At 51.9% G+C, this 56706-nt stretch carries 54 protein-coding genes, 3 tRNA genes and 1 riboswitch (1 of these 58 only partly in view); of the genes, 37 read left to right on the top strand and 20 right to left on the bottom strand.

Translation table 11 applies throughout. The features are described from left to right. The 3 genes in view from ACO0LD_RS13530 to ACO0LD_RS13520 are tightly spaced (at most 9 nt apart) and all read right to left on the bottom strand, a layout consistent with a single transcriptional unit that may run on beyond the window. Positions 1–27 carry the beginning of a TolC family protein gene (locus ACO0LD_RS13530; protein ID WP_423007574.1) on the bottom strand. It extends 1308 nt beyond the left edge of the window, so the window shows 27 of its 1335 coding nt (coding positions 1–27); its start codon is at positions 25–27; its stop codon lies off the left edge, out of view. Between the two features lie 9 nt (positions 28–36). After that, positions 37–3153 (bottom strand): efflux RND transporter permease subunit, encoded by a 3117-nt coding sequence (locus tag ACO0LD_RS13525; RefSeq protein WP_423007572.1) that lies wholly within the window; start codon positions 3151–3153, stop codon positions 37–39. Continuing rightward, entirely contained in the window at positions 3146–4297 is a 1152-nt protein-coding gene (locus ACO0LD_RS13520; protein ID WP_423007570.1) for an efflux RND transporter periplasmic adaptor subunit, read from the bottom strand. The genes ACO0LD_RS13525 and ACO0LD_RS13520 overlap by 8 nt, the downstream gene beginning before the upstream one ends. Before the next feature lie 229 nt (positions 4298–4526). On the opposite strand from ACO0LD_RS13520, the gene ACO0LD_RS13515 reads away from it, so the two are divergent. After that, the gene (locus tag ACO0LD_RS13515; protein WP_423007568.1) at positions 4527–5192 is read left to right on the top strand and encodes a response regulator transcription factor; all 666 of its coding nucleotides are present in this window, start codon (positions 4527–4529) and stop codon (positions 5190–5192) included. Further along, positions 5192–6556 (top strand): sensor histidine kinase N-terminal domain-containing protein, encoded by a 1365-nt coding sequence (locus ACO0LD_RS13510; RefSeq protein ID WP_423007566.1) that lies wholly within the window; start codon positions 5192–5194, stop codon positions 6554–6556. Before ACO0LD_RS13515 ends, ACO0LD_RS13510 begins: the two co-directional genes overlap by 1 nt. A 49-nt stretch (positions 6557–6605) precedes the next feature. Here ACO0LD_RS13510 and ACO0LD_RS13505 read toward each other — a convergent pair whose 3' ends face one another. Together ACO0LD_RS13505 and ACO0LD_RS13500 are read right to left on the bottom strand one after the other, a co-directional pair. Beyond that, on the bottom strand, positions 6606–7742 hold the full coding sequence (locus tag ACO0LD_RS13505; protein WP_423007564.1) for an alpha-hydroxy acid oxidase: 1137 nt from the start codon (positions 7740–7742) through the stop codon (positions 6606–6608). Between the two features lie 131 nt (positions 7743–7873). After that, complete coding sequence (locus ACO0LD_RS13500; RefSeq protein ID WP_423007562.1) at positions 7874–8779, bottom strand: LysR family transcriptional regulator; 906 nt, start codon at positions 8777–8779, stop codon at positions 7874–7876. Positions 8780–8945: 166 nt separating this feature from the next. Here ACO0LD_RS13500 and hmgA point away from each other — a divergent pair, with 166 nt between their 5' ends. Together hmgA and fahA are read left to right on the top strand one after the other, a co-directional pair. Beyond that, entirely contained in the window at positions 8946–10265 is a 1320-nt protein-coding gene (gene hmgA / locus ACO0LD_RS13495; RefSeq protein ID WP_423007560.1) for a homogentisate 1,2-dioxygenase, read from the top strand. Beyond that, positions 10266–11597 carry a fumarylacetoacetase gene (gene fahA / locus ACO0LD_RS13490; RefSeq protein ID WP_423007558.1) on the top strand — a complete coding sequence of 444 codons (1332 nt, stop codon included), beginning with the start codon at positions 10266–10268 and terminating at the stop codon, positions 11595–11597. Between the two features lie 193 nt (positions 11598–11790). Here fahA and ACO0LD_RS13485 read toward each other — a convergent pair whose 3' ends face one another. The 4 genes from ACO0LD_RS13485 to ACO0LD_RS13470 all read right to left on the bottom strand — a co-directional run bounded on the left by ACO0LD_RS13485 (position 11791) and on the right by ACO0LD_RS13470 (position 15895). Next, positions 11791–13134: a DUF4214 domain-containing protein gene (locus ACO0LD_RS13485; RefSeq protein ID WP_423007556.1), complete on the bottom strand. Its 1344-nt coding sequence runs from the start codon at positions 13132–13134 to the stop codon at positions 11791–11793. A gap of 424 nt (positions 13135–13558) precedes the next feature. Beyond that, positions 13559–14296 (bottom strand): anti-sigma factor, encoded by a 738-nt coding sequence (locus tag ACO0LD_RS13480; protein ID WP_423007554.1) that lies wholly within the window; start codon positions 14294–14296, stop codon positions 13559–13561. Further along, the gene (locus ACO0LD_RS13475; protein ID WP_422974451.1) at positions 14296–14877 is read right to left on the bottom strand and encodes a sigma-70 family RNA polymerase sigma factor; all 582 of its coding nucleotides are present in this window, start codon (positions 14875–14877) and stop codon (positions 14296–14298) included. The genes ACO0LD_RS13480 and ACO0LD_RS13475 overlap by 1 nt, the downstream gene beginning before the upstream one ends. Before the next feature lie 100 nt (positions 14878–14977). After that, the gene (locus ACO0LD_RS13470; protein ID WP_423007552.1) at positions 14978–15895 is read right to left on the bottom strand and encodes a LysR family transcriptional regulator; all 918 of its coding nucleotides are present in this window, start codon (positions 15893–15895) and stop codon (positions 14978–14980) included. Between the two features lie 258 nt (positions 15896–16153). On the opposite strand from ACO0LD_RS13470, the gene ACO0LD_RS13465 reads away from it, so the two are divergent. From ACO0LD_RS13465 to ACO0LD_RS13435, 7 genes are all read left to right on the top strand, one after another. Next, complete coding sequence (locus tag ACO0LD_RS13465; protein ID WP_423007550.1) at positions 16154–18448, top strand: TonB-dependent receptor; 2295 nt, start codon at positions 16154–16156, stop codon at positions 18446–18448. Between the two features lie 24 nt (positions 18449–18472). Next, on the top strand, positions 18473–19345 hold the full coding sequence (locus ACO0LD_RS13460) for an alpha/beta fold hydrolase (protein ID WP_423007548.1): 873 nt from the start codon (positions 18473–18475) through the stop codon (positions 19343–19345). A 102-nt stretch (positions 19346–19447) separates the two neighbouring features. Next, positions 19448–20647 (top strand): substrate-binding domain-containing protein, encoded by a 1200-nt coding sequence (locus tag ACO0LD_RS13455; protein ID WP_423007546.1) that lies wholly within the window; start codon positions 19448–19450, stop codon positions 20645–20647. A gap of 17 nt (positions 20648–20664) precedes the next feature. Next, positions 20665–21447 (top strand): ABC transporter ATP-binding protein, encoded by a 783-nt coding sequence (locus ACO0LD_RS13450; RefSeq protein ID WP_423007544.1) that lies wholly within the window; start codon positions 20665–20667, stop codon positions 21445–21447. Then, a complete protein-coding gene (locus tag ACO0LD_RS13445) occupies positions 21440–22165 on the top strand; it encodes an ABC transporter ATP-binding protein (protein ID WP_423007542.1) in 726 nt (241 codons plus the stop codon). The genes ACO0LD_RS13450 and ACO0LD_RS13445 overlap by 8 nt, the downstream gene beginning before the upstream one ends. A gap of 16 nt (positions 22166–22181) precedes the next feature. Continuing rightward, on the top strand, positions 22182–23213 hold the full coding sequence (locus ACO0LD_RS13440) for a branched-chain amino acid ABC transporter permease (protein ID WP_423007540.1): 1032 nt from the start codon (positions 22182–22184) through the stop codon (positions 23211–23213). A gap of 12 nt (positions 23214–23225) precedes the next feature. Further along, a complete protein-coding gene (locus ACO0LD_RS13435) occupies positions 23226–24290 on the top strand; it encodes a branched-chain amino acid ABC transporter permease (protein ID WP_423007964.1) in 1065 nt (354 codons plus the stop codon). 460 nt (positions 24291–24750) lie between these two features. Here the strand turns inward: ACO0LD_RS13435 and ACO0LD_RS13430 are convergent, their stop codons facing one another. Continuing rightward, positions 24751–25320 carry a GNAT family N-acetyltransferase gene (locus ACO0LD_RS13430; RefSeq protein ID WP_423007538.1) on the bottom strand — a complete coding sequence of 190 codons (570 nt, stop codon included), beginning with the start codon at positions 25318–25320 and terminating at the stop codon, positions 24751–24753. 153 nt (positions 25321–25473) lie between these two features. Here ACO0LD_RS13430 and ACO0LD_RS13425 point away from each other — a divergent pair, with 153 nt between their 5' ends. After that, positions 25474–26121, top strand: a complete 648-nt coding sequence (locus tag ACO0LD_RS13425; protein ID WP_423007536.1) for a DUF4272 domain-containing protein — start codon at positions 25474–25476, stop codon at positions 26119–26121. 211 nt (positions 26122–26332) lie between these two features. Here the strand turns inward: ACO0LD_RS13425 and ACO0LD_RS13420 are convergent, their stop codons facing one another. Continuing rightward, the gene (locus ACO0LD_RS13420; protein ID WP_423007534.1) at positions 26333–27295 is read right to left on the bottom strand and encodes a LysR family transcriptional regulator; all 963 of its coding nucleotides are present in this window, start codon (positions 27293–27295) and stop codon (positions 26333–26335) included. Between the two features lie 145 nt (positions 27296–27440). Here ACO0LD_RS13420 and ACO0LD_RS13415 point away from each other — a divergent pair, with 145 nt between their 5' ends. From ACO0LD_RS13415 to ACO0LD_RS13385, 7 genes are all read left to right on the top strand, one after another. After that, complete coding sequence (locus tag ACO0LD_RS13415; protein WP_423007532.1) at positions 27441–28043, top strand: FMN-dependent NADH-azoreductase; 603 nt, start codon at positions 27441–27443, stop codon at positions 28041–28043. A gap of 39 nt (positions 28044–28082) precedes the next feature. After that, complete coding sequence (locus tag ACO0LD_RS13410; RefSeq protein ID WP_423007530.1) at positions 28083–28988, top strand: pirin family protein; 906 nt, start codon at positions 28083–28085, stop codon at positions 28986–28988. 204 nt (positions 28989–29192) lie between these two features. Next, positions 29193–29609 (top strand): DoxX family protein, encoded by a 417-nt coding sequence (locus ACO0LD_RS13405; RefSeq protein WP_423007528.1) that lies wholly within the window; start codon positions 29193–29195, stop codon positions 29607–29609. A 374-nt stretch (positions 29610–29983) separates the two neighbouring features. Further along, the gene (phnC, locus tag ACO0LD_RS13400; RefSeq protein ID WP_423007526.1) at positions 29984–30829 is read left to right on the top strand and encodes a phosphonate ABC transporter ATP-binding protein; all 846 of its coding nucleotides are present in this window, start codon (positions 29984–29986) and stop codon (positions 30827–30829) included. A 26-nt stretch (positions 30830–30855) separates the two neighbouring features. Next, positions 30856–31836 (top strand): phosphonate ABC transporter substrate-binding protein, encoded by a 981-nt coding sequence (phnD, locus tag ACO0LD_RS13395; RefSeq protein WP_423007524.1) that lies wholly within the window; start codon positions 30856–30858, stop codon positions 31834–31836. 4 nt (positions 31837–31840) lie between these two features. Beyond that, positions 31841–32650: a phosphonate ABC transporter, permease protein PhnE gene (gene phnE / locus ACO0LD_RS13390; RefSeq protein ID WP_423007522.1), complete on the top strand. Its 810-nt coding sequence runs from the start codon at positions 31841–31843 to the stop codon at positions 32648–32650. A 10-nt stretch (positions 32651–32660) separates the two neighbouring features. Further along, the gene (locus ACO0LD_RS13385; protein WP_423007520.1) at positions 32661–33239 is read left to right on the top strand and encodes an HD domain-containing protein; all 579 of its coding nucleotides are present in this window, start codon (positions 32661–32663) and stop codon (positions 33237–33239) included. A gap of 61 nt (positions 33240–33300) precedes the next feature. Here ACO0LD_RS13385 and phnN read toward each other — a convergent pair whose 3' ends face one another. Together phnN and ACO0LD_RS13375 are read right to left on the bottom strand one after the other, a co-directional pair. Next, complete coding sequence (phnN, locus tag ACO0LD_RS13380) at positions 33301–34566, bottom strand: phosphonate metabolism protein/1,5-bisphosphokinase (PRPP-forming) PhnN (protein WP_423007518.1); 1266 nt, start codon at positions 34564–34566, stop codon at positions 33301–33303. Then, positions 34566–35774, bottom strand: a complete 1209-nt coding sequence (locus tag ACO0LD_RS13375) for an alpha-D-ribose 1-methylphosphonate 5-triphosphate diphosphatase (protein ID WP_423007516.1) — start codon at positions 35772–35774, stop codon at positions 34566–34568. The genes phnN and ACO0LD_RS13375 overlap by 1 nt, the downstream gene beginning before the upstream one ends. Positions 35775–35892: 118 nt before the next feature. Here ACO0LD_RS13375 and phnG point away from each other — a divergent pair, with 118 nt between their 5' ends. The 8 genes from phnG to ACO0LD_RS13335 all read left to right on the top strand — a co-directional run bounded on the left by phnG (position 35893) and on the right by ACO0LD_RS13335 (position 43932). Next, a complete protein-coding gene (gene phnG / locus ACO0LD_RS13370) occupies positions 35893–36360 on the top strand; it encodes a phosphonate C-P lyase system protein PhnG (RefSeq protein WP_423007514.1) in 468 nt (155 codons plus the stop codon). Then, a complete protein-coding gene (gene phnH, locus ACO0LD_RS13365) occupies positions 36357–37013 on the top strand; it encodes a phosphonate C-P lyase system protein PhnH (protein ID WP_423007512.1) in 657 nt (218 codons plus the stop codon). The genes phnG and phnH overlap by 4 nt, the downstream gene beginning before the upstream one ends. Further along, positions 37004–38155, top strand: coding sequence for a carbon-phosphorus lyase complex subunit PhnI (locus ACO0LD_RS13360; RefSeq protein WP_423007510.1), 1152 nt, complete (start codon positions 37004–37006; stop codon positions 38153–38155). The genes phnH and ACO0LD_RS13360 overlap by 10 nt, the downstream gene beginning before the upstream one ends. 152 nt (positions 38156–38307) lie before the next feature. Continuing rightward, entirely contained in the window at positions 38308–39096 is a 789-nt protein-coding gene (locus ACO0LD_RS13355) for an alpha-D-ribose 1-methylphosphonate 5-phosphate C-P-lyase PhnJ (RefSeq protein ID WP_423007962.1), read from the top strand. Next, positions 39093–39899, top strand: a complete 807-nt coding sequence (gene phnK, locus ACO0LD_RS13350) for a phosphonate C-P lyase system protein PhnK (protein ID WP_423007508.1) — start codon at positions 39093–39095, stop codon at positions 39897–39899. The genes ACO0LD_RS13355 and phnK overlap by 4 nt, the downstream gene beginning before the upstream one ends. 7 nt (positions 39900–39906) lie before the next feature. Further along, the gene (phnL, locus tag ACO0LD_RS13345) at positions 39907–40626 is read left to right on the top strand and encodes a phosphonate C-P lyase system protein PhnL (protein ID WP_423007506.1); all 720 of its coding nucleotides are present in this window, start codon (positions 39907–39909) and stop codon (positions 40624–40626) included. Continuing rightward, on the top strand, positions 40623–41768 hold the full coding sequence (locus tag ACO0LD_RS13340) for an alpha-D-ribose 1-methylphosphonate 5-triphosphate diphosphatase (protein ID WP_423007504.1): 1146 nt from the start codon (positions 40623–40625) through the stop codon (positions 41766–41768). Before phnL ends, ACO0LD_RS13340 begins: the two co-directional genes overlap by 4 nt. Positions 41769–42216: 448 nt before the next feature. Next, a complete protein-coding gene (locus ACO0LD_RS13335; RefSeq protein ID WP_423007502.1) occupies positions 42217–43932 on the top strand; it encodes an AMIN domain-containing protein in 1716 nt (571 codons plus the stop codon). 213 nt (positions 43933–44145) lie between these two features. Here ACO0LD_RS13335 and ttcA read toward each other — a convergent pair whose 3' ends face one another. Genes ttcA through ACO0LD_RS13320 form a run of 3 tightly spaced genes read right to left on the bottom strand, consistent with a single transcriptional unit; the run spans position 44146 to position 46324 of the window. Beyond that, the gene (ttcA, locus tag ACO0LD_RS13330) at positions 44146–45087 is read right to left on the bottom strand and encodes a tRNA 2-thiocytidine(32) synthetase TtcA (protein WP_423007500.1); all 942 of its coding nucleotides are present in this window, start codon (positions 45085–45087) and stop codon (positions 44146–44148) included. A gap of 33 nt (positions 45088–45120) precedes the next feature. Then, on the bottom strand, positions 45121–45519 hold the full coding sequence (locus ACO0LD_RS13325; RefSeq protein WP_422949034.1) for a dihydroneopterin aldolase: 399 nt from the start codon (positions 45517–45519) through the stop codon (positions 45121–45123). Between the two features lie 13 nt (positions 45520–45532). Continuing rightward, positions 45533–46324: an SDR family oxidoreductase gene (locus ACO0LD_RS13320; RefSeq protein ID WP_423007498.1), complete on the bottom strand. Its 792-nt coding sequence runs from the start codon at positions 46322–46324 to the stop codon at positions 45533–45535. Between the two features lie 73 nt (positions 46325–46397). On the opposite strand from ACO0LD_RS13320, the gene ACO0LD_RS13315 reads away from it, so the two are divergent. The 5 genes from ACO0LD_RS13315 (at position 46398) to ACO0LD_RS13295 (ending at position 52279) form a co-directional block, all read left to right on the top strand. Beyond that, positions 46398–47576: a class I SAM-dependent methyltransferase gene (locus tag ACO0LD_RS13315; protein ID WP_423007496.1), complete on the top strand. Its 1179-nt coding sequence runs from the start codon at positions 46398–46400 to the stop codon at positions 47574–47576. A gap of 70 nt (positions 47577–47646) precedes the next feature. After that, positions 47647–47844, top strand: a complete 198-nt coding sequence (locus ACO0LD_RS13310) for a DUF2905 domain-containing protein (RefSeq protein ID WP_423007960.1) — start codon at positions 47647–47649, stop codon at positions 47842–47844. A gap of 219 nt (positions 47845–48063) precedes the next feature. Next, entirely contained in the window at positions 48064–49692 is a 1629-nt protein-coding gene (locus ACO0LD_RS13305; protein ID WP_423007494.1) for a tetratricopeptide repeat protein, read from the top strand. A gap of 272 nt (positions 49693–49964) precedes the next feature. Then, on the top strand, positions 49965–51521 hold the full coding sequence (locus ACO0LD_RS13300) for an HDOD domain-containing protein (protein WP_423007492.1): 1557 nt from the start codon (positions 49965–49967) through the stop codon (positions 51519–51521). A gap of 95 nt (positions 51522–51616) precedes the next feature. Next, positions 51617–52279 carry a LysE family transporter gene (locus tag ACO0LD_RS13295; RefSeq protein ID WP_423007490.1) on the top strand — a complete coding sequence of 221 codons (663 nt, stop codon included), beginning with the start codon at positions 51617–51619 and terminating at the stop codon, positions 52277–52279. Positions 52280–52325: 46 nt separating this feature from the next. On the opposite strand, the gene ACO0LD_RS13290 is transcribed toward ACO0LD_RS13295, so the two are convergent. Genes ACO0LD_RS13290 through ACO0LD_RS13280 form a run of 3 tightly spaced genes read right to left on the bottom strand, consistent with a single transcriptional unit; the run spans position 52326 to position 54137 of the window. Then, on the bottom strand, positions 52326–53129 hold the full coding sequence (locus tag ACO0LD_RS13290; protein ID WP_423007488.1) for a hypothetical protein: 804 nt from the start codon (positions 53127–53129) through the stop codon (positions 52326–52328). Positions 53130–53135: 6 nt separating this feature from the next. Further along, positions 53136–53510: an ArsC/Spx/MgsR family protein gene (locus ACO0LD_RS13285; RefSeq protein WP_423007486.1), complete on the bottom strand. Its 375-nt coding sequence runs from the start codon at positions 53508–53510 to the stop codon at positions 53136–53138. Between the two features lie 57 nt (positions 53511–53567). Further along, positions 53568–54137 carry a TMEM165/GDT1 family protein gene (locus ACO0LD_RS13280; RefSeq protein WP_423007484.1) on the bottom strand — a complete coding sequence of 190 codons (570 nt, stop codon included), beginning with the start codon at positions 54135–54137 and terminating at the stop codon, positions 53568–53570. 51 nt (positions 54138–54188) lie between these two features. Next, positions 54189–54355, bottom strand: a riboswitch (yybP-ykoY riboswitch). 171 nt (positions 54356–54526) lie between these two features. Between ACO0LD_RS13280 and ACO0LD_RS13275 the strand changes: the two genes are divergently transcribed. Then, positions 54527–55276 (top strand): MgtC/SapB family protein, encoded by a 750-nt coding sequence (locus tag ACO0LD_RS13275; RefSeq protein ID WP_423007482.1) that lies wholly within the window; start codon positions 54527–54529, stop codon positions 55274–55276. A gap of 40 nt (positions 55277–55316) precedes the next feature. Here ACO0LD_RS13275 and ACO0LD_RS13270 read toward each other — a convergent pair whose 3' ends face one another. Then, the gene (locus tag ACO0LD_RS13270) at positions 55317–55913 is read right to left on the bottom strand and encodes a TetR/AcrR family transcriptional regulator (RefSeq protein WP_423007480.1); all 597 of its coding nucleotides are present in this window, start codon (positions 55911–55913) and stop codon (positions 55317–55319) included. Between the two features lie 277 nt (positions 55914–56190). Here ACO0LD_RS13270 and ACO0LD_RS13265 point away from each other — a divergent pair. From ACO0LD_RS13265 to ACO0LD_RS13250, 4 genes are all read left to right on the top strand, one after another. Continuing rightward, positions 56191–56276, top strand: a tRNA-Tyr gene (locus ACO0LD_RS13265). Between the two features lie 48 nt (positions 56277–56324). Then, positions 56325–56398 (top strand) — tRNA-Gly (locus tag ACO0LD_RS13260). A gap of 33 nt (positions 56399–56431) precedes the next feature. Then, positions 56432–56506 (top strand) — tRNA-Thr (locus tag ACO0LD_RS13255). A gap of 76 nt (positions 56507–56582) precedes the next feature. After that, positions 56583–56706 (top strand): GTP-binding protein (locus ACO0LD_RS13250; protein WP_017454492.1); only part of this gene is annotated, 124 nt, incomplete at its 3' end.

Genomic DNA, 56706 nt, shown 5'->3' with positions numbered 1-56706 from the left:
AGATTTTTGCTTCTTGATTTTTTGCATGATGATTCCTTACACTGCATCTGCTACGCTGGCATCATGGTGCGCGGCAGTTTTACTGTTTTTGTTTTCTATATATTTTTCTATCAGGTAGTAGAGACCTGGCAGCCATACCAAAGTCAGGCCGGTTGCCGTGATCAAACCACCCACCACGACCGTGGCCAGTGGGCGCTGCACATCACTGCCCAGACCGTGGGCGATGGCAGCGGGCAGCAATCCCAGGGCAGCAACGCTGGCGGTCATCAAGACCGGGCGGAAGCGTTCGCGGGCGCCATGCAATACCACGTCCCGCAATGACAATTTACCTTCAGCACGCAAGCGATTCAGATTCGACACCATCAAAATCCCATCCATCACGGCAACCCCAAACAGGGCGATAAAGCCAACTGCGCTGGATACATTCAGCGTCATGCCGCGCAAATGCAGGGCACACAAACCACCGATGGCACCGAGTGGCACGGCCATCAATATCAGCGCCGGTTGACGCAGGTTCCGGAATTGTCCAAACAGCAGAATGAACATCAGCGCCACCACGACTGGCAAAATCACCACCAGCCTGGCCTGGGCGCGTTGCTGGTTCTCGAACTGGCCGCCCCAGGTAATCTGGAATTTGGAATGATCGTAGTTGACCCTGGATTCCACCTGTTCCTTGGCATCATCAAGGAAAGAAGCCAGATCGCGCCCTTTCAATCCCAGACCGACGGTCAGGTGGCGCTTGCCCATTTCCCGCGTGATGGTGCTTTCGCCATCATCAAGGCGTATGCTGGCTACCTGCGCCAGCGGGATCCTGGCACCGCTGGATGAGGTCAGCATCAGGTTGCCCAGGGCGTCTGGCGTACTGCGTGATGCCTTGTTGAAGCGTATACCTATGTCATAGTGACGTTCATCAATAAACAACTGGGCGATGGGTTTGCCACCTATGCCAGTGCCTATCAGGTCGGTGATATCGGCGACATTGACGCCATACCTGGCACACGCGGCGCGATCGACTTCTATGCGTATTTGCGGCAAGGGCGGTTCCTGTTCGATAATGACATTTTCTGCACCAGGCACAGCTTTCAGCGTGTTTTCTACTTCCCTGGCAATACGGCGTGATTCCTTGAAATCATTGCCATACACTTTGGCCACCAGGTCACTATGGGCACCAGCGAGCTTGTCGAGTACGCCATCTATCATAGGCTGGGTGAAGCCGACATGGGTGCCAGGTAACTTCTCAAAGCGCTGCGCCATTTTTTCTATGAGTTCTTGTTTGCTCCAGCCAGATTTCCACGTGTCATACGGGTGCAGGGTGACGCTGACCTCGATGTGGGAAGGTGTCCATGGGTCCGTTCCTTCATCGTTGCGCCCCAGTTGCGTGACGATGGCGGACACTTCCTTGAACTCCATCGTGGCTTTCCTCAGTTCATCAGACATGCTGCCAGCTTTTTCCAGAGAGATACCTGGCGGCAAAGTGACCTGCAGCCAGATCGAACCCTCGTCCAGGGTAGGCAAGAAATCACGGCCTATGCTGGCACCCAGGCCCACGACGGCGGCAAAGGCAAACACAAAGGCCGCAATCGTCAAACGGGGTGAGTTGACGACTTTTTCCAGGACGGGTTTATAGATGGAAGCGAATTTTTCCAGCACCGGGTTATGAAATACCTTGCGTGGCTTTTTATACGCTTCATAGGCCAGGCCAGGTATCAGTACCAGCGAGACCACCAGTGCACCGAGCAGGGCAAAGCCTATCGCAAATGCCATCGGTGAAAACAATTTGTACTCTATGCGCTGGAACATGAATAGCGGCAGGTAGGCAGTGATAATCACGACCATGCCGAAAAAGATGGGTTTGCTGACCTGCAAGGCGGCTGTCATCACATCTTTGGCCGTCAGGGGTTTGCCGCCATCTTCTTCAAACTTGCGCAGTATCTGCTCCATGACCACAATCGCACCATCCACCACGATACCGAAATCGATGGAACCCAGCGACAGCAAATTAGCCGGTATCTTGAAATGGTGCATGAAGATGAAGGCCGTCAGCAAAGACATGGGTATCGTCACTGCAACAATCAGCGCGGCACGCGGGCTACCGAGAAAAAGCAGTAACACCAGCGTCACCAGTACCATGCCTTCGAGCAGGGTCCTGCCTACCGTGTGCAGGGTTGCCTCCACCAGCATGGTGCGGTCCAGGTAAGGCACGACCTTGACATCCTTGGGCAGGATATTCTCATTCAAGTCTTTTACTGCGGCATGCACGCCCTCCAGCACCTTGGATGGATTTTGACCTTTCAGCAGCAAAGTGATGCCCTCTACTGTGTCAGGGTTTTCATTCTTGCCGAGTATGCCACTGCGTTCCTGATTCCCCAGCTTCACTTCACCCAGGTCTTTCAGCAAGACCGGCACGCCATTTTTTTGCGTGATCATGATATTGCCCAGATCATCCAGGCCGCTGATCAGGCCTATGCCACGTACGACAAAACCTTGCTGCCCGCGTGTCAATATGCTGCCGCCAGCACTGGCATTATTGGCACTGATTGCTTGCGTGATTTGCGCCAGACTCAGGTTATATTTACTGAGTTTTTCTGGTTCAAATTCCAGCTGGAACTGTGTGGTGATGCCACCAAAATTGGTGACGTCGGCCACACCCGCCACCTGCTTCAGACGCGGGATTACTTTCCAGAACTGCAGTTCGGACAATTCACGCAGGTCACGACTCTTGGATTCCAGCGTGTAGCGATATATCTCTCCTATGGGCGATGTCAGCGGATCAAGACCAGGCTGCGCACCATAGGGCAGGGTAACGGCGCTGATGCGCTCCTGCAAACGCTGGCGTGACCAGTAATCTTCCGTACCATCCTGGAACACGACGGTGATCAGGGACAGGCCGAAAGTGCTTTTGGAACGCATCACATGCATGCCGGGCGTACCCATGATTTCACGTTCCAGTGGTATCGTGATCTGCTTTTCAACTTCTTCGGCCGCCAGACCACTGACCTGTGTCACTACCTGTGAAGTGGTATCGGCGATATCGGGATAAGCCTCCAGCGGCAACTGGTTCCAGCAATAGATGCCATACATGGCGACCAGGATAAAAACCAGCCAGACGATGCCGCGCCGGGCAAAACTGACTTTGACGATATTTTCAATCATTGAGGAGCACTCCCTCTTTGATGACTATGCGCTCACCCGCTTTCAGACCGGACAGGATTTCCAGTTTGTCGCCCACTTGCGCACCGGTCTTGACGATGCGCGGTTCAAATACCCAGGGTGTTTTTTCTACAAACACACGTGTATTAAAACCATTCTGTACCACGGCTGAGGCAGGGATGGCAGGTGCCTGGTGCGCCTGGCCGCTGAGATTGACCTTGGCATACATGCCAGGTTTGAAACGCCCAGCCTTGTTGTCAATCGCAATCCTGACCTTGACGCTGCGGGTATCTGCATCAATGACATCACCGACATAGCGTATCTTGCCTTCGAAGACTTCATTGTCGTAAGCATTCAGCGTGATTTTGGCGGCCTGTCCGACAAACACCAGTGCCAGGTCTTTCTCGGCGACACTGGCGGTCATCCAGACAGTTGACAAGTCAGCTACGGTCATCAAAGGCGCGTTGGTGTCATTCCAGAAACCACCTTGCGCTGCACTTAATTCAATGACACGTCCGGCTATTGGAGAACGCAACTGGTAATGGTGACCGGCACCACCATCCTGGCTGACGCCTAGCTGTGCCAGCCGGGCTTTGGTCCTGCCTACTTCCGAGCTGGCCTGGGAATAATCTGCTTCTGCCTGCTCATAATCCTTGCGTGCAGCAATTTCTGCATCTACCAGGTCTTTCTGGCGCTGCAGATTGCGTTTAGACAATAAAAGTGCGCTTTGCGCCTTGCTGGCATCACTGTAGGCCGTGGCAATATCGGCAGAGTCTATAGAAAACAGCACATCGCCCACGCTGACTTTGTCGCCCAGACGTTTGTTCAATTGCAGTATGCGCCCGGCTACCGGGGGAACTACCTTGATGGATGTTGCCGCATCCAGCTCTATCGTGCCGGGAATGATGATGGCGCGTTCTACCGTCTGTTCAGTCACAGTGGCAACCGCGATAGATTTCCGTAATGGCGATGCCTCAGGCAGGCGTATCCCTGCTGCTTCCCGGATCATGGGCAACTTGGCTTCATCGGTTATTTCTTTTTTGGATGCCGGGGCCTCTGCCTTGTTGCAGCCAGACAGCAGCATGCTCAGACAGACGGGGGCGAGCAGTACGCTTAGCGTATGCAGACTGGTATTGTTCTTATTCATTTCCACCTCAAGGGAATTCACCTGACAGCAACGCAAACTAAAGCAGCCAGGTGTTTGCCGCAGCAAATAGTCAATTACAAATTTTGAGGCAGGATAGCAAGGCATTCTGTCGTCAACATGACAGGAGGCTGACAATAAGCTGACAATGAAAAATAACGGGGAGGGGCCATGGAACCGGAGGTGAAAGAGTAAAATACCCAGGTTGTTCATATGCTCATCTGGATATTCTATGCATGTCTTGTTGGTTGAAGATGACACCGTGATTGCGGATGGCATCTCCAAAAATCTTAAAGCGCACGGTATGGTGATTGATATTGTCCACAATGGCCACGATGCGCTGGCGGCATTGCAACGTTCGGAAATCTCAGTGATGGTGCTGGATATCGGCATTCCTGGCATTGATGGCTTTGAGGTTGTCAGGCGTTTGCGTAGCCAGAATGCCAATTTGCCGGTGTTGCTGCTGACGGCAAGAGATTCTATCCAGGACCGTGTGCACGGGCTTGAACTGGGGGCAGATGATTACCTGGTCAAACCCTTCGCCACGCCAGAACTGGTGGCGCGTATCAAGGCCCTGGTCAGGCGTAGTGCACCAGAAGCCACGGCCATGCAACTGGCAGGCTTGACCCTGGACCAGACGGCCAAGCGTGCCCGTGTAAACGGCCAGGCAATCGAATTGTCGGTACGTGAATGGGCTGTGCTGGAATATCTGATGCAGCAGGTCGCCCGCGTGGTATCCAAGCAGCAAATCATTGATGCCATCCTGCCCTGGGGGGAAGACATCACGCTGAATGCGGTTGAAGTGTATGTCTCGCGGATACGCAGCAAAATCCTGGATGCGGGTGTCACTATCAGAACCATCAGGGGCTTTGGCTACATGCTGGAGAAAACCAGTTGATGAATGCCAGCATACGCCTGCGCCTGCTGAAATGGCTGATAGCGCCTTTGTTGATCACCAACATCCTTGGCGCCATCCTGATTTATCGCCTCGCCTGGGAGCCAGCCAATGCCGCCTTTGATGAAGGCCTGACAGATACCGCCTGGGCACTGGTGCCGAGGTTGAAACTGGTCAGTGCCGATGTCGCCATCGACTTGCCACCGCAAGCTGAACAGGTTCTGCGCGTTGGTCATTTTGACCCTATTTATTTCATCGTCAGGAATGCTGCAGGCAAAACTATCGCCGGTGATGCTGATTTCCCATCCTTGCGCACTTCTGAACAGCTGAATGAACCCCTGGCCTATGACGGCATGATGCGCGGCGGTGGAATACGCGTTATTTCACTCAAGGCCATGGTGGATGGCAAGCCAGTCTTCATCGGTGTAGGTGAAACCTTGAGGCGCAGGAATAATATCCGTTCCGAGATTTTTACTACCCTGCTGCTGATGGAAGGCTTGCTGGCAGTCATGTCCATCCTCATCGTCTGGTTTGCGGTGTCAAAAGGCTTGTTGCCCTTGAAGAAAATGCGTGCTGACCTGGCTTCGCGCAGCTATGATGATTTGTCCCTGATTGACGTCGAGCATAACGCACTGGAGTTGCAGCCCCTGGTATTGGCGCTGAATGATTTGTTGAGTAAAGTACAGGTTGGCGCTGCTGCGCAGCGTGATTTTGTCGCGAATGTGGCGCATCAGTTAAGAACACCACTGGCCGGCCTGAAAATGCAGATCGAATGGCTGCAGCAGCGCTATGTGGCGGATGACGAAACCAGTCGCTCCATAGAGTTGATGCTGTCATCGAGTGAGCGCGTGATACGACAGACCAACCAGTTCCTGTCACTGGCCAGGGCAGAGCCCAGCCAGTTTGTTGAAGCCTATCTTGAGAAGGTAGCACTGGACAAGCTGGTGGAAGAGGCGATACAGCATTTCATAGAAGAGGCCGACAAAAAAAATATTGACCTGGGTTTTGATTTATCACCCGGCGATATCATGGGAAACCGCTTTTTGTTGCGTGACCTGATCGATAACCTGATCGACAATGCGATTCGTTATACGCCAGCACAGGGAACCATCACGGTCAGTTGCCTGAGCCTGCAAGACAAGGTGCTGCTGAAAGTAGATGATTCCGGCCCCGGCATTGCATCTTCAGATCAGGAATTGATATTCAACCGTTTTTATCGCATCAGTGATCAGTCAAACGGCAGCGGCCTGGGGCTGGCCATCGTCAGGGATATCGCAACAGACCATAAGGCAGAGATCAAGGTGCTGACCGGCAGCCAGGGGCAGGGAACGATTTTTGAGGTGATATTTCCCCGGTATAAAAACTGAAGCGCACGCACTTTTTTTATACCGGGTGTTGCCATTAAGTCCGTATGACTTAAGCGCGTATGATATTCGATGCATTGACTTCACGAATATCCTTGGTCCCCGTCAAGGCCATGCTGACATCCAGTTCCTTTTGCAGGATTTCCAGCATGGTAGTTACGCCGGCTTCACCCATGGCACCCAGGCTATATAAAAAGGCACGACCTATCATGCTGCCTTTGGCACCAAGGGCGGTGGCCTTGAGTATGTCTTGTCCTGTACGTATGCCACCGTCAAACCAGACTTCGGTCTGGTGACCAACCGCATCGACGATTGCTGGCAATGCCTGTATCGATGACATCGCACCGTCCAACTGGCGACCTCCGTGGTTGCTGACAACGATGGCATCAGCACCGGCGGCTACTGCCAGCCTGGCATCTTCTACATCGAGTATACCTTTGAGTATCAGCTTGCCGCCCCATTCCTTCTTGATCCAGGCGACGTCATCCCAGCTCAGGGTAGGGTCGAACTGGCTGGCGGTCCATTGACTCAGCGTGACTATGCCGTCGCCACCCTTGACGTGACCCACCAGATTGCCAAAAGTCTTGCGGCCAGTTAAGGCTCGCAGCGCCCAGGCCGGTTTGGTGGCCAGGTCGATCACATTCGCGAGTGTCAGCTTGGGTGGAACCGACATGCCATTTTTCAAGTCTTTATGGCGCTGCCCCAGTATCTGTAAATCCAGCGTGAGTACCAATGCGGAGCATTTGGCATTCTTGGCCCTTTGTATGAGTTCTTTGACAAAGCCACGGTCGCGCATGACATACAGTTGGAACCAGAAAGGCTTGGTGGTGACGCTGGCGACATCCTCAATCGAACAGATGCTCATGGTCGACAGCGTGAAGGGGATGCCAAATTTTTCTGCTGCTATCGCACCCAGCATTTCACCATTGGCCCATTGCATGCCTGTCAAACCAGTTGGCGCTATTGCCACCGGCATACTGACTTCCTGGCCTATCATGGTGGTGCGGGTAGAGCGATGTTCAACATTGATGGCGACGCGCTGCCTTAACTTGATGGCTGCCAGATCGCTGGTATTGGCCTTGTAAGTCGATTCTGTGTAAGAGCCGCTGTCTGCATAATCATAAAAAGCTTTTGGGACGCGCTTTTTGGCGAGCAGGCGCAGGTCTTCTACACAGGTAATGACAGGCATGGGTTTACTCCGGCTAATTAAACAATACGGCAAGTGTAGAGGATAAGCAGAACGCCATGGCGGAAAAGCTTTCAGACTTATGATGAAGGATTTTCAGCATCATTTTTACCTGAGACGATGAAATTACCCATTCACTCAAGAAAATGATCAGATATCAGACTACGCATCCACTGATTGCCTGCATCCTGATTGTAGCGCCTGTGCCAGAACATATTGGTTTGCAGGGCAGGCAAACGCAAGGGTGGTTTGACATAGCGCAAACCAAACGGTGCGGCAGCACGCTCGGCCAGTTTTTGTGGCACCGTCACCAGCAAATCATTGCAACTGACTATGTATGGAACAGCAACAAAATGCGGTACACGCAAATGGCTGGCCGCACTGATGCCTGCCTTTTCCAGGCTTTGATTGACTTTGGCATAAGGGTTTTCCCTGGATGCAACAATCAAATGACGTGCAGCCAGAAAGTCCTTCATGTCCAGCTTGTCTTCTGCAAGCGGGTGGTCTTGACGGAACATGCAGACATAATTTTGCCGGAACAGACGGCGCTGGTACCAGGCATCTGACAAATGGTCAAAAGCGCCTATGGCCAGATCAACACGACCTGATTCCATTTCCGTTTTTAAATCGATATCACTTGCGCGCACAGTGGATAACTGTACCTGCGGTGCCTGAGTATGCAAGTGCTCAGCCAGTATGGGCATGAAATATACTTCACCGACATCGGTCATGGCGATGGTGAAATGGCGTTTGCTGCTGGCGGGGTCGAAGTTTTCCTGACGATTCAGGGCCTGGGTGATATGGGTCAGTGCCAGTGCCACAGGTTCTGCCAGTTGCTCTGCCAGCGCCGTCGGTTGCATGCCTGTTGCCGTTCGCACAAATAATTCATCATCAAAACTGCGCCGCAGCCGCGCCAGCGCGTTGCTGACCGCTGGCTGTGATAAGCCTAGCTTGCGGGCGACGGAGGATATCTGGCGGTCTTGGTAGACTTCCTGGAAGACCACCAGCAGGTTCAAGTCTATGTCTTTGGGTTCCAGCATGGTGTTCCAGTCTTATTGTCCAGCTGATTGTCCAACATTATTGCTCAGCATCGGTGTTCAGTATTATTGATTTCATGAATGTAGTACATTTTTGTATTTATATCGTAAAACCGGGTGCTTTGCATTAAAGTTCAAGTCTGTTCAATCAAGAATGGCAGGATCAGCTATGAGCAAGCATGACGCAAGAGAAGTTCAATTGCAGTACCAGACCGGTTTTGCCAATGAATTCGCCACCGAGGCATTGCCAGATGCCTTGCCCAAGAGCCAGAATTCCCCCCAAAAATGCGCCTATGGCTTGTATGCCGAGCAAATCTCCGGCACGGCCTTTACCGCCCCGCGCCATGTAAACCGCCGCTCCTGGGTATACCGCATACGCCCGGCTGCCATGCACCAGCCTTTCCAGCAAGCCAGCAATGGCCGCATGACAAATGATTTCGGCGCGACACCAACAACGCCAAATCAGTTGCGCTGGGACCCCATGCCCATGCCGACTGAGGCAACTGATTTTGTCGATGGCTGGATGACGATGGCAGGCAATGGCTCTGCCGACGCCCAGACAGGTTGTGCCATCCATATCTACACAGCCAACCGTGACATGACGTCACGTTTCTTTTATGACGCCGATGCTGAGCTGCTCATCATCCCCCAGCAAGGCCGCTTGCATATCCGTACCGAAATGGGTTTGCTCGATATAGAACCGCAAGAAATCGCCGTGATACCGCGTGGCGTGCGCTTTCAGGTGCACCTGCCTGATGGTGAAGCGCGTGGCTATGTTTGCGAAAACTTTGGTTCCATTTTGAAGCTGCCTGACCTTGGTGTCATCGGCTCCAACGGCCTGGCTAATCCGCGTGATTTCCAGACACCGGTTGCCTGGTATGAAGACAAAGAAGGCGATTTTGAATTGCTGGCCAAGTTCAGCGGTAATCTGTGGTCGGCAAAGATAGGCCATTCACCCTTGGATGTGGTGGCATGGCATGGCAATTTCGCGCCTTACAAATATGATTTGCGTCACTTCAATACCATAGGCTCTATCAGCTACGATCATCCTGATCCATCGATCTTCCTGGTTTTGCAGGCTGCCAGTGATACGCCGGGTGTTGACACCATAGACTTTGTGATTTTCCCGCCGCGCTGGCTGGCAGCAGAAAACACTTTCCGTCCGCCCTGGTTCCACCGTAATATCGCCAGTGAATTCATGGGCCTCATTCATGGTCAGTATGATGCCAAGTCAACCGGCTTCCGTGCTGGTGGAGCCAGCCTGCACAATTGCATGAGTGGTCATGGGCCCGATGCACCGACCTTTGACAAGGCATCGGCAGCAGATACCAGCAAGCCACATAAAGTCGATGATACGATGGCCTTCATGATAGAAACGCGTAATATCATCAAACCTACCCGCGCCGCCATGGAAGCGCCGCAATTGCAGGCTGACTATTATCAGTGCTGGCAAGGTATCAAGAAAAATTTTAATCCGGAGCAAAAATAAATGACGGTACAACTCAACGAAACCCATGATGTCGCTTTGCGCAGCTGGGTAGCATCAGCGAACCAGGCTGACACAGATTTCTCCTTGCAAAACTTGCCGTATGGCGTTTTCCGCCGCCAGGGCAGCAACCAGGCATTTCGCATCGGTATTGCGATTGGTGACCAGATACTCGATCTGGCGGCGGCGCATGCAGCCCATGCTTTTGCTGGTTATACCGAATTACAGGGCGGGCATTTTACCAATGCTGTCAATGCCAGTAATCTGAATGCACTGATGGGCCTGGGTGCACCGGTCTGGTCCGCATTACGCCTGGCCTTGTCGCGCGTCTTGCGTGAAGGAGCAAGCCTGCAAGGTGCGTTGCAAGCCTGCCTGCTTGCGCAAAGCGCAGCAGAATTTGCCTTGCCTGCGCAGATTGGTGACTACACCGACTTTTACACCTCTGTCCACCATGCAACGGCTGTTGGCAAATTGTTCCGCCCTGATAATCCTTTACTGCCGAATTACAAATGGGTGCCGATTGGTTACCATGGCCGCGCCTCATCTATCGGTGTATCAGGCCAGCAATTCCGCCGCCCGGTAGGTCAGACCAAACCGCCGACGTCTGATACGCCGGTGTTTGGCCCCGCCAAACGCATGGATTATGAGATGGAAATCGGCATCTTCGTCGGCCCAGGCAATGCCCTCGGTGATGTCATCAATATGGACAAGGCAGAGTCGCATATCTTTGGCCTGTGCCTGCTGAATGACTGGTCAGCCCGTGATGTGCAGGCATGGGAATACCAGCCGCTAGGCCCTTTCCTGGCCAAGAATTTTGCCTCCACCATTTCCCCCTGGGTAGTGACGCTGGAAGCCCTGGCACCCTACCGCCATGCATGGACACGCGATGCAGAAGACCCGCAACCCATGGCTTATCTGGACGCACCGGATTTACGTGACAGCGGTGCCTTTGATGTACAGCTTGAAGTCTTGCTGCAGACAAAAAAAATGCGTGCAGCAGGTGCGCCTGCCGAGCGTTTGTCCTTGTCGAATTTCCGCCATTCATACTGGACGATTGCGCAACTGATCACCCATCATACGGTCAACGGTTGTAATCTTAATCCTGGTGACTTGCTGGGGTCGGGTACGCAATCTGGTCCATTGGCAGAAGAAGCCGGTTCCTTGCTGGAACTCACTGAAGGTGGCAAGAAGGCGCTGACTTTGAGCAATGGCGAGCAGCGCATATTCATGGAAGATGGCGATGCCATCATCATGCGCGGCTGGGCACAGAAAGAAGGTTGTGCGCGGATAGGCTTTGGTGAGGTGGTGGGGACTTTGTTGCCAGCCAGGACTTGATAAAGCCTTTCTCAATCTACATTTGAAATTGAAAATTGCCGTAACCTTATTATCGTCGCTCCTGCGCAGGCAGGAGCCTAGCGGCGTCTGTTGCATGCCGTACTTTAATTAAAGCGATTGCCCTCTGCTAATGCAAACCATGTCTCGGCCCGACAGCCGGGACATTTTTTTTGGGGCTTCGCTAAAATTCAGATCAAACCACAAAATCAGTAACAACGATGCTGCCATTGCCTACCAGTTTTACGATGAAATCACCGGCATCGACTGCACTCAAGTTATTGCCTATGTTTTCAAAAGCGTAGTTGCCAGCGGCCGTGCCTGTTTTAATCGTAATGTACAGAGCCTGGCTGGCAGCATTCAAGGGGATACCAGCGCTGGCGGCGGCTTCATTGATGAGACTGGCTAATTGTGCAGTATCGGCTGCAGCGATGGTGACATTGTTCAGGCTGGTGGCCTGGACACCAGTCCTGAACACATCGGCCCCGGCGGCCTTGAAGTTGAACACGGTATCTGGTGTGCCATCACCCAATAAGGAACCTTTGGCAACGATGCTGTCCACACCTGCCGCAACGGCAGACAGTTTGATGGTGTCCGCAGCCGTGCTGCCGATGATGCTGACATTGCCGGTACCCGTGCCGAGCAGGTTGAGGGTTTGCCCACCACTGCCGAGTTGGAGTCCTCTGACATAGGTAGTGGCGCCCTTGGTGAAATTCAGTGTGACGCCCGCGCCATCTTCATTTGTAAACCAGTCGGCATTGCCGCCTGTGACGGTGATGGTTTCAATATTACTGACCCTGTAGAGGCTTCTGCTGCTAGTCAATATACCTAGGTCCAGGGTATCGGCACCAGCGCCGCCATCGATGGTGGTGCCCATATCATACTGTGCATCGGTAATGCGAATAACATCGTCCCCTGGCCCGCCAGCAATGCTGACATTGCCCTTGGCAAAATGTGTTCCCTGAGCCAGATCCAGGCCCAGGACATCAATCAGGTCACGCCCACCGTTTCCACCAGAATTGACCATGGCCGTTGTGATTGCCGGTATATATCCTGTTAATAAACTGGCCGTGTCGGGGTTGCTGACCAGGCTTAGCCATTCTTTGCAATAATTATAGGTACTCCTTACTAATATATTGTAAATAATTTGCTGTTCAACGGTCGTCAGCGCAGCGGTAAATGATGTTGCCGCCATATTCTTGCTGGCAAGCGTGATGGCATCAACACCAATTGCGCCATTGGCAATGGCCAGTGCAGCCTGACCCAGGCTGAATATGCCGCTATTAATCTGCCCGCTCCAATACGCCAGGCCATTAACATCGGCATCGTGCACGAACAGGTTTTTATAGATAAGCTTGAGCGTGGTTTCTATTGTATGACCATCAAAATCTCTTTTGTATTCAGCTTGTTGTGCAAAACTATCGGCGATTTGTGTTAGCGAAAAATTCTGCTGCATCCAGTAGTCCAGGCCGATAGGATCTGCTGGTCGGCCAAAGTAAGCGATGTATATTTTTTGTATATCTGAGGCAATGTTGGTCATGAAATTTTCTAATGAAAAAACTTGCAATGAGGAAGCCTGCAATGAACACATTGCCTGTTGCTTCCAAATTCTGACCGGATATTAGCATCTGAAATCATGTAATGCTGTGATGATAATCACAACACTCTAATCAGTATCAAGCATATTGAATCAATATTGAAAACTGAGTGAGAAATTCAATGACATCAAAATGAATTGATGTAGTGGCGTGAAGCCAGGCGGGTGGATTGGTCTACGAATAACGACAGCAGCCGCAGATAATAATGAAACCAGTTATAAATTAGAGCGAACTGTAACAGTTAAAAACAGAGTGTCTGCGGGCTTGCGTGCCCTTCGTTTCTGTTTTAACTGTCACAGCCAGTATCAATATGCTCTGCTTGCTCTTTCCATCACCAGGGGATGTCATTCCCTGGTGATGGATGTATCAGATCTGTACCCAATTACCTTTGAATATAATCGGCCCAGATGGCTTCTCAGGATTGCCCGAACCACCTTTAGGTTCCAGCGTTACTGCCAGCAAAGGTACGCTGTCTGCGGTCATGTCTTTAGGCATGGGCAGGGTGATGATGCCTTTGTCGGCCACCAGGCCCAGGGATTTGACCTTGCCGTCCTTGCCCACTGCCCACAATTCCAGGCTCTTGTCGGCAGCGATGTTTTGCGCTGTCACCATGCGTATCTGCAACTGGCCGCGTTTGCTATCGCCGGTAATCACTACGATCGCCTGTGCCTTGTCATCCGACAAAGTGGCGACATAATTGGTTTGCGGCGTCGTTTGCGGTTGATCTGCCTGTTTGCTGAGCAAGACTGACACCAATACCACGGCTGCGGTGGTTGAGAACATGCCCAGGCCGCGCCAGAAGGCCAGGTCTTCGCGCAGTTTTCCCCAGTTGCGCCAGTAGGCCCATGGGTCTTTGGTGGTGCTCAGGTTCAGGCGTTTTTCCAGCGCTGGCCAGATTGTTGCCGGTGCTGTTACGGCAGGTGCAAATTCAGCCATGGGTACCAGGTGCGCTTCCCATTGGCCCACTACCTGGCGCAAGGCTGCATCCTGTTTCAGCCAGGCTTCAAAGCGGCGGCGTGCGCCACCCCGCAGGGTGCCCAGCACATATTCAGAGGCCAGTTTTTCCTGCAAGGCCGGGTTGCTTTTGATTTGATGTAAATTCATTATGCCTCCAGACGTGTAAGGCAGGTGCGCAACTTGTCGAGTCCGCGTCTGATCCAGGTCTTGACTGTCCCTATCGGCAATTTCATGTGTTCTGCAACTTCACTATGTGACAGATCATGGAAAAATGCCATCGCCATCGCCTGCCTGTGCAAACCTTCCAGACGTGACATGCAGGACGCCAGTGCTTTGGCATCCTGTGTCAATTCCAGCGTTTGTGCTGGTGTCGGTTCAGTGCTTTCCATGGCTTGCATGATTCCCATATCAAAATTGTCAGCATCGATTTCTACATCGTGATCAACACGACGCAAGAGGTCGAAAGCGCGATTGCGTACTATCGTTGTCATCCAGGTCATTGGTGCTGCCAGACCTGCCTGATAACTGCCCGCGTTATTCCAGATGTTGACAAAACTCTCTTGTAAAACCTCTTCTGCCAACTCACGCTTAACTAATATACGCAGCGCGAAGCCAAACAGTTTCGCTGAAGTGGCGTCATACAGTAATTTAAATGCCTGCGCGTCTTTACGGGCGACGGCAGCTAGCCAGTTTTGTAACTGGCTGGTATCCAGGGCGGCAGTGGGCAATTGCTTTTCCAATCTTGGCTGGCCCTATAAGTTATAAGGCTGACGTGGGTAGAGATGCGCTGATTTTAGTCGATTTTCAATTAATACACAGACCACGATATCAGGATTTGTTGCTTTCTGTGTGCATGAACAGGGAAGGGTGTTGCTCGGAATATTCACGCAAGAGGTTCCAGACCACACGCACCCTTTGCAGGCGGTACAAGTCACTTGGGGCAGCCAGCCAGTAAGAACGCTCGGTGAAAAAGCTGTCTTGCAAAACCGGCACCAGGGTACCGCTAGCCGGGATGGCATACGGAGGTGCCATGATCAGCCCCATGCCTGCTGCTGCCGCCTCGCACTGTGCCATCATGCCTGTACAGCATAAGCGCCTTTTTGGCGTAAAGCCCAGTTTGTCGAGGAAATTGAGTTCATTGCTGGCCAGGCGGTCTTGTACGTAATCGACAAATTCATGCTCGGCCAGGTCGGCTTCACTGCGTATGGGCGGGTGGCGCGCCAGATAATCTGGTGATGCATATAAATTCAGGCGGAAAGTCGCCAGGCGGGTAAACACATAGCGCCCGGTATTCGGTGGGTCAAGCATGACACCTAGGTCTGCCTCACGCGTAGCCAGGTTGGCAAAACGCGGTTGTACCAATAAATCCACACTCAGTTCAGGATGGTCTTTCAGCAGATGCACCAGCAAAGGGGCAATCACCAGGGTACCAAACATTTCCGGCACGCCCAGGCGCACGACACCATGGGCAGAGACACTGGCAGCGCCCAGTTGATCGGTGGCTGTCAGGGCGGCGCTTTCCATGGCCTCGGCATGGGGTAGCAGGGCGTGACCCATCTCGGTCAGTTCATAGCCTTCGCGGCTGCGGTCAAACAGGGTAGAACCCAACTGTGTTTCCAGCCGGTCTATGCGGCGCGCCACGGTGGTATGTTCCACCCCCAGACGGCGTGACGCACCAGACAGCGTGCCAGCACGGGCAAGCTCCAGGAAGTAACGCAGGTCAGTCCATTCAGGCATGCTATTCATGCGCTAATTGTGCACTAATTGTGCGGCAAAGCACATACAGCGGCAAAGTTTAATCCATTTCTTCTTTGCAAGAATGAAAGAATTGGGGGTTTTGCACAACAAGTGGGCAGTTTTAATAGTACTGCCTTCACTCTGATGTGCATTTTTGCACAAAGGGTGGGCGTGCATACGCTTTCTGGGTTTTTCCTTTCCGTGCACACTGCGTGCCATGCGACATACAACATGTATAAGGCGCACATAAAAATACAGGAGACAGAAATGAACCAGAGCAAGAGAAAGCAGAAATTCTTACGTCGGTCCGCTGCAGCATTGTTGGTCGCATCAGGAACCGTTGCGGGTAGTGGCATCAGCCAGGCGCAAACAACAACGCCTCCGGCAACGACTGAAACAGCCAATGCAGAGCCAACCACGGTAGTCGTGACTGCCCGTCGCCGTGAAGAATCCTTGCAAGACGTGCCTGTCTCGGTCACTGCTTTCTCTGCTGATCAACTCTCCAAAACAGCAATACCTGACATCGTCGGTCTGGTGCAAAGTTTGCCTAACACGACGATGAAAGCATCGCGTGCGACTAATTCCACGCTGACAGCCTTCATCCGCGGTGTCGGTCAACAAGACCCGCTGGCCGGTTTTGAAGCCGGTGTCGGCATTTATCTGGATGATGTATATATTGCCCGCCCACAAGGTGCAGTGGCTGATATTTATGATGTAGAACGTATAGAAGTCTTGCGCGGCCCTCAGGGTACTTTGTATGGCCGCAATACCATAGGTGGTGCGGTTAAATATGTGACACGCAAACTGCGCCCGGAAACTGATGTACGCCTGAAAGCCACGGTAGGCACATATGGCCAGACCGACGCTGTATTGACCGCCAGCACCCCGCTATCAGACAGCCTCAGGGTTGGTGCATCGCTGGCAAAATTCAAGCGCAATGGCTTTGGTAAAAACCTGCTGACCGGTGCCGAGAATTACGACAAGGACGTGGCCGCTGCCCGTCTGAGTGCAGAATTCACACCAACTACTAACCTGTTCATCCGCGTTTCTGCCGATACCAGCCAGGATGATTCCAGCCCCAAGAACGGCCATCGCCTGACAGTCAGCAATGCCAGCAAAGCACCGATACTCGACAATGTATTTGATACTCGCGCCAATCTGACGACGGCACTGGGCCATTTGCAGCAAGTAAAACAAAGCGGTGGTTCTGCCCTGATTGAATGGCAGATCAATAATGAACTGACCTTGAAATCCATCACCGCCAGCCGCCGTGATACATCTTATGCGCCTATCGATTTTGATTCTCTGCCGACAGTCGATCTGGAAGCACCGGCAGTTTATAAAAACCGCCAGTTCAGCCAGGAATTGCAACTTAGTTATAGCGGCAAGACCATACAGGGTGTGGCCGGTGTGTATTACATAGACGCCAATGCCTATAATAAATTCGATACCCTCCTGAATGGTGCCTTGCCCCTGTCGGTGTACACCATGGGCGACGTTGATACCAAGGCCTGGGCCGTGTTTGCTGACGGCAGCATGAGTTTGTCGGACACTATCAGCGTCTCTGCTGGTGGCCGTTATACCTCGGACACGCGCCAGGCCGCAGTCTTGCGTCAGTTGTATCTGGGTACCAAGAGTTCACCAGAAATGGGTAATCCAAGTGCAATACTGTTCCGCACTGACACCAATCTGAGCAAGAGCGATCTTGACCGTACTGATACCAAGTTTACCCCGCGCCTGTCATTGAACTGGAAAGCCAATGCCGATAACAATGTCTATGCATCCTGGTCGCAAGGCTTCAAGGGTGGTGGTTTTGATCCGCGCATGAATGTGGTCGGTACCAAGATCAGTCTGGCCAAGGCAAAAATGGGTTACGAGCCAGAAGAAATCGAAACTGTGGAACTGGGTTTGAAGTCACAGTTCGACAAGGGCCGCATCATGACCAATGCCGCACTGTTTTTCAGTAATTACAAGAACGTGCAGATACCCGGCTCAGTCGCAGTGGATACCGATGGTGATGGCAAGGACGATAATTTCGCCGGCGTGACGACCAATGCAGGCAAGGCCCGCATCAAGGGCTTTGAGCTGGAAGCGACTGCGCGTATTACCGACGCCTTCCGCCTGTCAGGCATGTTCAGCTATATCGATGCCAAGTACACGCAATTTATTGTTGCCGGTGTCGATGTCGCCAGCCAGAAAGTATTCCAGAATACACCCAAGCAATCAGCCAACCTGACAGCAAGCTACGACTGGCCGCTGAACATGATAGGCAAGAACGGTACGCTGTCGCTGATCTCCAGCTATTCCTATCGCGCTGCCACCAACCAGTTTGAAACACCAAATGCTCTGCTGGATCAGGATGCTTATTCGTTGTGGGACGCCAGCCTGGTCTGGACCAGCACAGACAAGCGTCTGCGTGCCGGTTTGCATGGCAAGAATCTCAGCAATACCCGCTACAAGGTTGCCGGTTATCTGTTCCCTACGCTGGGTCTGGAAGGTACAACCACTGCCTTTTATGGCAATCCAAGGACAGTCTCGGCCACGGTTGAATACCGCTTCTAGTCTGTGACAGCGAGAGGAAATTGCGTGACTACTTTCACTGACATCAGCTTTACCAGTAGCGATGGCCTGCAATTGTATGCGCGGGATTATCCATCGCATGGTGGGCAGGCCAAATGTGCAGTCATCTGCATCCACGGCCTGACCCGTAACTCTGGCGATTTTGAAGAGCTGGCACCGTGGATAGCAGAGCAGGGCAGGCGTGTGATTGCGGTGGATGTCAGGGGGCGCGGGCGTTCCCAGCATGATGCCGACCCTGACCATTACAATTCAGTCGTGTATGCCAATGATGTCATAAAACTCGCGCGTGACCTGGGTATAGGCCGGGCAGTGTTCATAGGTACTTCCATGGGGGGGCTCATCACCATGACGGTGGCCGCACGAAAATTGAATTTGATCGCGGCTGCCATCCTCAATGATGTAGGTCCGGCCTTGTCTCCCAAGGGGCTGGGCAGGATCGCCGGTTTTGCTGGCAAGACAGTGGAAGTGAATGACTGGGAAGAGGCCACGCACTACATACGCCAGGTCAACCTGTCGGCTTTTCCGGACAACAGTGTGGAAGAATGGGGCAAGTGGGCCAGGCGGGCTTTTGCTGCCAATATCGAAGGCAAGCTGGCGCTGCAATATGACCCGAATATTGCCAGACCCCTGCAAACCGGGCAGTTGAAAAGCAAATCCTGGGTCGCCAATTTTGCTTTCCGCCGTCTTGCCAGGAACCGACCTGTGCTGTTGATACGCGGTGACCTGTCAGATCTGGTCGAACCTGAACAACTCGCCTATATGCAAGACCTGGCACCCGACATGCAATATGCTGAAGTCAATGGCGTGGGCCATGCGCCGATGCTGATGGAAGCGCAGGCGCAAAAAGCCATCAGGGAATTTTTAGCCACAGTGGATTAGGCGATTTGCAGTATGCTTATGCGCACAGTCAAAAAAAGAGCATGGGAAATGCCGCCGACAAAATGCATGCAGTTCCACAACGTAAAATTAGCAGGAGACAAAATGCAACAAAAAAACAGCTTTAAACTCGTCTGTCTGAGTCTGGCACTGAGCAGCGTATTCGCCTCAGCCAGCAGCCTGGCGCAGGATTTGAAAATTGCCCTGATCGCAGGCAAGACCGGCGCACTGGAAGCCTACGCCAAGGAAACCGAAACCGGCTTCATGATGGGCCTGGAATACCTGACCGGCGGCAAGATGGAAATCAATGGCCGCAAGATCAAGGTCATCGTCAAGGACGATCAGGGAAAACCAGACATAGGCCGCACCATGCTGGCAGAAGCTTTTGGCGATGACAAGGCTGACATAGCCGTTGGTACCACTTCTTCCGGCTCGGCGATTGCCATGTTGCCCGTTGCAGAAGAATACAAAAAAGTACTCATCGTCGAACCCGCAGTGGCGGACGCGATTACCGGCGAAAAATGGAACCGCTATATCTTCCGCACCAGTCGCAATTCCACCCAGGATGGCCTGGCTGGGGCCAGCACCATCAAGGCTGGTGGCAGTATCGCCTTCCTGGCGCAGGATTATGCTTTTGGCCGTGAGGGTGTGAAGGCAGCCAAAGATGCATTGGGCATAGTTGGTGCCAAAGCCAAGGTCGTTCATGAAGAATATGCAGCGCAAAATACCACGGACTTTACCGCAGCAGCACAGCGTATTTTTGATGTGCTCAAAGATAAGCCGGAACCTCGTGTATTGCAAATCATCTGGGCTGGCGCCAGCCCCATGAACAAGCTGGCTGACATGAAGCCGGAACGCTTTGGCATTACCCTGGCACCCGGTGGCAATATCCTGCCTATCATGAAAAACTGGAAAACCTATGCAGGTACCCAGGGCGCAATTTATTATTACTACGATTTTCCAAAAAACAAGATAAATGACTGGTTTGTGGCTGAACATAATAAACGCTACAAGGCACCGCCTGACTTCTTTACTGCCGGTGGTTTTGCCGCTGCCAGTGCCGTGTACACAGCCATCAGCAAGGCCAAATCCACTGATACTGAAAAGCTCATCACAGCGATGGAAGGCATGGAGTTTGACACACCCAAAGGCAAGATGAATTTCCGCAAGGAAGATCACCAGGCCATGCAATCCATGTACCATTTCAAGATCAAGAAAGACCAAAAGAATGAATGGGATTTGCTGGAGCTGGTCAGGGAAATACCTGCCAGCGAATTGCCAGTCCCGGTCAAGAACAAGCGCTGATGATAGCAGGCGAGCAAATGAGTGGCGCACCTTCACTATCCACGCGTGAACTGAGTATCAGGTTTGGCGGCCATGTAGCCGTCAACCAGGTGACTGCAGACTTTTATCCCGGTACCCTGACGGTCATCGTCGGTCCTAATGGCGCTGGTAAAACCACTTACTTCAACCTGATGTCTGGCCAGTTGTCTGCCAGTGCGGGTAGCGTACATTTGTTCGGCGTAGATATAACAGCCAAAGGCGCGGCTGAACGCACGCGCAGAGGCATAGGCCGGGCTTTTCAACTGACCAATCTTTTCCCTAATTTGTCCGTCATGGAAAATGTGCGTCTGGCAGTGCAAAGCAGGGCAGGTCTGGGTTTGAGCATTTTTTCTCTATGGTCTGCGCATGCCAGTCTGTTGAAGCGGGCAGAGCATTACCTGCACAAGGTTGCACTGGCAGACCGCAAGTCGGACAAGGTCTCTGCCCTGTCGCACGGCGACAAACGCAAGCTTGAAGTAGCGATCTTGCTGGCACTGGAACCAGAAATCATGATGTTCGATGAACCCACGGCAGGCATGAGTGTCGATGAAGTGCCGGTGGTGCTGGACCTGATACACCAGGTCAAGGCTGAGCGCAAGAAAACCATCTTGCTGGTTGAGCACAAGATGGATGTCGTACGCTCACTGGCTGACCGTATCATCGTCCTGCATAACGGTGCGCTGGTAGCAGACGGTGAACCAGTCAGCGTCATGGCATCTGCCATTGTGCAAGAGGCCTATCTGGGCGTTGCCCCGGAAACCAGGAAAGAGCAACATGCCTGAAACCATACTGACACTGACCGGTGTGCATACCCATATCGGTGAATACCATATCCTGCAAGGTGTGGATATGCAGGTACCACGCGGTGGCCTCTCGGTTTTACTGGGCCGTAATGGCGCAGGCAAGACTACTACTCTGCGTACTATCATGGGCCTGTGGAAAGCCAGTCAGGGCAAGATACATTTCGATGGCCGCGATATCACTGCCATGGCAACGCCAGACATTGCCCAGTTAGGTATCGCCTATGTGCCAGAAAGCATGGCGATATTTTCTGACCTGACAGTCAAGGAAAACCTGTTGCTTGCTGCACGCAATGGCCCGCTCGATAATAATCGTGTTGAATGGATATGCGGTTTTTTCCCGGCCTTGAAAAAATTCTGGAATTACCCGGCAGGTAATCTGTCTGGCGGACAAAAACAAATGGTTGCCATCGCCCGCGCCATCGTTGAACCACGCAAGCTGATTTTGGTGGATGAACCGACCAAGGGCCTGGCACCTGCCATTATCCTCAGCCTCATGGCTGCCTTCAATGAATTGAAAGCCAGCGACACCACCATCTTGCTGGTGGAGCAGAATTTTAATTTCGTGCGCAAGCTGGGGGATACGGTAGCCGTCATGGATGATGGCCGTGTCGTCCATACTGGCGGCATGCAGGCCTTGGCTGACGACAACGACTTGCAACAGCATTTGCTGGGCTTGTCACTGGCAGCGCATCAATAAAGCAAGAGGAAGAATAATGACAGATACTGTTCTGGATAATACTGCCAAGCCAGAAATCGCCAGCCTGCCGACAGCGCCACGCGATATCTGGCCACTGGTCCTGGTGCCAGCCCTGGCCTTGCTGATGCTGCCGCTGGTGGGCAGCTTTCCAACCTGGATCACCCTGACGGTCGCAGGCCTGGCCATGGGCATGATGATCTTTATCATGGCCAGCGGCCTGACCCTGATCTTTGGCTTGATGGATGTATTGAATTTTGGCCACGGTGCTTTTGTGTCCGTCGGTGCCTTTGTTGCCACGCTAGTGTTATTACCCATGCACGGCTGGATGGAGGCGGATTCATTGCTCATGAATCTGACCGCACTGGGCCTGGCTATCTTGCTGGCGATGCTGGCAACTGGCTTGCTGGGCTGGGCGTTCGAGCGCGTCATCATCATGCCCGTGTATGGCCAGCATCTGAAACAAATCCTCATCACCATGGGCGGCATGATAGTCGCAGAACAGATGATCAATGTCATCTGGGGGGCGGAGCAAATTCCTTTGCCGCTGCCGACCAGCTTGCGCGGCTCCATCCTGCTTGGTGATGCTGCCATAGAAAAATACCGTCTGATCGCCGTCGTGGTTGGCTTGCTGGTCTTCATTGCGATGTTCCTGGTGCTGAACCGCAGCAAACTGGGTTTGCTGATACGTGCTGGTGTAGAAAATGGTGAAATGGTGGAAGCACTCGGTTACCGCATACGCCGCCTGTTCGTGCTGGTGTTTGCTGCCGGTTCGGCACTGGCTGGCCTTGGTGGCGTCATGTGGGGCTTGTACAAGGAAAGCCTGACTGCAGCCATGGGCGGCGACATCATGGTCATGGTGTTTATCGTCATCATCATTGGTGGCCTGGGTTCGGTAGGCGGCTGTTTTATCGGTGCCCTGCTGATGGCGCTGGTTGCCAATTACGCTGGCTTCCTGGTGCCCAAGCTGGCGCTGGTATCAAATATCCTGCTGATGATCGCCGTGCTGCTGTGGCGTCCGACTGGCTTGTACACCGTGGTAAGGCGTTAAGACATGAATGCAATGAAACAAATTCTGTCGGATGATTTTCCGCGTAACCGCTGGCTGGGGCTTATCCTGGTGGCGATATTTTTTGGGCTGGCTTTTGCCCCCTTCATCACCAGCGGCGCACGGCCTTTGAATACTGCCGCCACCATCTGTGTCTACATCGTGCTGGTTGCTTCGTATGACCTGTTGCTGGGTTATACCGGCATAGTCTCATTCGCTCACACCATGTTTTTTGGTATAGGTGCATACGGCATAGGCCTGGCGCTGGCCAGTGGCACGCCATCATGGGGACTGGCTGCTGTGGGCTTGCTGGCTGCATTATTGGTGACACTGGTGCTAGCCCTGATCGTTGGCCTGTTTGCCTTGCGTGTGCGGGCAATTTTCTACGCCATGATCACGCTGGCTGTAGCCTCATCCTTTGCTGTGCTGGCATCGCAATTGTCAGAGTTTACGGGTGGCGAAGACGGCAAGACTTTCAGCGTGCCTGCGATCTTGTCGCCTGCTTATCGCCTGTTTGAAGCGGAGATATTTGGCCGTGTTGTCGATGGCAAGGTGATTACCTATTACATCGTGTTTATAGGTAGTGTTCTGTTATTCCTGTTTTTGCTGCGCGTCGTCAATTCCCCTTTTGGCCGGGTCTTGCAGGCCATACGTGAAAATGATTTCCGTGCCGAGGCACTGGGTTACCGCACCGTGTATTACCGCATCCTGGCGAATTGCGTAGCGGCTCTGGTTGCGGCAATGGCGGGTGCCTTGATGGCCTTGTGGTTACGCTATGTCGGGCCCAAGACCATGCTGAGTTTTGAAGTCATGACAGATATTTTGTTGATTGTAGTGATAGGTGGCATGGGGACCATGTATGGTGCAGTGGTGGGGGCCACGCTGTTCATACTGGCGCAGAATTATTTGAAGAGTTTGATGGGCGCGGCATCGTCGTCTTTGGCTGATGTGCCAGTGCTGGCGAGTGCCTTGCATCCGGATCGGTGGATGTTGTGGTTGGGGGTATTGTTTGTGGTGTCGATTTATTTTTTCCCGGCGGGGATAGTGGGGAAATTGAGGGGAGCAACAAAGGCTGATTGAGGTATCCGTGAAATTGCCGTGCTTTTATTTACGTCGCTCCAGCGCAGGCTGGAGCCCAGTGGCGTTTGTTGCATTGCCGTACTTTGATTAAAACGATTGCGCTACGTGGATACAAGCCGGGTCTCGGCCCGGCGGCCGAAATACTTTCTTTGCGTCGCCAAAGAAAGTACTCAAAGAAAGGCGACCCAGGCGTAGCCGCCCCCTAAAGGGGGTTCCCGTTTGTGCAGTACAAAAAATGGGAAGGCCCGAAACTCGCCTGCGGCTCAAACAGCGGTCCTTCTTAATCCATTTTCTGTACTGCACAAACGGCGTCTACACATGGGAACTGCGGAAAGTCAAAAGCAACCCCAAAGCCAAACTCAACACCGATAGCAAGCTAACAGTTTATGTGATTTGTTTTTGCAACCGGCAGGCCATCTGCGTACTCCCCATACAAAGCCTGGCCTGCCGTCCTTGCAAATCAGTGGCTATCCTGTTTAAAACCAAACTCCCTGTCCAGCAAGGAATAGCATTTAAGATCAACATAGCGCCCATGTTTGTATTCGCATTCACGCAATACACCTTCCAGTCGGAAGCCGAGTTTTTCTATCAAACGCCAGCTTGCAATATTCTCTGGCTCGACCATGGCTTGCAAGCGGTGCAGGCCGAGGTGTTCAAAGCAATGGGTGATGATGGCTTGCAGACATTCTGGTATGACTGCCTTGCCCCAATGGTCTGGTGAGAGCCAGAAGCCGGTTTCGGCGCAATGGTGCTCCTGTTCCCATTCATGCAGACCGCAAGTGCCTATCAACTGGTCTGGTGACTCTTTGCTGCAAATGCCCCACCACAGGCCTGAGCCGTCCAGCCAGACCTGTTCATACCAGTCCATCTGTTCCTGGCTTGACGCCAGGGTGTCATAGCTGATGCCATAATATTCTGTGACACGCGGGTCGGATAAACCACGAAAAATCGCGGGCATATCAGTGGCGACGATGCGGCGCAGTTGATAGTTTGCGGTCTGTAATACGGGGAATGGTTTGGTTTCAGGCATATAAGCTTTGCAATAACAGGTAACAATCAGACATTCTAATGCCTGTAGAGGCACGGAGTTGCGCCGTTCTGTAACTCCTTAACAGAGCAAAATCTGGGATAATCCGTCTGCTCGTTATCAGCGAGTGAATTGATTAACAATATTGAAGAAATAATGAGCCCAGAGCAACGCAAAGAAGCTTCCGAACTGGAATTGCATAAACGTGGTATCCGCATCAATGTGCAATTGCATGTAATTGAGTCTGATGAAGAAGTGGAACTGCGCACGCCTGAAGAGCTGATGCAGCGCATGCTGGCCTTGTGGGCGGTGACTGCGGTAGCGGCTGGTGGCGACGTTGCACACTATCGCTCTTATCTGGAAACGCATGGTCTGAAGCCTTGTTTGTCGACACAGGAGCAGGCATTTTTGTTTGCAGATGACATCACTGAAGAATTGCGTACACAATTTGTACAGAGACAGGAGTCCCTGTATTTCCTGGCCTGGGCAGCGGGTTTGACAGACAAGCTGGCGGTTCCTACGCAAGCAGCTAACCTCAAGAAAATCCTTAAATTCTTCCCACATGCGATGGAAGCGCCCGCGCGTTTACAGGCAGCCTTGAAGCCGCGTCGCAAGGGACAGGTGCTGGATTGGTCGGATTTATTGTACCGCCTGCACTGGGCGGTTCGTCATGCGCATATTACCGGGCGCGATGCACCGGGTAATTTGAATGCAGATGCAGTGCGTGAATGGCATCAGGCTGCCAACTGGCTCTGTCAGTATGAAGAAGAAAATGACTGGGACAAGGTCAGCACAGAAACTTGAAGCAAGCGCCATGAAAAAAGATACTCAATAGGACTTGCGCAAAATTGTCCCAGCAAGGCCTTGCTTGGGAAATCTCCCTTGCAAGGGAGATTCGTTACGTCGGCAGGCAGCATGCTGCCTGAAACCCCGACTGCTCCGTAGCGACGAAGACAGTACTTTAGTACGGCTAGGAGCTGACAACGTAGCTGGGGCGGTTTTGCGCAAGTCCTATTCAAAAAGACTTGATGCTTTTGCGTTCTGTCTTGCAGGCATTCACTTCTTCCTGCACCTTCTGACAGCGCGGGCCTGAGAATTCAGCCTGCAAGGCATCCAGGAAAACCCGTGTGCGTGCAGGCATCAGGCGACGGCCAGGAAATACCGCCCAGACAGTGACTTCAGGCAGTTTCCAGTCTTCTAGCAAGGGCACAAGTTCACCCTTGTGTACATGCTGACCGGCAAAGTGGTCCGCCAGCATGGTGATGCCTTTGCCACGCACTGCCAGGCGCGTCAGCAATTCCGGCGAGTTGGCACTGGCCCGACCTGGTGGTATGCCTTCCCAGACCGCGCCATCTTTTTCCATACGCCAGATTGAGGGTTCGCCATTGCGGGCAGTCAGGCGCAGGCAATCATGCTCCATCAAGGCCTCTGGTTCGGCGGGTGCGCCATGCAATTTCAAATAAGCGGGCGAGGCATACAGGCCTATACTGAAGCGCACCAATCCCCGCGCAGCGAGTGAAGCATCATCCGGCAAGTCGCCGACACGGATGGCGACATCAAAATTCTCTCCTATCAAATCCACCCTGCGTGGTGACAAATCCAGCTCCAGGTTCACGGAAGGGTATTTGCTGATGAAGTCCGACAACAACTCCCCCATTTGATGATTGGCAAAATCACCAGGCATCGATACCTTCAGCCTGCCATTCGGCTCCGCCTGCCTGTGCTGGGTCAGCGCTAGCGTGGCATCTACTTCTTCCTGCACATGTTGTGCGTGTAGCAAAACATTTTGCCCAAGGTCAGTCACCGTCAGCTTGCGGGTAGTGCGCAAGATCAGGCGTTCACCGAGTTGAGCTTCAAGGGCAGATATACGGCGTGACAAGGTCGACTTGGGTACGCCCAGCCTCTCTGCCGCCTTGCTGAAGCTACCTTCTTCAACCACGCGGGCAAATAGCAAAAGGTCATTGGCTTCCAGTGTCATGGTCTATTCTCCACCCTATTTTCCTATTTTCCTATTTTCCTATTTTCCTATTTTTGGAACAATGATATCCATTTTAACGCCTTCCGGAATATTTTTGGAACGATTAAAGTACGTCCATCAACTCTTTATCTGAAAGGAACACAAAATGAACATCCTGCAAATCAACTCCAGCGCCCGTGCCCAAGCCTCTCATTCCACTCAACTGGCAAACAGCCTGGTTGAGGCTTTATTGGAAAGCTCCTCTGGCGCCACTGTGAATGTACGTGACCTGGGTAGTAATCCTCACCCCATACTTGATGAAACAGCACTGCAAGCCCTGTTCACACCAGCCGACCAGCGCACTGCAGAACAGCAAGCCCGCGTTGCCCTGGATGATGCATTGATTGCAGAAATTCAGTCCGCAGATGTAGTCGTGCTGGGTGCACCGATGTATAACTTTGGTATTTCGGCCCAATTGAAAAACTGGATAGATGCGATTTCCCGCGCTCAGGTGACTTTCCGTTATACCGCCAATGGCCCTGAAGGTCTGTTGACTGGCAAGAAAGTGTATGTGGTACTGACACGTGGTGGCCTGTATCGCAATACGCCAAACGACACACAAATGCCTTACCTGAAAACCTTCTTTGGCTTCCTGGGCATGACCGATGTAGAGTTTGTCTATGCAGAAGGTCTGGCCATGGGCCCGGATGCAGAAAAAGCATCTCTGGCTTCAGCACACCAGCAAATTAATGATTTACTGCCTGCTTAATCAAAAACATTGACGGGCTAATTACGAGGACGATGGATCATGGAAACGACAGATGTAGTTGCAAGCAATACAGCAGTTCAACAAGCGGAAAACGTAACAAATTCACGCGTGGTGGAGCAACTGGTCGCCGGACAGCCTACTTCAGATGGTGCCGGTGTCAAGCTGACACGGGTATTGACGCAGCCACTGCAATACCGGCTGGACCCCTTCCTCATGCTGGATGCGTTCGGCAGTGATGAGGCAGGTGACTACATCGCCGGTTTTCCCAGCCATCCGCACCGTGGTTTTGAAACGGTTACTTATATGCTGGCCGGGCGCATGCGTCACCGCGACAGCGCCGGTAATGAAGGCTTGCTGCAAAACGGCGGTGTGCAATGGATGACCGCAGGTCGTGGCGTGATTCACTCGGAAATGCCGGAACAGGAAGAAGGCCGCATGGCAGGCTTCCAGTTATGGCTGAACCTGCCAGCGAAAGACAAGATGATCGCTCCCTGGTACCGGGATATCCAGAGCGACACCATCCCTGAAGTGCTGACCGCAGCCGGTGTCAAGGTACGCATCATCGCTGGTGGCAGCCATGGTGTGGCAGGTGCCGTGCAGCGTGAAGTGACCCAGCCGCTGTATCTGGATATACACATGCCCGCCGGTAGCAGCTTTACCCACAGCCTGCCTGCCAGTTTCAATGCCTTTGTGTATGTCTATGAAGGCGAAGTGCAGATAGGCGAGCGTGAGGTGCCAGTGCAACGCATGGCGATATTGAAAAAATCGCCGGATGCGGATGGGGTGGTGATTGATGCGAAGGTCGATAGCCGCTTGTTGTTGATTGCCGGTCAGCCCCTGGGTGAAACGATTGTTCAGTATGGGCCGTTTGTGATGAATAGTCAGGCGGAAATTTTTAAAGCGATTAGTGATTTTCGTGAGGGTAAGTTGGTGAGTGATATTTGATGGAGATTACCGTAAATAGCACCCCTTGAAGCTGGCGGAATTTGCAGATCGTAGGTTGGGCTACGTTTCATCAGCCCAACACTCGGCCTCGAAGTAACGTATACGTTTATTAAACGCCCAGTGTTGGGCTGGTAAACCGTAGCCCAACCTACGAAGCCAGGCTCTCACTACCGATAATCAAAATCTACATGTAAGGAAAACAAAATGAAACAAACAGAAACCATAGGACCCGTCTTCGGTTCCTTCATTGCCCGCGTCCTGATCGCCCTGATCTTCGTGGCATCCGGTGCCAGCAAGATATCCGGCTTTGAACAAACCGTAGGTTATATCGCCAGCAAGGGCTTGCCCTTGCCCGCCTTAGGTGCAATTGCCGCCATCGTGGTGGAGTTGGGTGGTGGCCTCATGGTCATCGTTGGCTGGCGTGCCCGCTGGGCAGCGGCGGCAATGATCTTGTTCACGCTGGCAGCGGCTTTCATCTTCCATAATTTCTGGGGCGTACCAGCAGATGTGGCGCAAAACCAGATGATACATTTCATGAAGAATATCTCGATGGCAGGGGGGCTGCTGTATGTCCTGATACATGGCAGTGGTGGCTGGAGCCTGGATGGCCGCAAAGTCTAGCCTGATCAGTAATATCTTGCCCGGCTACAATAGATGAAAACAGCGGATTTGTCTGACGGCAAATCCGCTGTTTTTTTTAGGGGCTTACGAAAAATTGTCCCAGCAAGGCTAATGCTTCAGGAAACCTCCCTTGCTAGGGAGGTTCGTTGCGTTGGCAGACAGCATGTTGTCTGAAACCCCAACTACACCGCGGCGACGAAGACAGTACTTTAGTACCGAATTTTACTAACTACTGGAGCCGCAACGCAGCTGGTGCATTTTTTCGTAGACCCTGTCGTCGTTTCATCGTGCTGTAATCAAACCTTCATACGCCTGACATATTCTTGTCCAATACTCCCGTGGATTAGCTCAATTGTCCAGGCGGGGTAAATGCGATGAAGATAGAAATCAATGGGATTTCCAAAACCTTTAAAGGCGGCTATCAGGCGCTGGATAATATTGCGCTGACTTTCAAGCCTGGTGAGATGGTCGCGCTCATCGGTGCATCCGGTTCTGGCAAATCAACTTTATTGCGCCATATCTCTGGCCTGATCACGGCCAATGCCGACAAGAATGATATTCGCCTCGGCGAGCAGGTTTTGCAGGCGAATGGTGTGGTTGGCAAGCAGATACGTCATCTGCGCTCGCAAATCGGTTTTGTTTTCCAGCAATTCAATCTGGTCGGGCGTTTACCTGTGCTGACCAATGTTCTCACTGGTGGCATCGCCCGCATCCCGCTGTGGCGTAGCTGTTTCCGCATTTTTACCAAAGAAGAAAAAGCCCTGGGCCTGGCTGCGCTGGCGCGTGTGGGTATTGCTGAACATGCTTATAAACGTGCTTCAGCCTTGTCTGGCGGCCAGCAACAGCGTGCAGCGATTGCCCGCACCATCGTGCAACAAGCCAAGGTAATCCTTGCAGATGAACCGATCGCCTCGCTGGACCCTGAGTCTGCCCGTCGTGTCATGCAGACTCTTGCTGACCTGAATCGTCAGGACGGTACTACCGTTGTTGTCTCTTTGCACCAGGTCGATGTGGCTTTTCGTTTTTGCCCGCGCACTGTTGCGCTCTCGCGTGGTCGTGTCGTGTATGACGGCCCTTCCAGCGAACTGACAGTAGCCATGTTGCGCGACCTGTATGGTGCAGAGGCAGAAGAATTGCTCAATCCTGTATCAGTCAACACGGCAACTGCTACACCTCTCGTCGACTCACTCTCTTTACCCACTCTCGCGGCTGCCGCCTGAGTTTTTTTCTCTTCAGGAGTATTTCCATGTTTCGTCAATTCGTGCGCAGTCTGACCCTGGGCCTGGTGATGGCCGCAACTGCTAATGCTGTCATGGCAGAAGATGCAGTCAAGACTTTGAACTTTGGCCTCATCTCTACCGAATCTTCACAAAACCTGAAACAGGACTGGCAGCCAGTGCTGGATGACATGAGCAAGAAGCTCGGCATCAAGGTCACGGCCTTTTTTGCCTCTGACTATGCTGGCGTCATCGAAGGCATGCGTTTCAATAAAGTGCAGTTCGCCTGGCTGGGTAATAAGTCGGCTATTGAGGCCGTCGATCGTGCCAACTCTGAAGTGTTTGCGCAGATGGTAAATGCTGATGGTACTCTGGGTTATTACAGTATGATCAGCGTGCACAAGGACAGCTCCTATCAAACCATGGAAGATGTCTTGAAAAATGCCAAGAATATGAATTTCGGCATAGGTGACCCCAACTCCACTTCCGGCTTCCTGGTGCCCAGCTATTATGTCTTCGCACAAAATAATGTGAATCCCAAGACAGCTTTCAAGACTGTGCGTGGTGCCAATCATGAAACCAATATTCTGGCGGTTGCCAACAAACAGGTAGATGCCGCTGTGCACAGTTCTGATACGCTGGATCGTATCAAGGCACGCCAGCCAGAAACAGCCAGCCAATTGCGCCAGGTTTGGAAATCACCTTTGATCGCTGCGGATCCCCTGGTATGGCGCAAGGACTTGCCAGCCGATATGAAAACCAGGATCAAAGATTTCTTCGTCAACTATGGCAAGACTGGCCCTGATGCAGCGCGTGAAAAAGCACAACTGGCCAAGCTGACTTTGGGTGGCTTCCAGGATTCCAGCAATGCCCAATTGAAACCTGTACGCCAGCTTGAATTGTTCAAGGAAAAAGTCAAGATAGAAGCAGACGTCGCCCTGAATGCAGATGAAAAGAAAGCCAAGCTCGACGACATCAACCGCAAACTGAACGACATCGCCAAGTCTTGATAGCATGAACAGCACACCAACAGCCCGCCCGCAAGTCGTCATGAATTTACCGGAAGCACCCAAGCGTGATACCGGCAAATTATTGGTCTGGGGCATAGTCCTGGCCATACTTGCCATGTCCTGGCAGGGCGCTGACATGCGCCCTCTGGAATTACTGCGCGACAGCGGCAATATGCTGACCTATGCTGCCAGCTTTTTTCCGCCAGACTTTCATGAATGGCGCATCTATTTGCAAGAGCTGTTGGTGACTTTACAGATTGCCGCCTGGGGAACTGCCCTGGCCGTAGTCTGTTCCATCCCTCTGGGTTTGTTGAGTTCGTCGAATATTGCACCAGCCTGGGTCAGCCAGCCTGTACGTCGCCTGATGGATGCTGCGCGCGCCATCAATGAAATGGTGTTTGCCATGCTGTTTGTGGTAGCGGTTGGTCTTGGGCCTTTTGCCGGTGTGCTGGCCTTGTTTGTGCATACCACGGGTATCTTGTCCAAGCTGTTTTCTGAAGCGGTAGAAGCGATAGACCCGCAACCAGTAGAAGGCATACGTGCCACCGGAGCCCATGCTTTGGAAGAGATAGTCTATGGCGTCTTGCCGCAAGTCATGCCATTGTGGGTGTCATTCGCCCTGTATCGCTTTGAATCAAATGTACGATCTGCCACAGTCGTTGGCATGGTCGGTGCCGGTGGCATAGGCGTGATCTTGTGGGAAGTCATACGTGCCTTCCAGTATGCACAAACCTGTGCCGTATTGTTGATGATCGTGCTGACGGTCAGCATGATAGATGTGATTTCTTCCCGCCTCAGAAAAGTTTTTATTTGATATGTCTGATATGCAAGCGAAAAAACACCAAATCGTTCAGGGGATCAATCTCCCGCAAGTCATAGACTGGCTGCAAAACCGCGCCGGTGGTTTGTATGGCGGTGAAGCCATCACCCAGCTCGAGCATGCCCTGCAATGTGCCAGTCTGGCCATGGAAGAAGGCGCAAGCGATGCCCTGGTCATTGCTGCGCTCTTGCATGACCTGGCGCATATGGCTGACGATGAAACCGATGAGACTTTCCCGCATGGCGAGTTGGCAGCCTTGTTGCTGGCGGAGTTGTTTGACAGGGATGTGACCGAACCGATACGCATGCATGTCGATGCCAAGCGCTACCTGTGTGCTGCAGATCCCCTATACTGGTCAGGCTTGTCCCATGCATCGCAACGCAGCCTGATCTGGCAGGGTGGCCCATTTTCAGTGACGCAAGCGACTGAATTCATAGATCAGGCCTATGCCGAAGATGCAGTCAGACTGCGTCAGTGGGATGACACGGCAAAAGTGGTCGGTGCCAAGACTGTGGATTTGCAAGTCTTTGTCGTGATGATGGAGAAACTAAGTCTGGAATTTGCCCAGGCTGAAACTGTGTAAAGCAGTAATGTGCGGCATAGAATGTGCAACACAGATGGCTGCACACGATGCAGTACCAATTCTACTCTTTAGCAAATATCTTTAACAGCTTTTGACCCGCCACATGTATAGGCCCGCTATTGTCTATGCAGATAATATCCTGGTCATCAGGAACGGTAAATTTCAAACCCCGGTCAAGACGGTTCAACAAGGCCGCACCAGACTCACGCTGGCGTTTTTCCATGCGCTGTCTGATTTGTTCGGGATCAGCCATGATCCAGATGATGCGCGCATCGGGGAATAGCTGGCGCAGTTGAGGCAGGTATTCACGTGACCCATTGACGATGACATCCTGACCGCATTTGAGCTTGGCCTCGATATTCCTGCGTATCCCATAGCACAGGCCATTGGCTTGCCACTGCATGCAAAAGTGACCGGCGGCAGCGGCTTGCCAGTAGGCTTCCTGATTCAAGACTTCATGCGCTTCACTGTCGTGGGCAGGACGGGTGATAGCCCGTTGCGCAAACTCCAGTGCCGCATTGACGGGCAGGTTCTCTTTGACCCAGTGCAGCAGGGTATCCTTGCCCGCGCCTGAGGGGCCAACGACAAAATACAGGCGGCCAGCCGCAGGCAGGGATTTTTGTTGCACCCTGGCCTGGAACGGGAAACGCATCCAGAAGTTCAAAGGCGCACCGGGCCGTTCTTCACGGAATATCGTCAGCGCATCAATATCTAGTGGAGTATTGTCCAGCAGGCGTGAGAACTGCTGTTCTGCTGCCTTGCGCAAGGCATATTGTGCATCGGCATCCACCTCCAGCAAATCATCGCTGAGTGTCAGGTGGAAGCGATATTCTTCTTCAGTGTAGGGATAACCCCATTGCTGCAATAGCGCTTCCTGCCTGGCACTGAGACCAGCATGACGGCGCTTGGCCAGGTAGGTCGCATCAGGGGCGCGGCGCAACAAGTCAAAATAACTGACGCTGCGCATGGCCAGGGCATTGATCTCGGCTTCATCGCCATGCGGGCGCAATGCCAGGAAGTTGCCCATCATGCGCACCTGCACTTCCCTGATGCTGATGACAGGCTGCACTTTGGCAAAGGCACTGGCCATCTGTATCAGGTCTGCTTCCTGGAAGCCTTCGAGTAAGTTGAACGGGGCTTTCAGCGTCGCATGAAAACCATAGCGCCTGGCTTCACTGGTGAGCTGGCTAAGCAAAATATCTGGCACGCCATTGATATGTGCTTGCGGTATTTTCCCGGCGTGCATGGGGTCGCGCCCCAGCCAGCTGGCACCGGCTTGCCACCATGGGCTGTCCGGTGCCGGGGAAAAGTAGAGAGCATAGCGCATCAGGCTGCCAGTTCCAGGGTTTGCTGATATTGCAGTCGTTGCGGCTCGGCGCAAAATACCAGCTTGCCAGCGGCGATGGTGGCAATCAGGCGTGGGCTGCCATCGGCCTGTTTCTCTATCATGAGAATGTCGGCACGCTGACCAGCAGCGATATTGCCCCTGTCATGCAAGCCCAGTACGCGGGCAGGATTCAGCGACACCAGTTGCCAGGCCTGTGCCAGGCTGCAGACATCTTCCTGTTCCAGACGGAAAGGCGCATGCAGCAAGGCCGGGTAGTAATAGTCAGATGCCAGCGTGTCACACAGTCCGCGCCGCACTGCATCGCTGGCTGAAAGTCCACCGCAATGGCTGCCACCGAGCAAGACATTTGGTGCACCCATGACGACATGGTTGCCTAATGCCTTGGCGGCCTGCAAGGCTTCTTCCGTCTTGGGGAATTCACTGACATCAACGCCCAGTTCCTGGAAGCGCTCCCTGTCCATACGGGTTTCATCATCATGCGATGCCATGGCGATACCACGCTGGCGGCAAGCTGCAGCCAGTTGGCTTATTGCCTGTGTAACTTTGGGTGAACGCGACTGCGCTTTGTGCAGACGTTCCAGAAAACCGGCAACATCGCAACGCGCACGTTCAGCATAGGCAACCAGCTTTTCTGGAGACGCACTTTTTTTCAGGATGGAAGGGAGGTGTTCATTGAAGGCAAAAAAGGCAATCAGGCCAGATTCTATCCAGTTCAATGCATCATTCACACCATCCAGATGGTGGTTTTCAAAACGCAGATGTATCAGGTGATCTGCATGCACATGGGATTTTTGTGCCGCTACTTGCTCTAGTGTTGCCAGTGCTGCTTCACGCCCACGCAAACCGCCTTCCCAGGAGAAGGTCAGACCATGGCAGGCGGTAGTAATGCCATTGCTGATCAGTTGTCTGTCGGTATCTGCAAAGGCAATATCGTAGGCAAAGCTGGTGGCTGGACGTGGCTGTAACTGGCGCTCAAAAGCATCGCCATGAATATCGACCAGACCGGGCAGTATCAGCAAACCTGTGGCATCAAAAAACTGTTGCTTGCCACCATGCTGTGAACTCTTATTGCCAATGGCAGTAATGTTCAAGTCATGCAGATATATGCTGTCTTCAGACCAGCCAGCGTGGCCATTCTGGTCTTGTTGCAAATACCTGCCGCCCTGTATTGCGATATGCGTTTCCATCCTGATCCCCTTGGTCGCGATGACAAATCATAAACCTGAAATATGACTGGAAATTGACAAGAAAATTCCAGACCAGATGTCATCAAGGCTTCATCTAAGCCTGCTGTAATGTGGGACTATGAATGCTGACCAAACCCCCAACTCTGCCCAGCAAGAGCGTGCCCGCTGGATGTCCATACTGGCGAAGGCGCCTGCACCAGAATTGGCTGCCAGTGTGCGCCAATTCGGCGAGCTACCTTCCTATTTATGGTTAAGAAAACCCGAGACTGGCCTGGCCATGGTGCGTGCCAGAACCGGTGGCAGTGGCAGCCAGTTCAATCTGGGTGAAATGTCAGTCACGCGCTGCGCCTTGCGTCTGGCGACGGGAGAAACTGGCGTGGCCTATGTGGCTGGTCGTGACCAGCGTCATGCAGAATGGGCGGCAATTTTTGATGCGCTGATGCAAGGTGAGCACAGGTCTGTGGTCGAAGAAAATATCATCAAGCCACTGGAATTATTGTTGCAACAGAAGCGCCAACAATTGCAGGCTGAAGCCCTAGCCACCAGGGTGGAATTCATGACCATGGTCAGAGGAGAAGATGCATGACATATTCACCGGATACCAGTGAGAAAACTGCGTCATCCATGCAGCAACTTTTGCCCGCATGGGAAGACACCGTGCATGATGCGCAAACAGTTTTCCGCAGTTTGCTAAAAGCCTTGTCCGAGCCTGGCACTATCCAGCGTCTCAAGGTGAACCTGCAAGCACCTGCACCTTTGCATATGGCGACAGCCGCAGCTTGCCTGGCCCTGATGGATTATGAAACCACAGCCTGGCTGGCAGATGAACTGGATATTGATGCCGTGCGCACTTATCTGCGTTTCCATTGCGGACTACCGCTGGTACATGAAAAATCCTCAGCAAATTTTGCAGTGCTGGGTAGCTCATTACAGCAACTGGATTTACAGGGCTTTGCCCAGGGTAGCATGACTTATCCTGACAAATCTGCGACCTTGCTGATACAAGTGGATGATTTTTTTAATGGCACTGAATACCAGCTAACAGGCCCTGGCATCAAGGATAAACGCAGCATACGTATCAGTGGTTTGCCTGCAGACTTTGTCAGCAAATGGCAAGCCAATCACGCCGCCTTCCCGCAAGGTGTGGATGTGATTTTTTGCAGTGGCGACGCAGTGCTGGGTTTGCCGCGCACCAGCAAGATAGCGGCAGTGCAGTCTGAGGAATTACCATGTACGTAGCCGTCAAAGGCGGTGAAAAAGCCATTGCCCAGTCATATGAAGCACTGGCGAAAATGCGACGTGGCGATACTACTGTGCCAGAACTCAGCATCGCCCAGATACGCGAGCAAATGTCGCTGGCCGTGGCCCGCGTCATGGGTGAGGCTTCGCTTTATGACAAAGACCTGGCAGCACTCTCCATCAAGCAAGCAAGTGGTGATTTGATAGAAGCCATCTTCCTGCTGCGCGCCTACCGCACAACCTTGCCACGCCTGATGGCGACTGTGCCTTTGGATACCGCCAATATGCTGATACAAAGACGCATCTCGGCAACCTTCAAGGATGTGCCGGGCGGCCAGGTATTGGGGGCGACCTATGACTATACCCAGCGTCTGCTGGATTTTTCTCTGGCGGCAGAAGCCATGAGTAGTGGTGGGTCTGAACCTGTAGCTCAGGAAAACATAACAGCAGAAGCTTGCCCGCGTGTACTCGATTTCCTGAATGCAGAAGGCTTGATCGAGCCTGAACTGATACCTGAAGGTGACCCCGAACCTTTTGACCTGACGCGTGAGCCTTTGCAATTCCCTGCCAGTCGCGCCCTGCGCCTGCAAAGCCTGGCACGTGGTGACGAAGGCTTCCTGCTGGCATTGGCCTATTCCACCCAACGTGGTTATGCCCGCAACCATCCTTTCGCAGGTGAGATACGTCATGGCAAGGTCAGTGTGCAAGTCGTGCCTGAAGAACTGGGTTTTGCCATAGACATCGGTGAAATCGACATCACCGAATGCCAGATGGTGAACCAGTTCGTCGGTTCTCAAAACGAAGCACCCAAGTTCACGCGCGGTTATGGCCTGGGCTTTGGTCATTGCGAACGCAAGACCATGGCAATGGGTGTCGTAGATCGCGCCTTGCGCGCCAGTGAGCTGAAAGAAGAAATCACGGCACCGGCACAGATGGAAGAATTCGTGCTCTACCATGCCGACAATGTAGAAGCATCCGGTTTTTTGCAACATCTCAAGCTGCCGCATTATGTGGATTTCCAGGCTGAACTCAGTCTCTTGCGTGGCATACGTGCCGCCATTGATGCCAAGGTTGCTGAAGCTGACAAGCCTGAAGCAGCAGATGAGCAAGCCTCTGAAAAATCCGGCAAGAAGGCAGCATGATGATGGAGATGGACACCATGGAAACTCAGGAATATCAAGAGACCCCAGAGCAAGCCCAAGCCCAAGCCCAAGCCCAAGCCCAAGCCGCGCCTGTCAGGACTGAGCCTGAAGCTGGCTATAACTTTGCCTATCTCGATGAGCAAACCAAGCGCATGATCAGGCGCGCCATCCTGAAGGCAGTTGCCATACCCGGTTACCAGGTACCATTCGGCGGGCGTGAAATGCCCTTGCCTTATGGTTGGGGCACAGGTGGCATACAGGTCACTGCCGCCATCATAGGCCAGGATGATGTCTTGAAAGTCATAGACCAGGGGTCTGACGATACCACCAATGCAGTCAATATACGTCGCTTCTTCCGTCGTACAACGGGTGTGGCAACGACGGAAAAAACCACGGCGGCGACTGTCATACAAACCCGCCACCGTATCCCGGAAACCCCTTTGGCTGAAGGGCAGATCATGGTGTATCAGGTGCCTATCCCTGAACCCCTGCGCTGGCTGGAACCCAGTGAGACTGAGACCCGCAAATACCATGCGATGGCTGACTATGGCCTCATGAGCGTAAAGCTGTATGAAGATATTGCCAGGTTGGGCAAGATAGAAACTGCTTATGATTATCCTGTCATCGTCAACGAGCGCTACCTGATGCGCCCTTCACCGATACCCAAGTTTGATAATCCCAAGATGGATAAAAATCCAGCATTGCAATTATTTGGTGCCGGACGTGAAAAACGCATCTATGCCGTACCGCCTTATACGCCTGTGAAGAGCCTGGATTTTGAAGATTATCCATTTGAGATCGAACGCTGGGATCACCGCTGCGCCATGTGCGATGCGAATGACAGCTTCCTCGACGAAGTCATCGTGGATGATCAGGGTTCACGCATGTTTGTTTGCAGCGATACTGATTATTGCCGCAGCCGCAGGGAAGAACAGGCATGAGCAAGATGAATATTGAAAAAAATTTGGATAACAACGAGCCCCTGCTGCAGGCACGCAATGTCAGTAAATTCTACGGTGGCAAGACGGCTTGCGAACAAGTCAACCTTAGCCTGTATCCGGGTGAAGTGCTGGGCATAGTCGGTGAATCCGGCTCCGGCAAATCCACGCTGTTGAATTGCCTCGCAGGGCAGTTGCAGCCAGAGCAGGGCGAAGTCTTGTTCAATACCCGTGACGAAGGCATGGTCGAGTTGTTCACCATCAGCGAAGCACGTCGTCGTTTGTTGGCACGCACGGACTGGGGCTTTGTCCACCAAAGTGCCAGAGATGGTCTGCGGGTAGAAGTCTCTGCCGGTGCCAATGTCGGTGAACGCCTGATGGCAGTAGGTGCCCGCCATTATGGCCAGATACGTGCCGAGGCGCAGGACTGGTTACACAGGGTGGAAATTGATGCGGCGCGCATTGATGATTTGCCGCGTGATTTCTCGGGCGGCATGCAACAACGCTTGCAGATCGCCCGTAACCTGGTGACCAAACCGCGCCTGATTTTCATGGATGAACCTACGGCCAGCCTTGATGTTTCTGTCCAGGCGCGTCTGCTGGATTTATTGCGCCAACTGGTGTCGCAATTGCAGGTGGCTGCCGTTATCGTCACCCATGATCTGGCGGTGGCGCGTTTGTTGGCTCACCGTCTCATGGTCATGCGCCAGGGGCAGGTAGTCGAAGAGGGTTTGACTGATCAGGTACTCGATGATCCGCAACATCCCTATACCCAGTTGCTGGTGTCATCTGTCTTGCAGGCTTGAGGAACACATGTTGAAACGTATCGTAGTTGAAGCTCTGTCCAAGGACTTTACCCTGCATCTCCAAGGCGGGCAGGAAATGTCCATCCTGTCCAAAATAGACATGCAGGTAGATGCCGGTGAATGCGTAGTCATCCATGCCCCATCGGGTGCAGGCAAGAGCACCCTGCTGCGCTGCCTGTATGCCAATTACCGTGCCAGCAGTGGCAGCGTAAATATCTGGCACAAGGGTGATGCGGATGATGGTGAATGGGTAGATGTGCAATCCGCACCTGCACAGCAGGTGCTGGCAGTCAGGCATAGTACCCTGGGTTTCGTGACCCAGTTCCTGCGCGTGATACCACGTATCAGTACACTGGATCTGGTGGCAGAGCCCTTGCTCATGCGCGGCGTGGAAAAGCAGGCTGCTTATGAACAGGCAGAAGAATTATTGTCACGCCTGCGCATACCCAAGCGCCTGTGGCAAATCCCGCCTGCGACTTTTTCTGGTGGCGAACAACAGCGCGTGAATATTGCCCGCACCATGATTTGCGATTACCCCATACTCTTGCTCGATGAACCTACTGCCTCACTGGATGAAGCCAATCGCGCCACCGTCATCGACATGATCAATGCTGCGCGTGAACGCGGTGCTGCTGTCGTCGGCATTTTCCATGATGAAGCGGTGCGCCAGGCACTGGCAACCAGGATTTTCTCCATTCCCGCAGCAGTCTCTTTGGTGGCAGCATGATGAACAGAATAGAAAACGCAAAAATTGTCGTGGCCGATGACGTCATCAGCGGTTCCATGCTGGTAGAGCAGGGCAGGATAGCTGATTTGACTGAAGCAGCGCGTGCTTCCAGTGTCACAGGCACAGATGACTGGCAAGGTGATTATCTCTTGCCCGGCATGGTAGAGCTGCATACCGATAATCTCGAAAAACACCTGATGCCACGCCCCAAGGTAGTCTGGCCCACGCTGCCTGCTATTTTGGCGCATGATGCCCAGATCGCTGCATCCGGCATCACGACTGTGCTTGATGCGATTTCAGTCGGTGATATCGATTCAGACAGCCTGCGCAATGACAGTCTCGAATCATGCACCCAAGGTTTGCGCATGGCCGCAGACTCAGGCATCTTGCGGGCAGATCACTTCCTGCACATGCGCCTGGAACTGGCAGAAGAAGGCTTGCTGGACATGTTCGCCCCTTATCTGCATGACGAGCGCCTGAAACTGGTTTCCCTGATGGACCATACACCCGGCCAAAGGCAGTGGACAGACCTGACGCATTACCGTGTCTATGTATCCGGCAAGCGCGGCTGGAGCGAAGAAAAAGTCGATTCCATGCTGGAGCGTTTGCTGCTCAGGCAAGTGGCTTATGCTGCATCCAACCGCCGCGCCATCGTCGCCAGTTGCCGTGAACTGGACGTGCCAGTTCCATTGGCTACGCATGATGATACTACGGTAGAGCATGTGGCCGAGGGTGTCGATGATGGCGTGACGATATCTGAATTTCCCACCACCGTTGCTGCTGCCAGGGCTGCACGTGAACAGGGCCTGGGCATCATCATGGGCGCACCAAATATGGTGCGCGGTGGCTCACATTCCGGCAATGTGTCGGCAGCAGAACTGGCCAGGCTGGATTTGCTGGATGTTCTGTCTTCTGACTATGTACCAGCCAGTCTCTTGCATGCGGCTTTCCTGTTGCAAAATGAAGGCTACAGCTTGCCCAAGGCTGTGGCGACCGTGACGCGTAATCCGGCGCGCATGATAGGTTTGCACGACAGAGGTGAGATTGCAGTTGGCTTGCTCGCTGACTTCTTACGCGTGCGTGTGGTGCTGGGAATACCTGTAGTGCTGGGTGTATGGAAATCAGGTATCAAGATTGCTTGAATTTTAAATACCCTTGTAGAACCGGGGCAAACACGATATAAAATTTAGTGTTAGAGATACCGCTACTGTCCCGATTGGTGCTGATGCCATTATCATCAATGGATTTAACTGCACATATTTAGAATTCGCTCAGGAATTGTCCCTGTAAATGATCTCAACCAAACCGCTACTGGCTGTGAAAGCGTCGGCTGCCGGATGAATACCAATTCGGGCTGGAAACTGCAGCAACAAGGCAGCTTGTACGGCACTACATTGGGAGGAAACTGACGGTGCTTGCACAAAGCTGCAAGATTATTTTTTTTAATCCTGGAGATATTTTACCCATGGCAGGCGAAGACTTTATAAGTTATCGTTCGTAAAAAATTTTATATCTTTGCAAGTTGACGTTCTTATCTGTATAAATATAAATAATCAAATCAGATATCCGCTACTTAAGGCATAACGTCAAATGACAGGCTTTTTAAAAAAAATCAGCATTAAATTTTTCTACGTATGGTTCGCCATTTTAGCATCGACATTTCTGTTAAGCAGCAATCCTGTATTTGCTCAGGAAAATGAAATTCTTGCTGTTAGTGTCGTGCCAGACAAAGCCAAAGCTTCCGTCAGTGTAAAACTGAAAAACCGGATTAAGCAGGCTCCCTTTGTGTTTACATTGAATAATCCTGATCGCGCAATTGTTGATTTTTCAAAGACGTCCAATGCGACTGGACAAAAGGAAATAACCGTCGATTCTGAATGGCTGAGAAGCATAGATGTTGTGCAAGTAACTGGCAGTACCCGTCTGGTTTTTAATCTAAAGGAGCGCTTTAAAAACAGTATGGTGACGGTGGATGGTGATACTGCAATGATTGCTTTGACTTACATTTCTGACGAAAATCCGGATATTAAGGACAGCAAAAAAGATGCTCCCAAGGTTGAGTTTACTTTTGAGGAGCATTTCAAAAATTTTTTACCTCTGGCCAGACAAGGTAATGCAGAAATGCAAAATGTTATAGGCGAAATGTACCTTTACGGGAATGGCGTTGCCAAAGATCCTGTAATGGCTTTTTACTGGTTTTCTTTGGCTGCAAAGCAAGGTGTTGCGGTGTCACAGATTCATTTAGGATATATGTATCGCGATGGAAATGGCGTCATCAAAGATTATGTGCAATCTGTGCATTGGTTTCGACGAGCTGCGGAGAGTGGCGACCCTGATGCACAATTGTGCCTGGCTGGTATGTATTTTCTGGGGCAGGGTGTCAAAAGAGATTTAAAGAAAACCGACTATTGGACACTCAAATCGGCCAATCAGGGGTATTTGCGCGCACAAAAACTGTTAGCTAAAATTTATACGCCAAATTCAGGTTTGAAATCTACCATACTTAAACCCGACAAAACAAAAGCAGCAATGTGGTATGAAAAAGCAGCAGGGCAAGGTGATCAGGAGTCACAATTTACTATCGGCAGTCTTTATTATAATGGCGATGGAGTGACCAGGAACTTTGAAAAAGCGGCGTATTGGTATGGTCAGGCGGCAGAAAAAGGTTATGCCGCCGGACAGCATTTTCTTGGTATTTTGTATGCGCAGGGATATGGCGTACCGCTTGATTATGCAAAAGCCGAATTGCTCTGGAAAAAAGCTGCCGATCAAGGACACGAAACTTCAATAAAGCAATTGGCACTTTGGAATTCCACAGGGGAAGATTCCTGCTCTGGCCTGGATGGCGTAAAAACAAACTATTGGGAAGGGATGTTACCTTTGCACAAGGGGCTATGGAAGTTGGAAGCTGAAGAGGATGCTGAATTTCTACATAGACCTGAAAAAGAAAAATTGAAGTGTAGTAAGGTGCTTACTCATTGCGTGAAAGTGGATAGTAGACTAGCAGCTGGAAAAATGTGGCCAGATGAGTATACAGCACTGAGGATTTTTGATTGTATTGCGGAGACGCCTAAAGATACCGAATCCAGCAGGGAATTTACACAAATATGTGGTACTCCAGGATTACCCGTGTCGACATTGCATCGTAAATTTAAAAAGATATCTGGTGACCGCTATGAAATGGCAGAAGATGAAATGACCAAATCGTACATAATAGGATTTGAATTTCTTATGATGCCGACGAAATCCCGCAAAACGGTAAAGCTTGAATTTATTGGGCAATGTGGTAGCGAGACTCAGGAATAACAGTTAAACGAACAAACGCAAATGCTTTATTGCTTATGCTTTAATTTTGAAAAAGTTGTTCTATCTACTGTTAATCAATAGAAAGAGGCTGCATAAAAATCTATGACAATATGCTGACTCATTTCATCGAAGAACCAGTGGGAAGGAGTGTTAAATATTTTCCACTGGCGCTCAAGGTAATGTTATTCAGTTTTTGTGATAAATTTTATTTTCTCAATCCTGCCCCAGATGCAAAGAAATCACACCCGCAGCCGGTGTCGCACAAGGTTCATCATCAAAAGCGATATCGCCATTCGGATTCGCCTCGCCATCGACTTTCAAATCAGTGAAGTTGAACAAGTTCTTGTCCATCAGATGTGAAGGTGCGACGGTGGACAGGGATGCAAAAATATTGTCGACCCGGCCAGGGAATTTCTTGTCCCATTCACGCATCAGGCCCTTGATTTGCTTGCGTTGCAAATTCTCTTGCGAGCCGCATAAATCGCAAGGGATGATGGGGAAGTTTTTTACTTCGGCATAGCGTTCAGTGTCTGACTCTTTGACATAGGCCAGGGGGCGAATGACGATGTGTTTGCCATCGTCGGATTGCAGCTTGGCTGGCATGCCTTTGAGTTTTCCACCGAAGAACATATTCAGGAAAAAAGTTTCCAGGATGTCGTCGCGGTGATGGCCGAGCGCAATCTTGGTGGCACCCAGTTCATCGGCCACGCGGTACAAAATACCACGGCGCAGGCGTGAGCACAGCGAGCAAGTCGTCTTGCCTTCGGGGATCAGGCGCTTGACTATGCTATAGGTATCCTGATTTTCTATATGGTAGGGTATGCCCAGTTTTTCCAGATAGGCTGGCAGGATATGGTCAGGGAAGTTAGGCTGCTTCTGGTCGAGATTGACCGCGACGATATCGAAATTGATGGGTGCACGTTCTCGCAGGGTCATCAATATATCCAGCAGGGCATAACTGTCCTTGCCGCCAGACAGGCAAACCATGACCTTGTCGCCTTCTTCTATCATATTGAAATCACCTATCGCCTGGCCAACCAGGCGGCATAAGCGCTTGTGCAGCTTATTGTTTTCGTAGGTGATTTTTTCCTGTGACTTGACCGTGGCTTTTACTTCGACCGGGGTGTCCATCAATGTATCGTTCAGAGCTTGCATGATATGGCTTTAAATTCTTGCGTAAATTCGGGCTTAAATGTCGGTTTTGATCTTGAATACTTCTACGCCTACGCCTTCGCAATCTGGATAGACATCCGGCTTCATGGTAGAGATGCGCACTGCGCGTACTTTAGGATGTGCCAGCATGATAGCTGCGACATCATCACACAGGGTTTCCTGCAGATGTACATGGCCCTTGGAAATACGGTCGGCTATCGTGCAACGCATGAAATCATAATCGACGACTTCTTCCAGTTGGTCATCCTTGGGCGTAGACAGCGCCAGCGGGATATACAGGTCCACATTGAAGAGCACGCGTTGCTCGCCTTTTTTCTCGAACTCATGTACGCCGATGTTGATGGAGATTTCATAATTGCGCAAGAACAGGCGGCGGCAGTCTGAGAGCTGGGGGTGGTGCAGGATGGATAACATGGTGGTCCCGGGATTAAGGTGAAATAGATTGGTTTGCAGTCGCCAGGAACATGACATCGCGCTGCAAGGGAATAAGGTGCTGGCCGCCATCGACGAGGATGGTGGTGCCGGTCATGGCAGGGCTGTCCGCCAGAAAACAGACGGTGCGGGCAATATCCTCAGGCGTGCTGGATCTGCCCAGCGGCGTGACCTGGTGTGCCTGCTGGAAATCTGCCGTGCTTTGATGGCCGGATTCCATGGTGATGCCGGGTGCAACGCCGACCACGCGTACTTTAGGGGCCAGTGCCTGCGCCAGTGTCGTGGTCGCACATTGCAGCGCTGCCTTGGACAGGGTGTAAGACAAAAAATCGGGATTCAGGTTGTACAGCTTTTGATCCAGCAGGTTGATGACACAAGTCTGTTCGCCATCTGCTGTTGCTGCATGCAGTGCTTGCGCCAGTATAATGGGTGCCGCCAGGTTGGCATGCATATGCCTGTCGAGGCTGGCCTGGCTGAAGCTGTGTACATCATCTTCTGCAAACAGCGAGGCATTATTGACGATGCAATCTATCTTGCCCATGGCAGCTATCGCTGCGGGCAACAAGGCATGCGTTGCTGTTTCATTGGCCAGGTCGGCCTGCAAGGCATGGGCGCGGCGGCCCAGCGCCTGGATTTCTGTCACCAGGGTCTGCGCTTCCACTGCCGAATTGCCATAATGGACAAGAATATCCCAACCATGCCGCGCCATATGCAGGGCGATATGCCGCCCTATGCGTTTGGCGGCACCGGTGATCAGTGCTGTGCGGTTTGTGTGCTTATTGTTCATAACTTGTTGCTGCTCATACGTCTCTCTTGGAAATTCTTGACAAGGATTACTGCGTTTTCAATACAATGCGGCTATGCATAAATTATCTCTACCTGTGCCTGGCGATGATGCGCTGGCTGCTTCATCTGCTTTGCAACAACTGATTATCGACGACATCCACCAACATCAGGGCTGGATACCGTTTTCGCGCTACATGGAACTGGCGCTGTATGCGCCTGACCTTGGTTATTACAGCGGTGGTGCCACAAAATTAGGCAAAGACGGTGATTTTACAACCGCACCGGAAATGTCGCCGCTATTTGGCGCTACCTTGGCCAGGCTGGCAAATCAGTTATTCAGTCAAACTGCTGCCGAAGTCATGGAGTTCGGCGCAGGCACGGGCAAGCTTGCCCTGGATTTTTTGTCGGAATGTCAATTGTCTGGAATCGCGATAGAGCGCTATTTTATCGTGGAATTGTCCGGCGAACTGCGTGCACGTCAGGAAGAATTGTTGAAAGGCTACCCACAGGTGCAATGGTTGCAAAAAATGCCAGACTCTTTTTCTGGCATTGTACTGGGGAATGAGGTGCTTGATGCCATGCCTGTCGATCTTGTCATCAAGACGGCAGAAGGATGGCGTGAAGTTGGTGTCGCTGTGGTTGATGAAGATAGTGACGATCATGCTTCAAGACTGATTTTCCGCGAACAGCCACAGGCCTGCAGCCCTGACAAGATTGTGCAAATCCCTTACGCAGATGAATTGCCAGTTGGTTACCTGACCGAAGTCCATGCCATCGCTACCGGCTTCATGCACAGCCTGGCCGCCATGTTGCTCGCCAGCGGCAAGCCAGCAGCGGCAATTCTGATAGATTATGGTTTCCCTGCTGCCGAGTATTATCACCCGCAGCGCCAGCAAGGCAGCCTGATGTGCCATTACCGCCATCATGCCCATCCTGATCCCTTTTATCTGCCAGGTTTACAGGACATCACCGCCCATGTTGACTTTACCGCCATGGCAAGGGCTGGCCTGGCAGCTGGGTTGGAGTTATTGAATTACACCAGCCAGGCAGGTTTTTTGACGGCGGCAGGCATCGCCGATGTATTGGCGCGTACCTCGGCAGAGCAGGTCATGGACTACTTGCCAAAGGCAAATGCCCTGCAAAAGCTGGTTTCGCCAGCGGAAATGGGGGAGTTGTTCAAGGTGCTGGTGATGGGGTATGGCATGGAATTGCCAGAAAATTTATTACGCCTCGATCGCAGCCATCGCTTATGATGGCCCGCAGCTTAATTTGAAATGTAATAAATTGCCTTGTGGTAATTCGGCAAAAAAACAGGAGCAGGCTTTGTTACGCTGGGTATTAACCATCTTTGTCGTCGTTGTCGTGTTTTCCAGCTTGCTGCCCTGGCTGGAAAAGCTGGGCATAGGCCGTTTGCCGGGTGATGTGCGTTTCAAATTGTTTGGCCGTAATTTTTCTTTCCCGTTTGCTTCCACCATACTGATCTCTTTATTTGTCCTGCTGTTGGCAAGGATATTCAAGTAAATGCGTTAAATATGTTAAAGCCTTGCAACATTGTTGTCATATGGGGGTAAAGTTTCCATATTATTGCGCCGTCACTTTAATATAATGAAATTGCCTGCTTATGTATAAAGTAAGCACAAAGTAAGCATTAAGCAAGCATAAAGCCTTAATCAGGCTGGCCAGGAGACGGCCAGGTACGCACTGCAGCGAGATCAACAATAAATTACGCTAAAGGTTGAAATGAGCGAACTCAGCGACATCAGGGCATTGCTCGTTGAACCGCATGCGGGTATGCGGGTCAGTTTGCACAATATGCTCAATCTGTGCGGTATTACCAAGATAGAACACGGGCTTTCTGCCGGTACGGCTGTGCGCACCATACAAGCCAAGGTATTTGACCTGATCTTGTGCGAATATGATCTGGGTGTGGGCCAGGATGGCCAGCAACTGCTGGAAGACATGCGCCACCACAAGCTGGCACCTTTATCAACCATCTTCATCATGGTGACGGCTGAGCGCTCTTACGCCAAGGTCGTCAGCGCGGCTGAACTTGCCCCTTCCGATTACCTGCTCAAACCCTTTACCGCCGACATGCTGCTTGAGCGCGTCATCCGCGCGCTGGAAAAACGCAAAGCCTTTGTCGATGTGCATAGCCTCATGGAGCAGGGCTTGATCCCGGAAGCCATCATGGCTTGCCATCATGGTGAGCGCGATCATCCCAAATATGCCATAGACTTCATGCGTTTGCGTGCTGAATTGCATGTGATACAGGGTGAAGCGGCTGAGGCGGAAGAATTATATAAATATTTATTTGAATTAAAAGCCGTGGCCTGGGCACGTCTGGGCCTGGCCAAGACCCTGTTCATGCAGGGTAAATACCAGGAAGCTGAAGATATTTTAAAAAACCTGGTGTCTGAAAATAATAAGTATATGGATGCCTATGACTGGCTGGCAAAGACCCACGAAATCGTCGGGCAATTGCCTGAAGCGAAAGAAGTACTGGATGTGGCCGTCAGTGTTTCACCCCATGCCGTCAGGCGTTTGCGCAAGCTGGGCCAGATCGCCCTGGAAACCGGAGATATAGAAACAGCTGAAAATGTCTTGAAAAAAGTGGTCAGCAAGGCCAAGTTTTCTGAATTCCGTGACCCTGAAGACCATATGAACCTGGTCGATGCCCTGGTCAAGAAGGGGGATACGGAACAAGCCAAATCTGTCATCCGCGATCTTGAAAAGAACATGGTAGGCATGAAGAAAACTGCTGCCGTCAGGGCAATTTCTGCAGCCATGGTGCATGCCAAGACGGGCGATTCCCGGTTGGGCGAAGAGCTTGACAATGCAGTGGCCGCATCGCGTGAAGATATAGGTCTTTCTACTGAAGCCAAGCTGGGGCTGGCAAAAAGTTGTCTTGACAATAATCAGGAAGACAATGCTTCCGAGATTATTCTCGACGTCATGAAAAACGCCAGCAACCAGCAAGTCATGAGCAAGGCCATGGGTGTATTTGAAAGCGCTGGTAAAGGGCATCTTGCCAAGGAGTTGGCACAACGCAGCCAGAAAGAGGTCATGGACCTGGTGGCCCTGGGTGTGCAAAAAGCCAAGCAAGGTGATTTCCGTGGTTCGGTAGAGTTGATGGCTGCAGCTGCACGCAAGTCGCCAGATAATCCGCAAGTGATCTTGAATGCCGCGCTGGCAGCCTTGAAATGCCTGGAAAACATGGGTTGGGACCATGCTACTGGCGAGCTGGCGCGCAGTTTGATCGAGTCGGCACGTCGCCTTGATCCCATGAATCCGCGTCTGAAAGCGATACGTGGCTTGTATGATGAATTACAGAAAAAATACGGCATCAATGTTGCCCGTGTTGCCAAGTAAAAATTAGATATAGGACTTACGCAAAACCGCCCCAGCTGCGTTGTTAGCTCCCGCATTTACCAAGATTCGGTACTAAAGTACTGTCTTCGTCGCTACGGTGGAGTCGGGGTTTCAGACAATATATTGTCTGCCGACGTAACGAACCGACCTTGCAAGAGCGGTTTTTTAAAGCATGGCCTTGCTGGGACAATTTTGCGTAAGTTCTGAAATATAAAGATTAGATAACCAGACGTCAGAATGGTTTGTCAAGAAAATAGGTAGTTGCGGAGACCATGGCCATTCAACCTTCTGTTCATTTAGGCGAACACGCACCGGTGACAGCGCGTGACCTCCTGCTCAAGCAAATCAATGAAGAAAGTAATTTACCGACTTTGGGCGTGTCGATTACCAAAGTCGTTGAAATTACCTCATCGAGTGAAGACCCGGTCGCCAAGCTTGCACATTTTGTGCTGGCCGATGTCGCCCTGACACAAAAAATACTGAGGTTATCGAATACCATCCATTACCGCACCAGTTCAGGCGCGCCCGTTACTACCATCTCCAGGGCGATATTCTTGCTGGGGTTTAACAGCATCAAAACCAGTGCCATGGCGATGTTGCTGGTCGATTGTTTCAAGGATAAAAGCCATGCCAATAGTGTCAGGCGTGAGCTGGTGCAGGCCTTGTGCGCCAGTATAGTAGGACGTGAAATGGCTGCGCGTGGGCGCTTTCAGGATGGCGAAGAAGCAGCAGTGGCAGCCCTGTTCAAGAATGTCGGCAAGATCTTGGTGGCGTCCTACGACCACCCCTTGTATAGCCGCATACAAGCCATGCTGCAGACCGGGCAGACTACTTCGCAGGAAGCTGCCTCTACACTGCTGGGTTGCAGTTATGAGCGTTTTGGCGAAATGGCCCTGCAAGAGTGGAAGATACCTGACACCATCGTGCAATCGCTGGTTCCTTTGCCAGGCGGTGAATTGAAGAAAGTGAATACCCGCGCTGAATGGTTGCGCCAGGTTGCCAGCTTCAGTGATGCGCTGGCATCTACCATCATGAGTTCGGGCGGGGCCAATCTCAGTGAAAAAGCCAAGCCCCTGCTGCTGAAATATGGCAAGGCACTGGATTTTGATCAGGCCATACTCGATGAGATGCTGGTCAAGGTAGAAACCGAAACCCGGCAATTGGCCAAGAGCATGGATATCGCCATGGGAGATATCCATATTGGTGAAGCCGACGCCAACACCACCAATGGTGTGCCGAATGATCTTTTGCTGAAAAATTATGAGGCTGGCGAAATCCAGAGTGATGAACGTCACCCCAGCGGTAAGCCCAAGCAGGCACGCGATCTCTTGTTGGCCGGTGTGCAGGATGTCACACAAATGCTGGCATCTGACAGTTTCAAACTGAATGACCTGATCTTGCTGGTGCTGGAAACCCTGTATAGCAGCATGGGCTTTCGCTTTGCCACCGTTTGCCTGCGCGACCTGCAAACCGTGCGCTATGTCGCCCGGCTGGCGATAGGTGAAAATTATCTGGAAAGACAAAGAGGCTTCGCCTTCAGCGGCAAGCCTGACCAGAATTTATTCCATCTGGCGATGAGCAATAATGTGGACCTGATGATCTCTGATGCTTCCGTTCCCAAGATACAAAACCTGCTGCCGGACTGGCATAAGCAATTGTTGCCAGATGCACGCAGCTTCATCATCCTGCCTTTGGTGATACAGAAAAAACCACTGGGACTGTTTTATGCTGACCGCTCAGTGAATGCCGATGAGGGTGTACCGCCAGATGAAACGGCGCTCATCAAAACCCTGAAGAGTCAGTTGCTGGCCGCCATGATGCGGGGTTAAATATGTACATCAAGCGTGCTACGTGCTTGTACGGACTGCAAGGATAAATTCTTAGCGTTACAATGTCCTGTCATCATCTCAGCAGGACGTATCTTATGCATTTCACTACCTGGCTCACTTTCTTCTTTGCGGCCTGCGTCATCGCCGTCTCTCCTGGCTCCGGCGCTGTACTGTCGATGTCACATGGCTTGAATTATGGTGTCAAAAAAGCCAGCGGTACCATCATGGGTCTGCAAGCTGGCTTGTTGTTGATACTGGCTATTGCCGGTGCAGGTGTTGGTTCCATCCTGATGGCTTCAGAGATGGCGTTCAGCGTTGTCAAGACGGTTGGTGCGCTTTACCTGATTTATCTGGGTATCAGTCAATGGCGTGCCAAAATTGATGTCGCTGCTGAAAACGATGCGAGTGTTGCCAATGCCGCTAATACCGTTAATATTCAGGCGCCAGCCATGTCCAAACGCTTTTTGACAGGTTTTTTGACGAATGCCACTAATCCCAAGGGCATTATCTTCATGGTGGCCGTACTGCCGCAATTTATTTCACATGATACGCCGCTGTTGCCGCAGTTATTGATACTGGGTGTCACCATGTGTGCGATTGATCTGGTCGTCATGCACGGCTATGCATTTGCGGCATCGACCATGCAACGCTACTTCCGTGATCCCAAATGGCTAAAAAGCCAGAACCGCTTTTTTGGCGGTATATTGATGGCGATAGGTGCGGCGCTATTTTTCGTCAAGCGCAGTCCATCCAATTAAAAAAATGCCGCCAGTGGAATATTCACGGCGGCTTTTTTCAGGTTTTTCAGACCAAAGGGATTTGCTGTTTCTTGGCTAGTGCATCAATGTCTTGCCAGATCGTCATTTGATTCAACAGACGCGTTGCCGGGTCCAGCATGGGATTCAGGTTGAAGAAGCGTTCCAGGGCAGTTTCATCAAAACTGCTGTGCTGGGAGAAATTGATACGTCCATACTGCTTGCGGAATGCATGCAATAAATCGGCTGGCGTATCCTTGTGCCAGGATTGCATGAGACCACCCACCATCAAGGCAGTATCAGTAGTCTGCTCCAGTGAGCGCGGGCTGCGTGAGCTGCTGACATCGCGATAGTCGAGCAGGCGCGGGAAGTAAAACTTCTTGATCCATGCTGCAGGTATGCCACCTTCACGCAAGAGCGCACCACTGCGCCACAGCTTCCAGCTTTTTTCTGCTTCGCTGTCGGATACAAAGTGCGTGTCTGCTGTTAGTACGCAGTCTTCGCCCAGCTCGATTTCCAGTATCACAGGCAAGCCTGCAGCAAGGGAAATGTTTTCCAGTTCTGGCATTTGTGGTTTTTCACCGTGCTGGCTTTGCAGGGCATTCACGAATTCTCCCAGCACTTGCTGATGTTCATGATGCAAACTACTGGTGGCCTTGCAGAATGCTGCGCAAGCTGCAAAATAAGCCATCAGTTCGCCCACCATGATGCCGTGTGCGGGCAGGTTTTCTTCTTCCTGAAAACCCTGGCGTGGCATGTCTGCCGCCAGGCCCTGACGCAGGATGGGATACAACTGGGTGGAGATACAACCAAATTTGACGTGGCTGCCAGCGGCAAGTTTAAATTCTGACATGGCGGCTCAGGCTTTCTTGAACAGGGTGAGGACGTGTTCCGGCGGACGTCCTATTGCCGCTTTATTTTGATAAGTCACTATCGGTCTTTGCAATAAATGCGGGTGAGCTGCGATGGCTGACAAGGCCGTTGCCGTATCAGCACTAGCCAGTTTCAGGCTGGCATATTCAGACTCATTATTGCGCAGCATGGCCTGCACGTCACCATCGCCATCGCCATTGGCCAAGGCCGCCAGCAGTTTTTGTAGTTCATCAAAATTCAAAGGCGCTTTTTGATAGTCAATCACTTGCAGGGCTAATTGGCTCTCATCCGCATGCGCCTGCACCAGTGCCAGGGTTTCGCGGGATTTTGAGCAGCGTGGATTGTGGTAAATCGTAATCATGTCTGTATCATCATTCTATGGTCTTGCCATGTCAACATGGCTTAGTCAAATTGAAATTCAAAATTTAAGTTCCATGCCCCGTAAAACCAGCACGCCTAGCACTGCAAAAACTGCCGCAGCACACCAGCGCACGTATTTGAAAGGGAAATTCGGTGCAGCTATCTTGCCCAGGAATACTGCTGGTACATCAGCAATCAGCATGCCCAGAGTAGTGCCGGCGATGACCATCGTCAGGTCAGAATATTTGGCTGCCAGTGCCACTGTCGCCAATTGTGTTTTATCACCAATTTCAGCCAGGAAGAAGGTCACGCAAGTCAGCATGAAAACGCCATAGCGGCTTTCATTGATGCCGCCATCATCCATTTCATCCGGCTTCAGCGTCCAGGCAGCAATTGCCAAAAAAGACAGACCCAGCAGATAACGCATGACAGTGGCATCGATATGCGTGGCTACCAGTTGTCCCAGCAAACCAGCCAGGGTGTGGTTGGCCAGTGTCGCAACCAGGATGCCAAGTATGATAGGGCCAGGCTTCTTGTAACGTGCGGCCAGCAACAGCGCAAGCAATTGAGTTTTGTCGCCAATTTCACCAATGGTGACGGCAAGGGCTGAGACGAGGAAAGCTTCCATGAGAATAGGCGGGATGGGGTGAGTTATCCGATGACAGCTACATCCCACCCCATCCCTGGTCAGCGGAAACATAACTATCAAAGGTCTTGCCCAATACAACCAGCGCACTTATGAACTTGCTGCTGACTGAACCAAACGCACCATGACCGGCTGGCCAAGTATGTTGATGCGTTTTCCCCGGACTTAACCGGAGCAGGCTACTCCCCAATGAAAGAGAGGCGAAATTATAACGCATACCGCTCAGCAAGTGAGCTTGTATATGTTTGATACTGGCTTGATGCTGGTTCGATACTGAAATTTGATGATGCATTTGACTATGTTTTACTGGTTCAGTGCCAGTCTGCTTGCTACACTGCATGCATATAATTTAGTCAATTTGGGGCGACGTGATGACACAATCCTTCTCAAGCTACTTCATGAGTTTTTGGTCGCAGTCTGAATTGCATGCGAATGCAATTATCTTCCTGAATCTGGCCGGTGCCATGTTATTGGGTTTTGTGGTTGGGTATGAGCGTTCCTACCATGGCCGCGCTGCTGGCATGCGTACTTATGGCCTGGTGTGCATGGCATCCGCAGCTCTGGTGGTGATTACTGGTTACCCGGATTTCTGGTTTGGCGCGCGCGCCCCCTATCCCGTCAATCTTGACCCCTCTCGTACCATACAGGGCATAGTCACAGGCATAGGTTTCCTTGGCGCTGGCGTCATCATGCGTGAAGGTTTTACCATCAGTGGTCTCACGACGGCTGCGTCTTTGTGGGCTTCGTCTGCCATAGGTGTCATGGTTGGCGTTGGTTTTTACGCAGCAGCAATCTTGTTGGCTTTTTTATCGGCAGCCTGCATGATCTGGGTATCCAGAATTGAGGCCTGGTTGCCTTCCAGGCCAGCGGTGGCGATTACCATGCAATTCCGCCAGGGTTTCATACCCAGAGAAGATGCCTTGCGCAAAATGGCCTTCGCACGCGGCTATGAAATTGCCACGGGTACCCTGAATATCAGTTGCAGGGACGGGCGTGCCGAATGGCGTTTTGTCGCCGTGGGCCTGAGCCGCAAACTGGCGACGCGTATCAGTGAGCTTTCACTGGAACTTGGGGCGTTTGAAGGGATGGAATTTTATCAAATTGCCCACGCCCGCAACTAGCTGCAACTGGTCGCAACTACCATGGCAAGCTGCTGCCAGCTTACTTCTCTGCTGAGGTAGGAGGCACTCCTAGCATGCCTTGCATGAAAATCTGCGTCACCAGCACGGCAAAGTCGGCATAAGAAATTTTGTCGGCATCCTGGTGAGGTTTCAACCAGGTGAAGGTCCAGTTGATCATGCCAAACAAGAGCATGGTAATGGCGCTGCGGTTTTGTGCCGTGGTGCGCTCTGGAAAGCTGCGCTGTATTGCGCCAGCAAACAAGTCGACGATTTTTCTTTGCGCATCAAGTATCAGCTTGCGCTGCGGCTCTTCCAGGAATTTCACATCATTCAGCAAGGCGATATGGCGGGTCTGGGAATGCTCGTATTCCGCCAAAAAGGCAGCAATCAGCGTCGGCAAGTCGAGATGGCTCTCGGCCAGGCGTATCAATACTTGCGTATAACGGTTCAGCAAATCAAATAATATGGCTTCTTTGCTGGGGTAGTAATGGTAGAGCCGGGCCTTGGAGGTGCCGCAAGTCTGCGCCAGTACACTCATGGAAGTGCCGGGGTAGCTGTAATTGGCGAAGGCAGTCGCCGCCTTTTCCAGGATATCGTCGCGTTGCAATTGATAATCGGATGCGAGGGTGCGGGCCATGGCTAAGGTGTTTGATAGTGTGTCAACATCATACCTTGAGCTTGCCAGTAATAGTGATTGTAGGTAGCTTGCAACAAAGGCATGGCGAAAGAACCAGTCTGTCTCATCTGGGTACAGATTTTTATCGTATCTATTGCCTACATATCGTTTTGTAAATAATCAATAAAATCAATTATTTAGAGAATTTTTCTGTAAATCGCGCTTTTGTTTGAGTAAGAAATTCTCAAATGGGTGTTGACAGTTGGGTCGAGTATCTCCATAATTCGGGGTTCCCTGCGGAGAGGTGGCCGAGTGGTTAAAGGCGACAGACTGTAAATCTGTTCTCTTACGAGTACGCTGGTTCGAATCCAGCCCTCTCCACCACAGGTAAAGAATTGAATTTAGAAATTAGCGGCTGAAGTGGTGGCCTTTGCGGGTGTAGCTCAATGGTAGAGCTGAAGCCTTCCAAGCTTATGACGAGGGTTCGATTCCCTTCACCCGCTCCAGTTTTACTTGCGCGGGGTTTTGCGCAGCAAGCTGCCCTTGTAGCTCAGTGGTAGAGCACTCCCTTGGTAAGGGAGAGGCCACGTGTTCAATCCACGTCAAGGGCACCAAGGTTATCGGTGTTTTCAAGTCTGATTTGTCGGGCGCGTGCCTGAGCATTCTCATCAAAATCGTTAGGAGTCCAAAATGGCAAAAGGTAAGTTCGAGCGCACCAAGCCGCACGTCAACGTCGGTACAATTGGCCACGTTGATCACGGTAAAACTACACTGACAGCAGCGATTGCAACAGTCCTGTCGAAAAAATTCGGCG

The sequence above is a fragment of the Undibacterium sp. Ji83W genome (assembly GCF_049340385.1).
GTDB lineage: Bacteria > Pseudomonadota > Gammaproteobacteria > Burkholderiales > Burkholderiaceae_D > Undibacterium.
Note: the sequence above shows the minus strand (reverse complement) of the source record. Positions and strands in the feature narration are given on the sequence as shown.

Excerpts from the sequence above, each read along its gene's own strand:
- ACO0LD_RS13525 (WP_423007572.1), bottom strand. The coding sequence starts at position 3,153 with ATGATTGAAAATATCGTCAAAGTCAGTTTTGCCCGGCGCGGCATCGTC.
- ACO0LD_RS13520 (WP_423007570.1), bottom strand. The coding sequence starts at position 4,297 with ATGAATAAGAACAATACCAGTCTGCATACGCTAAGCGTACTGCTCGCC.
- ACO0LD_RS13515 (WP_423007568.1), top strand. The coding sequence starts at position 4,527 with ATGCATGTCTTGTTGGTTGAAGATGACACCGTGATTGCGGATGGCATC.
- ACO0LD_RS13510 (WP_423007566.1), top strand. The coding sequence starts at position 5,192 with ATGAATGCCAGCATACGCCTGCGCCTGCTGAAATGGCTGATAGCGCCT.
- ACO0LD_RS13505 (WP_423007564.1), bottom strand. The coding sequence starts at position 7,742 with ATGCCTGTCATTACCTGTGTAGAAGACCTGCGCCTGCTCGCCAAAAAG.
- ACO0LD_RS13500 (WP_423007562.1), bottom strand. The coding sequence starts at position 8,779 with ATGCTGGAACCCAAAGACATAGACTTGAACCTGCTGGTGGTCTTCCAG.
- hmgA (WP_423007560.1), top strand. The coding sequence starts at position 8,946 with ATGAGCAAGCATGACGCAAGAGAAGTTCAATTGCAGTACCAGACCGGT.
- fahA (WP_423007558.1), top strand. The coding sequence starts at position 10,266 with ATGACGGTACAACTCAACGAAACCCATGATGTCGCTTTGCGCAGCTGG.
- ACO0LD_RS13485 (WP_423007556.1), bottom strand. The coding sequence starts at position 13,134 with ATGACCAACATTGCCTCAGATATACAAAAAATATACATCGCTTACTTT.
- ACO0LD_RS13480 (WP_423007554.1), bottom strand. The coding sequence starts at position 14,296 with ATGAATTTACATCAAATCAAAAGCAACCCGGCCTTGCAGGAAAAACTG.
- ACO0LD_RS13470 (WP_423007552.1), bottom strand. The coding sequence starts at position 15,895 with ATGAATAGCATGCCTGAATGGACTGACCTGCGTTACTTCCTGGAGCTT.
- ACO0LD_RS13465 (WP_423007550.1), top strand. The coding sequence starts at position 16,154 with ATGAACCAGAGCAAGAGAAAGCAGAAATTCTTACGTCGGTCCGCTGCA.
- ACO0LD_RS13455 (WP_423007546.1), top strand. The coding sequence starts at position 19,448 with ATGCAACAAAAAAACAGCTTTAAACTCGTCTGTCTGAGTCTGGCACTG.
- ACO0LD_RS13450 (WP_423007544.1), top strand. The coding sequence starts at position 20,665 with ATGAGTGGCGCACCTTCACTATCCACGCGTGAACTGAGTATCAGGTTT.
- ACO0LD_RS13445 (WP_423007542.1), top strand. The coding sequence starts at position 21,440 with ATGCCTGAAACCATACTGACACTGACCGGTGTGCATACCCATATCGGT.
- ACO0LD_RS13440 (WP_423007540.1), top strand. The coding sequence starts at position 22,182 with ATGACAGATACTGTTCTGGATAATACTGCCAAGCCAGAAATCGCCAGC.
- ACO0LD_RS13435 (WP_423007964.1), top strand. The coding sequence starts at position 23,226 with ATGAAACAAATTCTGTCGGATGATTTTCCGCGTAACCGCTGGCTGGGG.
- ACO0LD_RS13430 (WP_423007538.1), bottom strand. The coding sequence starts at position 25,320 with ATGCCTGAAACCAAACCATTCCCCGTATTACAGACCGCAAACTATCAA.
- ACO0LD_RS13425 (WP_423007536.1), top strand. The coding sequence starts at position 25,474 with ATGAGCCCAGAGCAACGCAAAGAAGCTTCCGAACTGGAATTGCATAAA.
- ACO0LD_RS13420 (WP_423007534.1), bottom strand. The coding sequence starts at position 27,295 with ATGACACTGGAAGCCAATGACCTTTTGCTATTTGCCCGCGTGGTTGAA.
- ACO0LD_RS13415 (WP_423007532.1), top strand. The coding sequence starts at position 27,441 with ATGAACATCCTGCAAATCAACTCCAGCGCCCGTGCCCAAGCCTCTCAT.
- ACO0LD_RS13410 (WP_423007530.1), top strand. The coding sequence starts at position 28,083 with ATGGAAACGACAGATGTAGTTGCAAGCAATACAGCAGTTCAACAAGCG.
- ACO0LD_RS13405 (WP_423007528.1), top strand. The coding sequence starts at position 29,193 with ATGAAACAAACAGAAACCATAGGACCCGTCTTCGGTTCCTTCATTGCC.
- phnC (WP_423007526.1), top strand. The coding sequence starts at position 29,984 with ATGAAGATAGAAATCAATGGGATTTCCAAAACCTTTAAAGGCGGCTAT.
- phnD (WP_423007524.1), top strand. The coding sequence starts at position 30,856 with ATGTTTCGTCAATTCGTGCGCAGTCTGACCCTGGGCCTGGTGATGGCC.
- phnE (WP_423007522.1), top strand. The coding sequence starts at position 31,841 with ATGAACAGCACACCAACAGCCCGCCCGCAAGTCGTCATGAATTTACCG.
- ACO0LD_RS13385 (WP_423007520.1), top strand. The coding sequence starts at position 32,661 with ATGCAAGCGAAAAAACACCAAATCGTTCAGGGGATCAATCTCCCGCAA.
- phnN (WP_423007518.1), bottom strand. The coding sequence starts at position 34,566 with ATGCGCTATGCTCTCTACTTTTCCCCGGCACCGGACAGCCCATGGTGG.
- ACO0LD_RS13375 (WP_423007516.1), bottom strand. The coding sequence starts at position 35,774 with ATGGAAACGCATATCGCAATACAGGGCGGCAGGTATTTGCAACAAGAC.
- phnG (WP_423007514.1), top strand. The coding sequence starts at position 35,893 with ATGAATGCTGACCAAACCCCCAACTCTGCCCAGCAAGAGCGTGCCCGC.
- phnH (WP_423007512.1), top strand. The coding sequence starts at position 36,357 with ATGACATATTCACCGGATACCAGTGAGAAAACTGCGTCATCCATGCAG.
- ACO0LD_RS13360 (WP_423007510.1), top strand. The coding sequence starts at position 37,004 with ATGTACGTAGCCGTCAAAGGCGGTGAAAAAGCCATTGCCCAGTCATAT.
- ACO0LD_RS13355 (WP_423007962.1), top strand. The coding sequence starts at position 38,308 with ATGATCAGGCGCGCCATCCTGAAGGCAGTTGCCATACCCGGTTACCAG.
- phnK (WP_423007508.1), top strand. The coding sequence starts at position 39,093 with ATGAGCAAGATGAATATTGAAAAAAATTTGGATAACAACGAGCCCCTG.
- phnL (WP_423007506.1), top strand. The coding sequence starts at position 39,907 with ATGTTGAAACGTATCGTAGTTGAAGCTCTGTCCAAGGACTTTACCCTG.
- ACO0LD_RS13340 (WP_423007504.1), top strand. The coding sequence starts at position 40,623 with ATGATGAACAGAATAGAAAACGCAAAAATTGTCGTGGCCGATGACGTC.
- ACO0LD_RS13335 (WP_423007502.1), top strand. The coding sequence starts at position 42,217 with ATGACAGGCTTTTTAAAAAAAATCAGCATTAAATTTTTCTACGTATGG.
- ttcA (WP_423007500.1), bottom strand. The coding sequence starts at position 45,087 with ATGCAAGCTCTGAACGATACATTGATGGACACCCCGGTCGAAGTAAAA.
- ACO0LD_RS13325 (WP_422949034.1), bottom strand. The coding sequence starts at position 45,519 with ATGTTATCCATCCTGCACCACCCCCAGCTCTCAGACTGCCGCCGCCTG.
- ACO0LD_RS13320 (WP_423007498.1), bottom strand. The coding sequence starts at position 46,324 with ATGAACAATAAGCACACAAACCGCACAGCACTGATCACCGGTGCCGCC.
- ACO0LD_RS13315 (WP_423007496.1), top strand. The coding sequence starts at position 46,398 with ATGCATAAATTATCTCTACCTGTGCCTGGCGATGATGCGCTGGCTGCT.
- ACO0LD_RS13305 (WP_423007494.1), top strand. The coding sequence starts at position 48,064 with ATGAGCGAACTCAGCGACATCAGGGCATTGCTCGTTGAACCGCATGCG.
- ACO0LD_RS13300 (WP_423007492.1), top strand. The coding sequence starts at position 49,965 with ATGGCCATTCAACCTTCTGTTCATTTAGGCGAACACGCACCGGTGACA.
- ACO0LD_RS13295 (WP_423007490.1), top strand. The coding sequence starts at position 51,617 with ATGCATTTCACTACCTGGCTCACTTTCTTCTTTGCGGCCTGCGTCATC.
- ACO0LD_RS13290 (WP_423007488.1), bottom strand. The coding sequence starts at position 53,129 with ATGTCAGAATTTAAACTTGCCGCTGGCAGCCACGTCAAATTTGGTTGT.
- ACO0LD_RS13285 (WP_423007486.1), bottom strand. The coding sequence starts at position 53,510 with ATGATTACGATTTACCACAATCCACGCTGCTCAAAATCCCGCGAAACC.
- ACO0LD_RS13280 (WP_423007484.1), bottom strand. The coding sequence starts at position 54,137 with ATGGAAGCTTTCCTCGTCTCAGCCCTTGCCGTCACCATTGGTGAAATT.
- ACO0LD_RS13275 (WP_423007482.1), top strand. The coding sequence starts at position 54,527 with ATGACACAATCCTTCTCAAGCTACTTCATGAGTTTTTGGTCGCAGTCT.
- ACO0LD_RS13270 (WP_423007480.1), bottom strand. The coding sequence starts at position 55,913 with ATGGCCCGCACCCTCGCATCCGATTATCAATTGCAACGCGACGATATC.